Source organism: Gordonia sp. 11cp, from assembly GCF_057767225.1.
In genome coordinates this window covers 4,887,078-4,944,442 of record NZ_CM173437.1, presented here as the reverse complement: position 1 = coordinate 4,944,442, position 57,365 = coordinate 4,887,078, and the positions used below count along the sequence as shown (strand labels likewise).

General features: G+C 68.2%; 55 protein-coding genes (2 of these 55 cut by a window edge). 36 read left to right on the top strand and 19 right to left on the bottom strand.

From position 1 onward, the window contains the following. Window positions 1–619: the 5' portion of a type I methionyl aminopeptidase gene (map, locus tag AC3B6C_RS22090; protein WP_488374164.1), read on the bottom strand. Its footprint begins 155 nt before the window's first position; the window shows 619 of its 774 coding nt (coding positions 1–619); the start codon lies at window positions 617–619; its stop codon lies beyond the left edge, outside the window. Between the two features lie 81 nt (window positions 620–700). On the opposite strand from map, the gene AC3B6C_RS22085 reads away from it, so the two are divergent. The 4 genes from AC3B6C_RS22085 (at window position 701) to nadC (ending at window position 3,644) form a co-directional block, all read left to right on the top strand. Beyond that, window positions 701–961, top strand: a complete 261-nt coding sequence (locus AC3B6C_RS22085; RefSeq protein ID WP_010842318.1) for a helix-turn-helix domain-containing protein — start codon at window positions 701–703, stop codon at window positions 959–961. Then, window positions 958–1,464: a DUF1990 domain-containing protein gene (locus tag AC3B6C_RS22080; RefSeq protein ID WP_488374163.1), complete on the top strand. Its 507-nt coding sequence runs from the start codon at window positions 958–960 to the stop codon at window positions 1,462–1,464. Before AC3B6C_RS22085 ends, AC3B6C_RS22080 begins: the two co-directional genes overlap by 4 nt. 195 nt (window positions 1,465–1,659) lie before the next feature. Further along, window positions 1,660–2,718 carry a quinolinate synthase NadA gene (gene nadA / locus AC3B6C_RS22075; RefSeq protein ID WP_010842320.1) on the top strand — a complete coding sequence of 353 codons (1,059 nt, stop codon included), beginning with the start codon at window positions 1,660–1,662 and terminating at the stop codon, window positions 2,716–2,718. Continuing rightward, complete coding sequence (gene nadC, locus AC3B6C_RS22070; RefSeq protein WP_488374161.1) at window positions 2,715–3,644, top strand: carboxylating nicotinate-nucleotide diphosphorylase; 930 nt, start codon at window positions 2,715–2,717, stop codon at window positions 3,642–3,644. The genes nadA and nadC overlap by 4 nt, the downstream gene beginning before the upstream one ends. Here the strand turns inward: nadC and AC3B6C_RS22065 are convergent. Continuing rightward, the gene (locus tag AC3B6C_RS22065) at window positions 3,641–3,964 is read right to left on the bottom strand and encodes a hypothetical protein (protein WP_044506881.1); all 324 of its coding nucleotides are present in this window, start codon (window positions 3,962–3,964) and stop codon (window positions 3,641–3,643) included. The genes nadC and AC3B6C_RS22065 overlap by 4 nt on opposite strands. 204 nt (window positions 3,965–4,168) lie before the next feature. Here AC3B6C_RS22065 and hisD point away from each other — a divergent pair, with 204 nt between their 5' ends. The 25 genes from hisD to AC3B6C_RS21940 all read left to right on the top strand — a co-directional run bounded on the left by hisD (window position 4,169) and on the right by AC3B6C_RS21940 (window position 33,317). After that, complete coding sequence (gene hisD / locus AC3B6C_RS22060; RefSeq protein ID WP_010842323.1) at window positions 4,169–5,512, top strand: histidinol dehydrogenase; 1,344 nt, start codon at window positions 4,169–4,171, stop codon at window positions 5,510–5,512. Then, window positions 5,509–6,660, top strand: coding sequence for a histidinol-phosphate transaminase (locus tag AC3B6C_RS22055; protein ID WP_488374160.1), 1,152 nt, complete (start codon window positions 5,509–5,511; stop codon window positions 6,658–6,660). The genes hisD and AC3B6C_RS22055 overlap by 4 nt, the downstream gene beginning before the upstream one ends. Further along, window positions 6,657–7,310 (top strand): imidazoleglycerol-phosphate dehydratase HisB, encoded by a 654-nt coding sequence (hisB, locus tag AC3B6C_RS22050; RefSeq protein WP_010842325.1) that lies wholly within the window; start codon window positions 6,657–6,659, stop codon window positions 7,308–7,310. Before AC3B6C_RS22055 ends, hisB begins: the two co-directional genes overlap by 4 nt. Further along, the gene (hisH, locus tag AC3B6C_RS22045; RefSeq protein ID WP_010842326.1) at window positions 7,307–7,945 is read left to right on the top strand and encodes an imidazole glycerol phosphate synthase subunit HisH; all 639 of its coding nucleotides are present in this window, start codon (window positions 7,307–7,309) and stop codon (window positions 7,943–7,945) included. The genes hisB and hisH overlap by 4 nt, the downstream gene beginning before the upstream one ends. Further along, the gene (locus tag AC3B6C_RS22040; protein ID WP_488374159.1) at window positions 7,942–8,280 is read left to right on the top strand and encodes a hypothetical protein; all 339 of its coding nucleotides are present in this window, start codon (window positions 7,942–7,944) and stop codon (window positions 8,278–8,280) included. Before hisH ends, AC3B6C_RS22040 begins: the two co-directional genes overlap by 4 nt. A gap of 56 nt (window positions 8,281–8,336) precedes the next feature. Continuing rightward, window positions 8,337–9,080: a bifunctional 1-(5-phosphoribosyl)-5-((5-phosphoribosylamino)methylideneamino)imidazole-4-carboxamide isomerase/phosphoribosylanthranilate isomerase PriA gene (gene priA / locus AC3B6C_RS22035; protein WP_488374158.1), complete on the top strand. Its 744-nt coding sequence runs from the start codon at window positions 8,337–8,339 to the stop codon at window positions 9,078–9,080. Further along, complete coding sequence (locus AC3B6C_RS22030; RefSeq protein ID WP_010842329.1) at window positions 9,080–9,901, top strand: inositol monophosphatase family protein; 822 nt, start codon at window positions 9,080–9,082, stop codon at window positions 9,899–9,901. Before priA ends, AC3B6C_RS22030 begins: the two co-directional genes overlap by 1 nt. Window positions 9,902–9,968: 67 nt before the next feature. Beyond that, on the top strand, window positions 9,969–10,742 hold the full coding sequence (gene hisF / locus AC3B6C_RS22025) for an imidazole glycerol phosphate synthase subunit HisF (protein ID WP_010842330.1): 774 nt from the start codon (window positions 9,969–9,971) through the stop codon (window positions 10,740–10,742). Window positions 10,743–10,782: 40 nt separating this feature from the next. Next, a complete protein-coding gene (gene hisI / locus AC3B6C_RS22020; protein ID WP_010842331.1) occupies window positions 10,783–11,184 on the top strand; it encodes a phosphoribosyl-AMP cyclohydrolase in 402 nt (133 codons plus the stop codon). Window positions 11,185–11,260: 76 nt separating this feature from the next. Next, the gene (locus AC3B6C_RS22015; RefSeq protein ID WP_004021167.1) at window positions 11,261–11,440 is read left to right on the top strand and encodes a tautomerase family protein; all 180 of its coding nucleotides are present in this window, start codon (window positions 11,261–11,263) and stop codon (window positions 11,438–11,440) included. Further along, entirely contained in the window at window positions 11,437–13,011 is a 1,575-nt protein-coding gene (locus tag AC3B6C_RS22010) for an anthranilate synthase component I (protein WP_010842332.1), read from the top strand. Before AC3B6C_RS22015 ends, AC3B6C_RS22010 begins: the two co-directional genes overlap by 4 nt. Then, window positions 13,008–13,796, top strand: a complete 789-nt coding sequence (locus AC3B6C_RS22005) for a TIGR02234 family membrane protein (protein ID WP_488374157.1) — start codon at window positions 13,008–13,010, stop codon at window positions 13,794–13,796. The genes AC3B6C_RS22010 and AC3B6C_RS22005 overlap by 4 nt, the downstream gene beginning before the upstream one ends. A 163-nt stretch (window positions 13,797–13,959) precedes the next feature. After that, window positions 13,960–14,778, top strand: a complete 819-nt coding sequence (trpC, locus tag AC3B6C_RS22000) for an indole-3-glycerol phosphate synthase TrpC (protein ID WP_010842334.1) — start codon at window positions 13,960–13,962, stop codon at window positions 14,776–14,778. Between the two features lie 62 nt (window positions 14,779–14,840). After that, window positions 14,841–16,187 carry a tryptophan synthase subunit beta gene (gene trpB, locus AC3B6C_RS21995; RefSeq protein ID WP_488374156.1) on the top strand — a complete coding sequence of 449 codons (1,347 nt, stop codon included), beginning with the start codon at window positions 14,841–14,843 and terminating at the stop codon, window positions 16,185–16,187. Next, on the top strand, window positions 16,184–16,993 hold the full coding sequence (trpA, locus tag AC3B6C_RS21990) for a tryptophan synthase subunit alpha (RefSeq protein ID WP_010842336.1): 810 nt from the start codon (window positions 16,184–16,186) through the stop codon (window positions 16,991–16,993). Before trpB ends, trpA begins: the two co-directional genes overlap by 4 nt. An 80-nt stretch (window positions 16,994–17,073) precedes the next feature. Next, complete coding sequence (gene lgt, locus AC3B6C_RS21985; RefSeq protein ID WP_488374155.1) at window positions 17,074–18,873, top strand: prolipoprotein diacylglyceryl transferase; 1,800 nt, start codon at window positions 17,074–17,076, stop codon at window positions 18,871–18,873. Between the two features lie 293 nt (window positions 18,874–19,166). Continuing rightward, window positions 19,167–23,738, top strand: coding sequence for a glutamate synthase large subunit (gene gltB / locus AC3B6C_RS21980; RefSeq protein ID WP_014927241.1), 4,572 nt, complete (start codon window positions 19,167–19,169; stop codon window positions 23,736–23,738). Then, window positions 23,731–25,236: a glutamate synthase subunit beta gene (locus tag AC3B6C_RS21975; protein WP_488374152.1), complete on the top strand. Its 1,506-nt coding sequence runs from the start codon at window positions 23,731–23,733 to the stop codon at window positions 25,234–25,236. The genes gltB and AC3B6C_RS21975 overlap by 8 nt, the downstream gene beginning before the upstream one ends. A 160-nt stretch (window positions 25,237–25,396) precedes the next feature. Continuing rightward, window positions 25,397–26,821 carry a pyruvate kinase gene (pyk, locus tag AC3B6C_RS21970; RefSeq protein WP_010842340.1) on the top strand — a complete coding sequence of 475 codons (1,425 nt, stop codon included), beginning with the start codon at window positions 25,397–25,399 and terminating at the stop codon, window positions 26,819–26,821. A 65-nt stretch (window positions 26,822–26,886) separates the two neighbouring features. Continuing rightward, window positions 26,887–27,765, top strand: a complete 879-nt coding sequence (locus AC3B6C_RS21965; protein ID WP_010842341.1) for an acyl-CoA thioesterase — start codon at window positions 26,887–26,889, stop codon at window positions 27,763–27,765. A gap of 24 nt (window positions 27,766–27,789) precedes the next feature. Further along, window positions 27,790–28,299, top strand: a complete 510-nt coding sequence (locus AC3B6C_RS21960; RefSeq protein WP_488374151.1) for a hypothetical protein — start codon at window positions 27,790–27,792, stop codon at window positions 28,297–28,299. A 217-nt stretch (window positions 28,300–28,516) separates the two neighbouring features. Next, entirely contained in the window at window positions 28,517–30,502 is a 1,986-nt protein-coding gene (locus tag AC3B6C_RS21955; RefSeq protein WP_488374150.1) for an ABC transporter ATP-binding protein/permease, read from the top strand. A 108-nt stretch (window positions 30,503–30,610) separates the two neighbouring features. Further along, window positions 30,611–32,440 (top strand): AMP-dependent synthetase/ligase, encoded by a 1,830-nt coding sequence (locus tag AC3B6C_RS21950; RefSeq protein ID WP_488374147.1) that lies wholly within the window; start codon window positions 30,611–30,613, stop codon window positions 32,438–32,440. A 55-nt stretch (window positions 32,441–32,495) separates the two neighbouring features. Then, entirely contained in the window at window positions 32,496–32,966 is a 471-nt protein-coding gene (locus tag AC3B6C_RS21945) for a DUF6325 family protein (RefSeq protein WP_488374146.1), read from the top strand. A gap of 42 nt (window positions 32,967–33,008) precedes the next feature. After that, entirely contained in the window at window positions 33,009–33,317 is a 309-nt protein-coding gene (locus tag AC3B6C_RS21940; protein ID WP_010842346.1) for an SHOCT domain-containing protein, read from the top strand. Between the two features lie 120 nt (window positions 33,318–33,437). Here the strand turns inward: AC3B6C_RS21940 and AC3B6C_RS21935 are convergent, their stop codons facing one another. The 4 genes from AC3B6C_RS21935 to AC3B6C_RS21920 all read right to left on the bottom strand — a co-directional run bounded on the left by AC3B6C_RS21935 (window position 33,438) and on the right by AC3B6C_RS21920 (window position 37,911). Next, a complete protein-coding gene (locus AC3B6C_RS21935) occupies window positions 33,438–34,487 on the bottom strand; it encodes an IS110 family RNA-guided transposase (RefSeq protein WP_488374144.1) in 1,050 nt (349 codons plus the stop codon). A gap of 480 nt (window positions 34,488–34,967) precedes the next feature. Further along, window positions 34,968–35,774, bottom strand: a complete 807-nt coding sequence (gene eutC, locus AC3B6C_RS21930) for an ethanolamine ammonia-lyase subunit EutC (protein ID WP_488374140.1) — start codon at window positions 35,772–35,774, stop codon at window positions 34,968–34,970. Next, entirely contained in the window at window positions 35,771–37,180 is a 1,410-nt protein-coding gene (locus AC3B6C_RS21925; RefSeq protein ID WP_010842348.1) for an ethanolamine ammonia-lyase subunit EutB, read from the bottom strand. Before AC3B6C_RS21925 ends, eutC begins: the two co-directional genes overlap by 4 nt. A gap of 128 nt (window positions 37,181–37,308) precedes the next feature. After that, complete coding sequence (locus AC3B6C_RS21920; protein ID WP_488374135.1) at window positions 37,309–37,911, bottom strand: TetR/AcrR family transcriptional regulator; 603 nt, start codon at window positions 37,909–37,911, stop codon at window positions 37,309–37,311. 78 nt (window positions 37,912–37,989) lie between these two features. Between AC3B6C_RS21920 and AC3B6C_RS21915 the strand changes: the two genes are divergently transcribed. After that, window positions 37,990–38,877 (top strand): alpha/beta fold hydrolase, encoded by an 888-nt coding sequence (locus AC3B6C_RS21915; protein ID WP_488374133.1) that lies wholly within the window; start codon window positions 37,990–37,992, stop codon window positions 38,875–38,877. Between the two features lie 17 nt (window positions 38,878–38,894). Here the strand turns inward: AC3B6C_RS21915 and AC3B6C_RS21910 are convergent, their stop codons facing one another. After that, the gene (locus tag AC3B6C_RS21910) at window positions 38,895–39,122 is read right to left on the bottom strand and encodes a dodecin (protein ID WP_010842351.1); all 228 of its coding nucleotides are present in this window, start codon (window positions 39,120–39,122) and stop codon (window positions 38,895–38,897) included. Window positions 39,123–39,217: 95 nt separating this feature from the next. Here AC3B6C_RS21910 and AC3B6C_RS21905 point away from each other — a divergent pair, with 95 nt between their 5' ends. Beyond that, on the top strand, window positions 39,218–39,625 hold the full coding sequence (locus AC3B6C_RS21905) for a YchJ family protein (RefSeq protein WP_488374130.1): 408 nt from the start codon (window positions 39,218–39,220) through the stop codon (window positions 39,623–39,625). A gap of 7 nt (window positions 39,626–39,632) precedes the next feature. Here the strand turns inward: AC3B6C_RS21905 and AC3B6C_RS21900 are convergent, their stop codons facing one another. From AC3B6C_RS21900 to AC3B6C_RS21880, 5 genes are all read right to left on the bottom strand, one after another. Further along, entirely contained in the window at window positions 39,633–40,565 is a 933-nt protein-coding gene (locus tag AC3B6C_RS21900; RefSeq protein WP_488374129.1) for an antibiotic biosynthesis monooxygenase, read from the bottom strand. 69 nt (window positions 40,566–40,634) lie between these two features. Then, entirely contained in the window at window positions 40,635–42,032 is a 1,398-nt protein-coding gene (locus tag AC3B6C_RS21895) for an amidohydrolase family protein (protein WP_488374127.1), read from the bottom strand. 49 nt (window positions 42,033–42,081) lie between these two features. Beyond that, the gene (locus AC3B6C_RS21890; protein WP_010842355.1) at window positions 42,082–43,077 is read right to left on the bottom strand and encodes an antibiotic biosynthesis monooxygenase; all 996 of its coding nucleotides are present in this window, start codon (window positions 43,075–43,077) and stop codon (window positions 42,082–42,084) included. 266 nt (window positions 43,078–43,343) lie between these two features. Beyond that, entirely contained in the window at window positions 43,344–43,976 is a 633-nt protein-coding gene (locus AC3B6C_RS21885) for a DUF2461 domain-containing protein (RefSeq protein ID WP_014927228.1), read from the bottom strand. Window positions 43,977–43,981: 5 nt separating this feature from the next. Beyond that, window positions 43,982–44,641 carry a CHAP domain-containing protein gene (locus AC3B6C_RS21880; protein WP_488374123.1) on the bottom strand — a complete coding sequence of 220 codons (660 nt, stop codon included), beginning with the start codon at window positions 44,639–44,641 and terminating at the stop codon, window positions 43,982–43,984. 109 nt (window positions 44,642–44,750) lie between these two features. Here AC3B6C_RS21880 and AC3B6C_RS21875 point away from each other — a divergent pair, with 109 nt between their 5' ends. Then, window positions 44,751–46,235 (top strand): phospholipase D-like domain-containing protein, encoded by a 1,485-nt coding sequence (locus AC3B6C_RS21875; protein WP_488374122.1) that lies wholly within the window; start codon window positions 44,751–44,753, stop codon window positions 46,233–46,235. A 3-nt stretch (window positions 46,236–46,238) separates the two neighbouring features. Here AC3B6C_RS21875 and AC3B6C_RS21870 read toward each other — a convergent pair whose 3' ends face one another. The 7 genes from AC3B6C_RS21870 to AC3B6C_RS21840 all read right to left on the bottom strand — a co-directional run bounded on the left by AC3B6C_RS21870 (window position 46,239) and on the right by AC3B6C_RS21840 (window position 52,656). After that, a complete protein-coding gene (locus AC3B6C_RS21870; protein WP_010842359.1) occupies window positions 46,239–46,841 on the bottom strand; it encodes a TetR/AcrR family transcriptional regulator in 603 nt (200 codons plus the stop codon). Then, a complete protein-coding gene (locus tag AC3B6C_RS21865) occupies window positions 46,838–48,043 on the bottom strand; it encodes an NAD(P)/FAD-dependent oxidoreductase (RefSeq protein WP_488374121.1) in 1,206 nt (401 codons plus the stop codon). The genes AC3B6C_RS21870 and AC3B6C_RS21865 overlap by 4 nt, the downstream gene beginning before the upstream one ends. Then, window positions 48,040–48,219, bottom strand: a complete 180-nt coding sequence (locus AC3B6C_RS21860) for a rubredoxin (protein ID WP_010842361.1) — start codon at window positions 48,217–48,219, stop codon at window positions 48,040–48,042. The genes AC3B6C_RS21865 and AC3B6C_RS21860 overlap by 4 nt, the downstream gene beginning before the upstream one ends. Beyond that, window positions 48,216–48,428, bottom strand: a complete 213-nt coding sequence (locus tag AC3B6C_RS21855; RefSeq protein ID WP_010842362.1) for a rubredoxin — start codon at window positions 48,426–48,428, stop codon at window positions 48,216–48,218. Before AC3B6C_RS21855 ends, AC3B6C_RS21860 begins: the two co-directional genes overlap by 4 nt. Further along, window positions 48,425–49,660 (bottom strand): alkane 1-monooxygenase, encoded by a 1,236-nt coding sequence (locus AC3B6C_RS21850; protein WP_488374120.1) that lies wholly within the window; start codon window positions 49,658–49,660, stop codon window positions 48,425–48,427. The genes AC3B6C_RS21855 and AC3B6C_RS21850 overlap by 4 nt, the downstream gene beginning before the upstream one ends. 360 nt (window positions 49,661–50,020) lie before the next feature. After that, window positions 50,021–51,283 carry an HNH endonuclease gene (locus AC3B6C_RS21845; RefSeq protein WP_488374119.1) on the bottom strand — a complete coding sequence of 421 codons (1,263 nt, stop codon included), beginning with the start codon at window positions 51,281–51,283 and terminating at the stop codon, window positions 50,021–50,023. Between the two features lie 773 nt (window positions 51,284–52,056). Next, complete coding sequence (locus tag AC3B6C_RS21840; RefSeq protein WP_488374118.1) at window positions 52,057–52,656, bottom strand: DUF8020 domain-containing protein; 600 nt, start codon at window positions 52,654–52,656, stop codon at window positions 52,057–52,059. A 369-nt stretch (window positions 52,657–53,025) separates the two neighbouring features. Here AC3B6C_RS21840 and AC3B6C_RS21835 point away from each other — a divergent pair, with 369 nt between their 5' ends. From AC3B6C_RS21835 to AC3B6C_RS21820, 4 genes are all read left to right on the top strand, one after another. Next, on the top strand, window positions 53,026–54,636 hold the full coding sequence (locus AC3B6C_RS21835) for an aldehyde dehydrogenase (NADP(+)) (protein ID WP_488374117.1): 1,611 nt from the start codon (window positions 53,026–53,028) through the stop codon (window positions 54,634–54,636). Window positions 54,637–54,661: 25 nt separating this feature from the next. Next, a complete protein-coding gene (locus AC3B6C_RS21830; RefSeq protein ID WP_488374116.1) occupies window positions 54,662–55,594 on the top strand; it encodes a 5-dehydro-4-deoxyglucarate dehydratase in 933 nt (310 codons plus the stop codon). Window positions 55,595–55,600: 6 nt separating this feature from the next. Further along, complete coding sequence (locus AC3B6C_RS21825; protein WP_488374115.1) at window positions 55,601–56,938, top strand: glucarate dehydratase family protein; 1,338 nt, start codon at window positions 55,601–55,603, stop codon at window positions 56,936–56,938. A gap of 106 nt (window positions 56,939–57,044) precedes the next feature. After that, window positions 57,045–57,365: the start of a LysR family transcriptional regulator gene (locus tag AC3B6C_RS21820; protein ID WP_010842369.1), read on the top strand. Its footprint extends 573 nt past the window's final position; 321 of the gene's 894 nt are visible here — the first part of the coding sequence; the start codon lies at window positions 57,045–57,047; the stop codon falls past the right edge of the window.

The window sequence follows — 57,365 nt, the reverse complement described above, 5'->3', positions numbered from 1 at the left end:
CGAGTGCGAGGGTGAGGCCCGGGCGGAGTTTCATGCCCCGTCCGGCCCGGCCCGCGTTCGCGACGTGGGGGTCCTCATGCATGGTGCGGCCGAGGCCGTGTCCGCCGAACTCGGTGTTGACCCGGTATCCGTGCGCGGCGGCGACGGCGCCGATCGCCGACGAGATGTCGCCGATCCGCCCGCCCGGACGTGCCGCGTCGATGGCCGCGCTCAGGGCCTCCTCGGTGGCCGCGACGAGTCGCTGGTCGTCGGGTCGCGGGGAGCCGACGATGACGCTGCGTGCGGAGTCGGCCACCCAGCCGTCGATCGCGACGGCGATGTCCATGGACAGCAGGTCTCCGTCGGCGAGGACGTAGTCGTGCGGGAGGCCGTGCAGGACAGCGTCGTTCACCGACAGACAGATCACGTTGCGGAAGGGGCCGCGGCCGAACGACGGCGAGTAGTCCCAGTAGCAGGACTGCGCGCCTCGCTCGGCGATGAGTTCTCGCGCGCGTTCCTCGAGTTCGAGGAGGTTGACGCCGACGTCCGCGCGGCCGGCGAGGTCGTCCAGCAGATCGGCGATGAAGGCGCCCGTCACCCCCATGGCGGCCACCTCGGCGGGTGACTTCAGCTCGACCATTCTCGTCCTCTCGTATCGGTGTGCGGTATAGAAATACCAGCATTGTCGGTATTTGTATACCGGAGCCGCTACCATCGCCACATGGTGCGCAATCCGTTGACCCCGGAACAGATCGCGGCCGGTCGTCGTCTCGGTGCCCGTCTCCGCGAGTTGCGCGACGACCGCCCGCTCGGTGATGTGGCACTCGGCGCGGGCATCTCGCCGGAGACCCTGCGAAAGATCGAGACCGGACGCATGCCGACGCCCGCCTTCGCCACGATCGCGGCTCTCGCCCGCGCGCTCGGCGTCTCGCTCGACGATCTGGCGCTCGTGCTCGACGCCGAGGTGGTGCGGGCCGGGTGACCGTGAACCGGCCGGCGCTCACCTATCCCGAGGTCGGCGCGACAGCGGGCACGCTGCCGCCCGGCTACCACCACCTGCGGCGCTCGCGGGTCGTGGGATCGGGGGCCGCGTGCTTCTCCTCGGCCGGGCAGCGGATTCTCGGGTGGGACATGCATCGCCGTGCCGGTTTCGGGGTCGATGAGTCCACCTCCGCGGCAACGGTCGGCGCCGACGTCGACCTGCGGGTCGGTGTCGGACCACTCGGGATCACCGCGCGGTGCCGGGTCGTCGAGGTGATCGACGCACCGCGTGAGTGCGGCTTCGCCTACGGCACGCTCCCGGGTCATCCCGAGATCGGCGAGGAACGTTTCTGGGTGGAGTGGCTCGACGACGACACCGTGGTCGCGCAGATAGTCGCCTTCTCGCGCCCGGGTCGGTGGTTCACCCGTCTGGGCGGCCCCGTCGGGCGGCTCGCGCAGTCGCGATTCACCGAGCGCTATCTCGACGCACTCATGTGCTCGTGAGGTGCGGACCGGCCGGCCTGGCCTGCCGTTGACCGCCTCCGGTCAGGTCGTGGGAATGTCCTGTGTGTGGCGAATGTTACGATGCATAGCGTTTTCGACCATGAGTCGAAAACCTGCCTCGGACACACGGCCCGTGATCTGGGGAACCAGCGTCCCGGGGACGGAACTCGTCGCCGGGCAGCCAGAGGAGTGGCAATGAGCATCACCAGTGATCGCCCGGCGGCCGTGACAGCAGCGGGACTCGTCGATGCCGAGTGGTACGACGCCCCCGGTGGTTACACCGGCGTGGAGCCGACCCAGGAATGGGCGGACGAGGTGCGGCGCCTGGCCAAGGCGCGCAACGCGACGTTGCTCGCGCACAATTACCAGCTCCCGGCCATCCAGGACGTTGCCGACCACGTGGGCGACTCGCTCGCGTTGTCGCGGATCGCGGCCGAGGTCGACTCGGACGAGATCATCTTCTGCGGCGTGCACTTCATGGCGGAGACCGCCAAGATCCTGAGCCCGGAGAAGCGGGTCCTCATCCCCGACGAGCGCGCCGGATGTTCGCTGGCCGACTCGATCACCGCGGACGAACTGCGGGCGTGGAAAGCCGAATTCCCCGACGCGCTCGTGGTGTCCTACGTCAACACCACCGCCGAGGTGAAGGGTCTCACCGACATCTGCTGCACGTCGTCGAACGCCGTCGACGTGGTCGCCTCGATCGATCCCGATCGCGACGTGCTGTTCCTGCCGGACCAGTTCCTCGGCGCACACGTCAAGCGCGAGACCGGCCGCGACAACATCCACATCTGGGCGGGCGAATGCCACGTGCACGCCGGCATCAACGGTGACGAACTGACCGCGCAGGCGAACGCGCACCCCGACGCCGATCTTTTCATCCACCCCGAATGCGGTTGCGCGACATCGGCGCTGTATCTGGCGGGCGAGGGCTTCGTGCCCGAGGACAAGGTGAAGATCCTCTCCACCGGCGGCATGCTCGACGCGGCCCGCGAGACGGGTGCGAAGCAGGTCCTGGTCGCCACCGAGGTCGGGATGCTGCACCAGTTGCGCAAGGCGGCACCCGGTGTCGACTTCCAGGCCGTCAACGACCGCGCGTCGTGCCCCTACATGAAGATGATCACGCCCGCGGCCATGCTCCGGTGCCTGCGCGAGGGCCGCGACGAGGTCTTCGTCGATGCCGATGTCGCCGAGAAGGCGCGCAAGAGTGTCGAGCGGATGATCGCGATCGGCAACCCCGGATCGGGCGAGTGAGCAACTCGACCCCCTCCGCGAACGCGACGGGCAACGGCTTCGTCGGGCAGGCCGCGGGCGGCGAGCTGGGGGCCGCGGTCACCGACGAGGTCCGCACGCTGATCCGCACCGCCCTCGACGAAGATCTGCGGTACGGGCCCGACATCACGACCTCGTCCACGGTCCCCGCTGACGCGGTCGTCGATGCGGCGATCATCAGCCGCGCGCACGGTGTGATCGCCGGCGTCCCCGTGGTCGAGGCGGTCTTCGACGAGGTGATCGGCGCGGGCGACTACACGATCACGTCCCGGGTCGACGACGGCGCCCGGGTGGAACCGGGTGCGGTGGTGCTCGCCGTCCATGCCCCGACGCGTGCGCTGCTGACCGCGGAACGCACTGCGCTGAACCTGATCTCGCACCTGTCGGGCATCGCCACCACCACCGCGGAATGGGTGGCGGCGGTCGAGGGCACGGGCGCCCGCATCCGCGACTCGCGCAAGACGCTTCCGGGCCTGCGGCATCTGCAGAAATATGCCGTGCGCGCCGGCGGGGGAGTCAACCACCGGATGGGTCTCGGCGACGCCGCCCTCATCAAGGACAACCACGTCGTCGCTGCGGGCTCGGTCGCGGCGGCTCTGCAGGCCGTGCGTTCGGCCGCGCCGGATCTCCCCGTCGAGGTCGAGGTGGACTCGCTGGCCCAGCTCGACGAGGTCCTCGAACTGCGACCCCAGCTGGTGCTGCTCGACAACTTCGAACCGTGGGCGACCCAGATGGCCGTGCAGCGTCGCAACACGCGCTCGCCCGAGACCAAGCTGGAGAGCTCCGGCGGACTGTCCCTCGACGTCGCCGCCGACTACGCCCGTACCGGTGTCGACTACCTGGCCGTCGGCGCGCTGACGCACTCGGTCACCGTGCTGGACCTCGGGCTGGACATCCCGGCGCCTTAGAGGCTGCTGGTGCCGCCGGTTCGGATGTCGACCTCGAACACATCCGTACGGGCGATCGCCCGATCCCGTTCGTCGGCGAGCGCCACGCGGCGCGGATCGGCGAGATAGGCGTCGAGCGCGTCGCGGTCGGCCATGCTCAGGATCTGCACCTCGTGCGGCGTGCCGTCGTGCCCGGCGCCGATCACTCGGCTGACGACCGCACCGCCGTGCTCGGCGAGCAGGTCGAGAACGGTGTCCTCGTATCGGGTCAGCGCGTCGGCTGTGTCGTCGTGCGCCCAGAGCAGGCAGCAGAGGTGTAGCGGCTTCTGTGGTTCCGGCACGCGCCGGACGTTAGCGCGGACGACGTCGTCGTGCGACGGGGTTTCGGAGCACGCACGGTCGGCGGCCGTGTGAGAGGACGGGGCAGATTCGTCCGGATACCGGACCGAACTGCCCCGACGTTCTCGGTGACAACCCGCACCAGAAACCCGCTGGCACCCGACACGTATCCTTGTTGGGTAAATCCGCAGCCACCAGGAGAGATCATGCTCGCCCGAATTGACCTGCGCGGTAGCACGCCGACACTCGCCGAGTTGCGTCGTGCTCTGCCCCGCGGGGGTACCGATGTCAATGCCGTCCTCGACACGGTGACACCGGTCGTGCATGCGGTGGCCGACAACGGCACCAGCTCGGCACTCGACTTCGGCGAGAAGTTCGACGGTGTCCGTCCCGCCTCGGTGCGGGTGCCCGCGCAGGTCATCGCCGACGCCCTTGCCGAGCTCGACCCGCAGGTCGCCGACGCACTGCGCGAGTCGATCACCCGCGCCCGCAAGGTCCACGCCGACCAGCGTCGTGCGACCACGCGCACGCAGGTCGTCGACGGCGGCGTCGTGAGCGAGAAGTGGATACCGGTCCGTCGGGTCGGTCTCTACGTCCCGGGTGGCAACGCGGTGTACCCGTCGTCGGTGATCATGAACGTCGTCCCCGCGCAGGAAGCCGGGGTCGGCTCGCTGGTCGTCGCCTCGCCGCCGCAGAAGGACTTCGGCGGCTGGCCGCACCCGACCATTCTCGCTGCCTGCGCCCTCCTCGGCGTCGATGAGGTGTGGGCCGTCGGCGGTGCGCAGGGCGTGGCGCTGCTGGCCTACGGCGGCACCGACACGGAGCAGGCAGACGAGCCGGGCGCCGTCCTCGACCCGGTCGACCTCATCACCGGTCCCGGCAACATCTACGTCACCGCGGCCAAGCGCCTGTGCCGCAGCGTGGTGGGCATCGACTCCGAGGCCGGGCCCACCGAGATCGCGATCCTCGCCGACGACTCGGCGGATGCCGGCATCCTCGCCTCCGACCTCATCAGCCAGGCCGAACACGACGTCCTCGCCGCCTCGGTGCTCGTCACCGACAGTGCCGAACTCGCCGACGCCGTCGACGCCGCGCTCGACACCCAGGTCGCGGCCACCAAGCACCGCGAGCGAGTCACCACCGCGCTGTCGGGGGAGCAGTCGGGCGTCGTCCTGGTCGACGATCTCGACGCCGGACTGGCCGTCGTCGACGCCTACGCTGCCGAGCACCTCGAGATCCAGACGCGCGACGCCGCCGCGGTCGCCGACCGCGTGCACAACGCGGGCGCGATCTTCGTCGGCCCGTACGCACCGGTCAGTCTCGGTGACTACTGCGCGGGCTCCAATCACGTTCTGCCGACCTCGGGTTCGGCCCGGTTCGCGTCGGGCCTGTCGGTGCAGACCTTCCTCAAGGGCGTCCACGTCATCGACTACGACGAGGCCGCTCTGCGCGAGGTCGCCGACAAGGTGGTGACGCTGGCCGACGCCGAGGACCTGCCCGGTCACGGCGACGCGGTGAAGCAGCGCTTCGTGAAGAGCGCCGCCCGGTGACCGCGTCCGATTCGGTGGTGGGTGCTGTCACGCCGGGTGCCTCGATCACCGTCGACGACCTTCCGCTGCGCGCCAACCTCCGCGGCAAGAGTGCCTATGGCGCACCGCAACTCAAGGTTCCGGTGATCCTCAACACCAACGAGAACCCGCACGCGCCGTCCCAGGCGCTGATCGACGACGTCACCGCGTCGATACGTGAGGCGGCCGCCGAGCTGCACCGCTATCCCGACCGCAACGCCGTCGCCCTGCGCACCGACCTCGCCGCGTACCTGACCCGGGCCACCGGCGTCCGGCTGGGCGTCGAGAACCTCTGGGCGGCAAACGGTTCCAACGAGGTCCTGCAGCAGTTGTTGCAGGCCTTCGGCGGGCCGGGCCGGAGTGCGCTCGGCTTCGTTCCGTCGTACTCGATGCACCCGATCATCTCCGACGGCACCGACACCACCTGGCTGGTCGCGGCGCGCGCGGCCGATTTCTCGCTCGACACCGAGTACGCGGTCGCCGAGGTCGCCAACCGCGAACCCGATGTCGTCTTCGTGACCTCACCGAACAACCCGACCGGCGGATCGATCCCGCTCGCCGATCTCCGCCGGATCGTCGAGGCCGCACCGGGCATCGTGATCGTCGACGAGGCCTACGCCGAGTTCTCCGCGGCGCCGAGCGCCGTCGAGCTCATCGACGAGTTCCCGGCGAAGGTCGTCGTCAGCCGCACGATGAGCAAGGCGTTCGCCTTCGCCGGCGGGCGTCTCGGATACCTGGCCGCGGCTCCCGCCGTCGTCGACGCGATCCAGCTGGTGCGGCTCCCGTACCACTTGTCGGTGCTGACCCAGGCCGCCGCGCGGGCAGCGCTGCGCCACAGCGACGACACCCTCGCCGGGGTGGCCGCGATCATCGCCGAACGCGATCGCGTCGTCGCGGAGCTGACCGGCCTCGGATTCCGCGTCGTGGACTCCGACTCGAACTTCGTGCTGTTCGGCGGCTTCCGGGATGCTGCGGCGTCGTGGCAGCGTTACCTCGACCATGGCGTCCTGATCCGCGACGTGGGCATCGCCGGTCATCTACGGGTGACCATCGGCCTCGCCCCGGAGAACGACGCCTTCCTCGACGTCAGCCGCACGCTCGCCACCACAGATCTGGAGAACACTCAGTGAGCAACAGCCCTGCGAGCACCCCCGCACCAGGGAGCCCGACACCGCGCATCGCGAAGGTCGAACGGACCACCCGGGAGTCCTCGATCTCCGTCGAACTGAACCTCGACGGCACCGGCGTGACGAACATCTCCACCGGCATCGCGTTCTTCGACCACATGCTGACCGCCTTCGGGCAGCACGGCAGCTTCGACCTCACCGTCGAGGCGAAGGGTGACATCGAGGTCGAGGGCCACCACACCATCGAGGACACCGCGATCGTGCTCGGCCAGGCGCTGGGTCAGGCGCTCGGCGACAAGAAGGGCATCCGTCGCTTCGGCGATTCCTGGATCCCGATGGACGAGACCCTCGCCCAGGCCGTCGTCGACGTCTCCGGTCGCCCGTACTGCGTGCACACCGGCGAGCCCGACCACATGCTCACCGCCGTCATCGGCGGCTACCCGGGTGTGCCGTACTCGACCGTCATCAACCGGCACGTGTTCGAGTCGATCGCACTCAACGCCCGCATCGCGCTGCACGTGCGGGTGCTCTACGGCCGCGACCAGCACCACATCACCGAGGCGGAGTTCAAGGCGGTGGCCCGCGCGCTGCGCGCCGCGACCGAATACGACGCACGCGTCTCCGGGGTGCCGTCGACGAAGGGTGCGCTGTGAGCGTCGACGTCACCATCCTCGACTACGGGTCGGGCAACCTGCGGTCGGCGCAGCGCGCGCTGGAACGGACCGGGGCCCAGGTGACGGTCACCTCCGACTTCACCACCGCCCTGGAGGCCACCGGACTCGTCGTGCCCGGCGTCGGCGCGTTCGCCGCCTGCATGGAAGGTCTCCGCGCCGTCAAGGGCGATCGGATCGTCGGTCGGCGACTCGCCGGCGGCCGGCCGGTGCTGGGCATCTGCGTCGGCATGCAGATCCTCTTCGAGCGCGGCGTCGAGTTCGGTGTCGAGGCGGAGGGTTGCGGAGAGTGGCCGGGCAGTGTGACGCAGCTGCCGGCGCCGGTGCTGCCGCACATGGGCTGGAACACGGTCGACGCCCCGGCGGGTTCGGTGCTGTTCGACGGACTCGACGCCGACACCCGCTTCTACTTCGTGCACTCCTACGCCGCGCAGACCTGGGAGATGGACAACGAGGGTTCGCCTCTGGTCGCACCCCGACTGACCTGGGCCGAACACGGCGGCCGGTTCCTCGCCGCGGTCGAGAACGGGCCGTTGTCGGCCACGCAGTTCCACCCGGAGAAGTCCGGTGACGCCGGCGCCCACCTGCTGGAGAACTGGGTTCGGGGACTCTCGTGACCGACGGCACGCCGCGCCCCGGCCACGACGGCGGGTTCGGCGACGGGCATGGCGGGCCGACACCCGAACCCGTGCCGGAGGACTCCGCGTCGGCGTCGCCCGGTTTCTCGATCGCCAAACTCGCCTTCTACGCTCTCGGGGCGGGTGTGCTGGTCCTCGTCGCGTCCGTCCCGATCATCGCGCTGTGCGCGCACTGGTCGCCGATCGCCGGGCTCGTCGCCGCGCTGGTGGCGGTGGCGGCGATGATCGCCGCGATCGGTACCGTTGCCAACCGCATGGTCGACCGTGCGCGGGCGGACCTGATCGCGGCTCGCGACGGTCACGACCCCGCCTGACCACCCGTCCCACAGCCGCTCACGCTCGATCCAGAACAGACAGGACAGATTCACCCATGGGTAGCACCCTCGAACTCCTTCCCGCCGTCGACGTCGCCGACGGGCGGGCGGTCCGCCTGGTCCAGGGCGCGGCCGGCACCGAGACGTCCTACGGCTCGCCGCGCGATGCCGCGCTGGCGTGGCAGCGCGACGGCGCGGAGTGGATTCATCTCGTCGACCTCGACGCCGCCTTCGGCCGTGGCGACAACCGCGACCTGCTGGCCGGCGTGGTCGGCGAACTCGAGGTGAAGGTCGAGTTGTCCGGCGGCATCCGCGACGACGATTCGCTGGCGGCCGCCCTCGCGACCGGGTGCACCCGCGTGAACCTCGGCACCGCTGCCCTGGAGAACCCGGAGTGGTGTGCCCGCGCGATCGCCGAGCACGGCGACCGCATCGCGGTCGGTCTGGACGTCATCCGCGACGGCGGGTCCTACCGCCTGCGCGGACGCGGCTGGGTCACCGACGGAGGCGATCTGTGGGAGGTCCTCGAGCGACTGAACCGCGACGGGTGCGCGCGGTACGTGGTCACCGACGTGTCCAAGGACGGGACGCTGCAGGGTCCGAACCTCGACCTGCTCGCCGAGGTCGCCGCGGCCACCGACGCCCCGATCGTCGCCTCGGGTGGGGTCTCGGCCATCGACGATCTGGTCGCGATCGCCGGCCTCACCGGCAAGGGTGTGGAGGGCGCCATCGTCGGCAAGGCGCTCTACGCCGGGCGCTTCACCTTGCCGGAGGCGCTGGCCGCGGTCGCCGGGGTCTGATGAGCGCGGCGGACACCTCCCTCGACCTGCCCCGGCTGCTCGACATCGCCGGGTCGATCCTCGACGCCTCCGTCGAGCGGTTCGTCGACGGTCAGGGCGCGCCGAGCGCTATCAACAAGGGTGGCACCGACTTCGCCACCCAGATCGATCTGGACCTCGAACGCCACATCGGGGCCGAGCTCGCCGACCGCACCCAGATCCCGGTGCACGGCGAGGAGTTCGGCGGCGCCGATGTCGTGGACGGTCCGGTGTGGGTGCTCGACCCGATCGACGGCACCTTCAACTACTCCGCGGGGATGCCGCTCACCGGCATCCTCCTCGGTCTGGTCGTGGACGGTGAGGCCACCCTCGGAATGACCTGGTTGCCTCTCGTGGGACGTCGCTACGCCGCGCACGTCGACGGTCCGCTTCTGGTCGACGGCGAGCCCGTCCCGCCGGCCCCCGACATGGAGCTCGCCGAGGCCGCCATCGCTTTCGGTCCGTTCGACGCACGCGGCGGCGGCAGGTACCCGGGCACCCGCCGCGCCGACCTGCTTCGCGAACTGAGCACGCGAGCCGCCCGGATCCGGATGACGGGTTCCACGGGTGTCGACATGGCGTTCACCGCGGCCGGCGTGTTCGGCGGGGCGATCGCATTCGGCAGGCACCCCTGGGACAACGCCGCGGGAGCGGCCCTGGTCCGCGCCGCCGGCGGCGTCGCGACCGACATCGCGGGCCGTCCGTGGACCGTGGCGTCGCCGTCGCTCGTCGCGGGTACGCCGACCGTGCATGCCGGGCTGATGCGTGTCATCGGCGACACGGTCCGGGAATGGTCGGCATGACGGCGCCGGGAACCGTCTTGACGACGTCTGTGAGTACCGAAGCCACCACCCCGAAGGAGACCCGACGATGACGCTGGCGACCCGGGTCATCCCATGCCTCGACGTCGATGACGGCCGCGTGGTCAAGGGCGTCAACTTCGCCAACCTGCGCGATGCCGGCGACCCGGTCGAACTGGCCGAACGCTACGACCGCGAAGGCGCGGACGAGTTGACCTTCCTCGACGTCACCGCGTCGAGCTCAGGACGTTCGACGATGATCGACGTCGTCAAGCGCACCGCCGACCAGGTGTTCATCCCGCTGACCGTCGGCGGTGGCATCCGGACCGTCGACGACGTCGACACGATGCTGCGCGCCGGGGCCGACAAGGTCAGCGTCAACACCGCGGCCATCGCCCGCCCGGATGTGCTCGCCGAGATGAGCCGGCGGTTCGGATCGCAGTGCATCGTGCTGTCGGTGGACGCGCGGACCGTGCCGGAGGGGTCGGAGCCCACGCCCTCGGGCTGGGAGGTCACCACGCACGGCGGCCGCAAGGGCACCGGTATCGACGCGGTCGAGTGGGCGGTCCGCGGCCAGGACCTCGGTGTCGGCGAGATCCTCCTCAACTCGATGGACGCCGACGGAACCAAGCAGGGCTTCGATCTGCGCATGCTGACGGCCGTGCGCGCCGCGGTGTCGGTGCCGGTCATCGCCAGTGGCGGCGCCGGACGCATCGACGACTTCGCCCCGGCCGTGCAGGCGGGCGCCGACGCTGTCCTCGCGGCCTCGGTCTTCCACTTCGGCGAACTCACCGTCGCCGAGGTGAAGGCGGCCATGCGCGACGCCGGGATCATCGTCCGATGAGGCGCCGCGCCCGTTCCCGCACCGATCAGGAAGGTCGCTGATGGCACTCGATCCCGATCTCGCCGCACGCCTCAAACGCAACGCCGACGGCCTGTTCACCGCGGTCGCCCAGGAACGCAGCACCGGCACGGTGCTGATGGTGGCCTGGATGGACGACGTCGCTCTCGAGCGCACGCTGTCCACCCGGAAGGGGACCTACTACTCCCGGTCACGCCAGGAGTACTGGGTGAAGGGGGAGACCAGCGGGCACACGCAGTACGTGCACGACGCCCGGCTCGACTGCGACGGGGACACCGTGCTGCTGGTCGTCGACCAGGTCGGCGCGGCCTGCCACACCGGCAATCACAGTTGCTTCGACACCGAGTCGCTGACCTTCGGGATCGACGCGGCGCCGGGTTCCGGGGCCGACGCCGGGCGGGGCTCGCCGGGCACAGCAGAATAGAAGTCCAGACGCGAGTCCCGGGGGAGACCTCCCGGGTGCTCGTCACAGCTCGAGACCTTCGAAAGGCGGTGCGTCCATGCCCCTCATCCAGATCTCGCAGACGCCGGGACTGTCCGATCGCGTGAAACGCGAGACGATTGCCGCGGTCACCGAGGCCTACGCCAAGGCGACCGGCAAGAACCCCGACTCGGTCTGGGTGACGATCACGGAGGTGCCGCGCAATCAGTGGGGCGTCGGCGGCGAGCCGCTCGGATGACCGCCACCACCGGCGGCGCGGCCGCCACCACCACCCTTCCGGAGTTCCTCGATCTCGCGCGTGATCACCGCGTCGTGCCGGTGACGCGCAAGGTCCTGGCGGACTCCGAGACACCGCTGTCGGCCTACCGCAAGCTCGCGGGTGACCGTCCGGGAACCTTCTTGCTGGAGTCCGCCGAGAACGGGCGATCGTGGTCCCGCTGGTCGTTCATCGGCGCCGGCGCGCCGTCGGCCCTGACCGTCGTCGACGGGCAGGCGCACTGGTGGGGTTCGGTGCCCGTCGGCGCTCCCGAGGGCGGCGACGCGCTCGAGGTGCTGGCGGAGTCGCTGCGCCTTCTGCAGACCGACCCGCTGCCCGGGATGCCGCCGCTGACCGGTGGGTTCGTCGGGTTCATGGCCTACGACATGGTCCGGCGGCTGGAACGTCTTCCCGAGACCACGGTCGACGACCTCGGCCTCCCCGACATGATGATGGTGCTGGCCACCGACCTCGCCGCGGTCGATCACCACGAGGGCACGATCACCCTCATCGCGAACGCGGTCAACTGGGACGGCTCCGATGACCGGGTGGAGCACGCCTACGCCGACGCCCTCGCCCGGCTCGATCGGATGACCGAGGCACTCGCCGCACCCGCGCCGTCGACGGTGTCGACCTTCGACCGCCCGCGCCCGGAGTTCTCCGCCCAGCGGTCCCTCGCGGAGTACAGCGAGATCGTCACCGACCTGGTCGGCGAGATCGAGGCCGGTGAGGCCTTCCAGGTCGTGCCGTCGATGCGCTTCGAGATGGACTCCGACGCCGACCCGCTCGACGTCTATCGCGTCCTGCGCGCGTCGAACCCGAGTCCGTACATGTACCTGCTGCGTATGCCCGGCACCGAGGAACACAGCGACACGGGCTCGCCCGATGCCATCGCCCGCAAGCCGTTCACCATCGTCGGCAGCAGCCCCGAGGCACTGGTCACCGTGGCCGACGGGGTTGCGACCACCCACCCGATCGCGGGGACGCGCTGGCGCGGCGCGACCGAGGAGGAAGACCAGCTGCTCGGCAAGGGCCTCATCGAGGACGAGAAGGAGAACGCCGAACACCTGATGCTGGTGGACCTCGGACGCAACGACCTCGGACGCGTCTGCGTGCCCGGCACGGTCAAGGTCAGCGACTACCGGCACATCGAGCGGTACAGCCACGTCATGCACCTCGTCTCGACCGTGTCGGGGACCCTCCGCGACGACAAACACGCCCTCGACGCCGTGACGGCCTGTTTCCCGGCCGGAACCCTCACCGGGGCACCGAAGGTGCGGGCCATGGAACTCATCGACGAACACGAGATGACCCGTCGTGGGCTCTACGGCGGGATCGTCGGCTACATCGACTTCGCCGGCAATGCCGACACCGCCATCGCCATCCGCACGGCACTGCTCGCGCGCGGCAAGGCGTTCGTCCAGGCCGGCGGCGGTGTGGTGGCCGACAGCGAGCCCGAGTACGAATACAACGAGGCGCGCAACAAGGCCACCGCGGTGCTCAACGCGGTCGCCGCCGCCTCGACGATGCGACGGGTGGGTGAGACCTCATGACCTCTGCCGAGCCAGGTGCCGGAGCAGGGCCCGACGCCGAGGCGTTGCGCCGCAAGTCCGTCCGCCGACTGCAGGTCCTCGCGGCCGTGCTGATGGCGGCCGCAGCGGCTGCGTTCTGGGGTGCGAGCCGGTTGACCTGGGCCACCGTCTCCGCCGAGGACGGGTTGTCCCCGCAGCGCGCGTTCGAGGTCAACGGCGGGGACTGGAGTCCGTGGCTCACCCCGCTCGCACTGGTCTATCTGGCGGGCATCGCCGCGGCGCTGTCGGTGCGCGGCTGGGCGCTTCGCGTCGTCGCGATCCTCGTCGCCGTCGGCGGGGTGCTGGCCGCCTTCCCGGCGATCTCGCTGATCACCGGCGGCGCCGACTCGAACTATGCGGCAGATGCCGGCAGCATTCCCGATCGCTATGTCGTGCTCTACGTCGACACCAACCCCCTCGCCGCACTCGTCGTCCTCCTCGGCACCCTGTGCGCGGTGGGCGCGGCGGTCGCGCTGCTGCGCGTCGCGAAGGGGGCGACCAGGTCGTCGAAGTACACGACCCCGGCGGCACGGCGCGAGGAGATCGAGACCCAGATCTTCGCCGACTACGAGCGCCGCAAGGCCGCCCAGACGGAGACCGGAACCCCCGCATCCGAGACGACGACCGGCGGGTCCGGCAAGCCGGGGGCCGCGGACGACACCGACTCGCCGGACCCGACGGCGCCGGGCGCGAACGAGCGCATGATGTGGGACGCGCTCGACACCGGCATCGACCCGACCGACCCCACCGATCCCGACCGACGCTGAGCCACGCGCGGATGCCGGGGTGTGCGAACTCACTGCCCGAGCCGCGACATGGCCGCGCACCCGTCGGCGCGACGAGGTCACAGATCGGCCAACCCGGCCGCAACCGGCCGCAACGGCCCGTCTACCCTGAGAACACACCTCGAGCGGAAGGGAGCAAGTCGCTGTGAGCGTGCCCAACGTTCTCGAATCGATCATCGAGGGAGTGAAAGCCGACGTCGCGGCTCGCGAGGCCGTGGTCGACTTCGCGTCGGTCAAGGCGGCCTCGGCCAAGGCTCCCGCACCCAAGGATGCACTGGCCGCCCTGCGCCAGCCCGGAATCGGCGTCATCGCCGAGGTCAAGCGCGCGAGCCCGTCGAAGGGTGAGCTCGCCAGCATCGGTGATCCCGCCGAACTCGCCCGCGCCTACGAAGAGGGCGGTGCGCGCATCATCAGCGTGCTCACCGAGGAACGACGGTTCCGCGGTTCACTCGCCGACCTCGACGCCGTTCGCGCCGCCGTGAACATCCCGGTGCTGCGCAAGGACTTCATCGTCGGCACCTACCAGATCCACGAGGCCCGCGCCCACGGGGCGGACGTCATCCTGCTGATCGTGGCCGCTCTCGAGCAGAACGTGCTCGCCTCGCTCCTCGACCGCACCGAGAGCCTCGGCATGACCGCGCTCGTCGAGGTGCACACCGAGGAGGAGGCCGACCGTGCCCTCGAGGCCGGCGCCTCGGTCGTCGGCGTCAACGCGCGCAACCTCAAGACCCTCCAGGTCGAGCGCGACACCTTCTCCCGCATCGCACCCGGTCTGCCGACCGAGACCATCCGCATCGCCGAGTCGGGTGTGCGCGGTACCGCCGATCTGCTGGCCTACGCCGGTGCCGGTGCCGATGCCGTACTCGTCGGCGAAGGTCTCGTCACCAGTGGTGACCCGCGTGCCGCGGTCCGTGAGCTCGTCACCGCGGGTACTCACCCGTCGTGCCCGAAACCTGTTCGCTGACAACGCGTCCGGGCCGGTCTCGGTCCGCGTGATCCTGTCGGCCCGATCGTCTGTGAGATGAAGTGACCGCGCATCCTGATTCCGCCCACACCGATGTCACCGGGGCCACCCCGCTGCCCACCGCGAGTGTCGGGCTGACCACACGCACCTCCGTGGAACCCGATGAGCAGGGACATTTCGGCGTCTACGGCGGGCGCCACGTCCCCGAGGCGCTCATGGCCGTCATCGACGAGGTCACCACGACCTTCCAGAAGGTCCGCGCCGACGACGATTTCCTCGCCGAGCTCGACCGTCTGCAGCGCGACTACGCCGGCCGCCCGTCCCCGATGTACGAAGCGAAGCGGTTGTCCGAGTTCGCCGGTGGGGCGCGCATCTTCCTCAAGCGCGAGGACCTCAACCACACGGGCTCCCACAAGATCAACAACGTTCTCGGACAAGCACTCCTGGCCCAGCGGATGGGCAAGCACCGCATCATCGCCGAGACCGGCGCCGGCCAGCACGGGGTCGCCACCGCCACGGCCTGCGCGCTCCTCGGCCTCGAGTGCGTGATCTACATGGGCCGGGTCGACACCGACCGCCAAGCGCTCAACGTCGCCCGCATGCGTCTCCTCGGTGCGGAGGTGATCGCCGTCGACAACGGCTCGGCGACGCTGAAGGACGCGATCAACGAGGCCATGCGTGACTGGGTCACCAATGCGCACAACACGTATTACTGCTTCGGCACCGCCGCCGGACCGCACCCGTTCCCGGTGATGGTCCGCGATCTGCAGCGCATCGTCGGGCTCGAGGCGCGCGTCCAGATCCTGGACAAGGCCGGGCGACTGCCCGACGCGGTGACCGCTTGCGTCGGTGGCGGTTCCAACGCGATCGGCATCTTCCACCCGTTCATCGACGACGAGGGTGTGCGGCTCGTCGGATTCGAGGCCGCCGGCGACGGCGTCGAGACCGGCCGGCACGCCGCGACCTTCACCGGCGGGACGCCCGGCGCGTTCCAGGGCGCGTACTCCTACCTGTTGCAGGACGACGACGGCCAGACCATCGAATCGCATTCGATCTCAGCGGGTCTGGACTATCCGGGCGTCGGGCCGGAGCATGCGTACCTCAAGGACACCGGGCGTGCGGAGTACCGGCCGATCACCGACACCGAGGCGATGGACGCGCTCGCCCTGCTCAGCCGCCGCGAGGGGATCATCCCCGCCGTCGAGTCGGCGCATGCGGTCGCCGGCGCCCTGAAGCTCGGGCAGGAGCTGGGTGAGGGCGCGATCATCGTGGTCAGCCTGTCCGGTCGTGGCGACAAGGACGTCGACACCGCCGCACGCTGGTTCGGATTGTTCGACACCCCGCCCTCGCAGGACGAGGCCACCCTCTCGGCATCGGCCGACGTCCAGAAGCCCGGAGAGCAGGCATGAGCACCCAGTCGATCCCGTCCAAACTCGGCCCCGTGTTCGCCCGCTGCCGGGAGGAGGGCCGCAGTGCGCTGATCGGTTACCTCCCGGTCGGTTTCCCGACCGTCGAGGAGTCGCTCACGTCGTTCCGGACGATGGTCGACGCCGGATGCGACATCATCGAGGTCGGGGTGCCCTACTCGGACCCGGTGATGGACGGCCCGACGATCCAGGATGCCGCCGACCTGGCCCTGACCAACGGTGTCCGCGTCCGTGATGTGTTCACCGCGGTCGAGGCCATCACCTCCGCCGGTGGCAACGCGGTGGTCATGAGCTACTGGAATCCGGTGCTCAAGTACGGGGTCGAGAACTTCGCCCGCGATCTGGCCGCGGCCGGCGGCGCGGGTCTGATCACCCCCAACCTGATCCCCGAAGAAGGGGCGCAGTGGCACGAGGCGGCCGACCGGCACGGTCTCGATCGCATCTATCTGGTCGCGCCGTCGTCGACGACCGAGCGGATCGCCCTCACCGTCGACGCCTCCCGCGGGTTTGTCTACGCGGCGTCCACGATGGGTGTGACCGGTGCGCGAGATGCGGTGTCGGACATGGCCCCCGAGCTGTGCGCACGGGTTCGCGAGTACTCCGACATCCCGATCGGCGTCGGGCTCGGCGTTCGCAACCGTGAGCAGGCTGCGCAGATCGCGTCGTACGCCGACGGAGTCATCGTGGGATCGGCACTGGTGACCGCGGCGAACGCAGGGCAGGATCGGCTGGCCTCGCTGGTCTCCGAACTGGCCGAGGGTGTCCGCTCGCGCCGGGCATCGGTCTGACCCGAGCGCACTGTTCTTATCGTCACGGCGGCTTCCGGTCGAGGCGGGGAGCGCCGCGGCCGGTCGGCTAGGGTGGCAGCGTGATCGCGCCGACCTCGACGATGATGGCCTACCTCCCCAGTCCGCCCCAGGGCGTGTGGGACATCGGACCGTTTCCGCTCCGTGCGTACGCACTGTGCATCATCGTCGGCATCATCGTCGCCGTCTGGTGGGGCAACCGCCGGTGGATGGCGCGTGGTGGACAAGACGGCGAGGTTCTCGACGTCGCGATCTGGGCCGTGCCGTTCGGCCTCATCGGTGGTCGGCTGTATCACGTCATCACCGACTGGAAGACGTACTTCGGTGCCGATGCCCTGAAGGAGCCGATCGAGGCCCTGAAGATCTGGGACGGCGGTCTCGGTATCTGGGGTGCGGTCGCGCTCGGCGCGGTCGGTGCGTGGATCGGCGCTCGTCGCCGCGGTATCCGCCTGCCCGCCTTCGGTGACGCCATCGCGCCGCCGATCTTGTTGGCGCAGGCCATCGGTCGTCTCGGCAACTACTTCAACCAGGAGCTCTACGGCCGCGAGACCACACTCCCCTGGGGCCTGGAGATCTACGAACGCGAGAACGCCGCCGGGTACTCCGATCCCGGGCTGATCGACGGCGTCTCCAACGGCGTCGTGGTCGCGGTGGTCCACCCGACCTTCCTCTACGAGCTGCTGTGGAACGTGCTCATCGTCGTCCTGCTGGTGGTCGTCGACCGGTACTTCCGCATCGGGCACGGCCGACTGTTCGCGCTCTACGTCGCGGGCTACTGCCTGGGCCGGTTCTTCGTGGAGCTGCTCCGCGACGACCGGGCAGCCGTCGCCAATGACATCGCGGGCATCCGGCCGAACCTCTTCACCGCGGCGCTGGTGTTCCTCGCCGCCGTCATCTACTTCGTCCTCGCGCCCAAGGGCCGCGAGCAGGGTCTGGAGATGTACCACGACGACCGTGCCGCCGAGCTCGCGGAACAGGGCGTCGCCGGGTACGTCGACGACTGGTACGACGAGGACCTCGAGCCCGAGACGACGTCGGCGGTCGCCGCCGGCGGGGTGGCGACGGGCGCGACGGCATCGTCCCTGTTCGACGCCGACGACCCCGACCGAACGTCGCCGGATCCCGAGGTCGCCGAGGGCGACGACACCGATGAGAGCGGAGACGCGCCTGTCACCGCGGCGACACCGGGACAGACCGAGGCCGCAGCGCAGACCGAGACCGACGCCGAAGCGGACGCGCCGGTACCGCAGGCTGAGGCCGACGACGACTCCAGTGACGAGGGAGCTCTCACCAGCGGCGTGATCGACCCAGAAGCCGTCGACCCAGAAGCCGACGACCCAGAAGCCGACGACCCAGAAGCCGTCGACCCAGAAGCCGACGACCCAGAAGCCGGCGACGCGGAACCCGACGATCCTGAAGGCGTCGATCCGGGAGCCGACGACGCGGAAGCCGTCGATCCGGGAGCCGACGATCCAGAAACCGTCGATCCAGAAACCGTCGATCCGGGAGCCGTCGACCCAGAACCCGTCGACCCAGAAGCCGACGATCCGGAGGCCATCGATACGGAAGCCAGCGGTCCGGAAGCCGTCGATCCGGAAACCGGCGGTTCAGAAACCACCGAGCCGGACGATCCTGTGGACGTGACACCGACCGAGCAGCTCGCCGCAGAGCCGGAGTCGGAGACATCCGCGGACACCGCGTCCCACCCGACGGATGATTCCGTCGCCGACGAGGCCGCGGAGTCGCCGACTCCCGACACCGACGACCCGTCCGACACCGACGACACGACCGACACCGACGACACGACAGATCCCGACGACACGACAGACCCGGATCCCGATTCCACCGGGGACAAGTCCTGAGCGTCCGGTCGGTGTCACCGGCTGATCAGGGTGCTCGTCGCCGCGGTCACCGGCGTCACAGGTCTCGGCCGACGACGGCCGCCGGGGTGTTCGGATAGGATCGGATCTCACGGTGTGCGATCCCTCCGCCCCGGTACCGACAGTTCCAGAGCCCGTGACCGCTCAACGGTTCTGACTCAGCCCGGTACCGATCTCGGCACGGTCATTCGTACGCCGCGCAATGCTCCACGGGCCAATGCTGTCCCATTGGACACTCAGCAGCGAACCGTTCGCCGGTTCGAGTGGAGGTAGTGATGCTGTTTTCTGCGCTCCCGGCCAAGCAGGGTCTGTACGACCCGGAGGCCGAGGTCGACTCGTGTGGCGTGGCCATGGTCACCGACATCCACGGTCGCCGTTCGCATTCGATCGTCGCCGACGGACTGCTGGCCCTGGAGAACCTCGAGCATCGAGGTGCGGCCGGAGCAGAGACCAACAGCGGCGACGGCGCGGGAATCCTGATCCAGCTCCCCGACGAGTTGCTGCGCGCCACCGTCGACTTCGACCTTCCCGAGCCCGCCGCGGACGGGTCGAACAGCTACGCCGCGGGTACCTGCTTCCTGCCCATGGACCCCGACCTCCGTCGGGCCGCGATGGAGCGGGTCGAGGCGCTCGCCGCCGACGAGGGCATCACCGTCCTCGGCTGGCGCGATCTCCCGGTCGACCACGAACACGCCGACGTCGGCGGGACCGCCGTCGCGTGCATGCCGTACATGATGCAGCTGTTCGTCACCGTCGACCCGGCTCCCGGCGCCGAACGAATCGCCGGGGTGACCCTCGACCGCTACATCTACCCGTTCCGCAAGCAGGCCGAGCGCGTGACGCCGGAGATCGAGGAGGCGGGTACCGGCCTGTACTTCCCGTCGCTGTCGAGCCGCACGATGGTCTACAAGGGCATGCTCACCACGATGCAGCTGCCGCTGTACTACGAGGACCTGCGAGATGACCGCTGCCTCAGCGCGATCGCGATCGTCCACTCGCGTTTCTCCACCAACACCTTCCCGTCGTGGCCGCTCGCGCACCCGTTCCGGTTCGTGGCGCACAACGGCGAGATCAACACCGTGCGGGGCAACCGGAACCGGATGCGCGCCCGCGAGGCGCTCCTCGAGACCGACCTGATCCCGGGAGACCTCAAGCGCGCGTTCCCGATCTGCACCCCGGAGGCCTCCGACTCGGCGTCGCTCGACGAGGTCCTCGAACTCCTGCACCTCGGCGGTCGCGACGTCCACCACGCGGTGATGATGATGGTGCCCGAGGCGTGGGAGAACGTCCCCGACATGGACCCCCGTCGCCGGGCGTTCCTGCAGTTCAACGCCTCGCTGATGGAGGCGTGGGACGGGCCGGCCTGCGTGACGTTCACCGATGGCACGGTCGTCGGCGCGGTCCTCGACCGCAACGGCCTGCGCCCCGGCCGGTGGTGGCAGACGCGCGACGGCCGGGTCATCCTCGCCTCCGAGTCCGGTGTGCTCGACGTCTCGGTGGACGACGTGATCAGCAAGGGTCGCCTGGAACCCGGCCGCATGTTCCTCGTAGACACCGCTCAGGGCCGGATCATCCCGGACGAGGAGCTCAAGGGTGAGCTGATGAACGCCGAGGCGTACGGCGAGTGGCTGCATGCCGGTCTGCTCGACATCGCGACGCTGCCCGACCGGCCCGTCTTCCAGCCCAACCACGACACCGTGGTCCGCCGCCAGATCTCCTTCGGCTACACCGAGGAAGACCTGCGTGTACTCCTGACCCCGATGGCGGCGTCGGGCTACGAACCGCTCGGGTCGATGGGCACCGACACCCCGGTTGCCGTCCTGTCGCAGCGTTCACGTCTGCTCTACGACTACTTCGTCGAACTGTTCGCCCAGGTCACCAACCCGCCGCTGGATGCCATCCGCGAGGAGATCGTCACGTCGATGAGTCGCGTGATGGGCCCGGAGCAGAACCTGCTCCGCCCGACCGCGGCGTCGTGCCGGCAGATCATGGTGCACTGGCCGGTGCTGGACAACGCCGAGCTGGCCAAGCTCGTCCACATCAACGACGACGGCGACAACCCCGGTCTGTCGGCAAAGGTGCTCCGCGCGCTGTACGAGGTGTCCGAGGGCGGTGCGGGTCTCGCTGCGGCACTCGAGGATCTGCGCCTGCGGGCCAGTCAGGCGATCGCCGAGGGACACACCACCCTGGTGATCTCCGATCGGCTGACCGATTCCGATCACGCGCCCATCCCGTCGCTGCTGGCCACCTCGGCCGTGCACCATCACCTGGTCCGCACCAAGGAGCGGACGCGGGTCGCGCTGGTGGTGGAGTCCGGCGACGCCCGCGAGGTCCACCACATCGCCACCCTCATCGGTTTCGGCGCGGCCGCGGTCAATCCGTACCTGGCGCTGGAGACGATCGAGGACCTGATCGCCGAGGGTGAGCTCACCGGTGTCACGCGTGCCAAGGCGATCGGCAACTATCTGGAGGCGCTGGGCAAGGGCGTGCTGAAGGTGATGAGCAAGATGGGGATCTCGACCATCAGCTCCTACACCGCCGCACAGGCTTTCGAGGCCGTGGGGTTGTCCTCGGAGGTGGTGCGCGAGTACTTCACCCGCACGGTGTCGCGCATCGAGGGCGTCGGACTCGACGAACTGGCCGAGGAGGTGCGGATCCGCCACCACCGCGCCTTCCCGGAGAACCCCACCGAGCAGGTCTACCGTCGGCTCGAGGTCGGTGGCGAGTACCAGTACCGCCGGGAGGGTGAGCTGCACCTGTTCTCGCCCGAGACCATCTTCCTGCTGCAGCACGCCACCAAGACCGGCCGGGCCGAGATCTTCCGCAAGTACTCCGACGAGGTCGACCGGCTCTCGCGCGAGGGCGGTACCCTCCGCGGCCTGTTCGACTTCGATCTCGACGCGCGCGAACCGGTCCCGCTCGAGGAGGTGGAGCCGGTCGAGGCGATCATGAAGCGGTTCAACACCGGCGCGATGAGCTATGGGTCGATCTCCGCGGAGGCCCACGAGACCATCGCGATGGCGATGAACAGGATCGGCGGTCGCTCGAACTCGGGGGAGGGCGGCGAGGACGTCGAGCGTCTCTACGATCCCGAGCGCCGCAGCGCGGTGAAGCAGGTCGCGTCCGGGCGGTTCGGCGTCACGAGCGACTATCTGATCAACGCCACCGACATCCAGATCAAGATGGCGCAGGGAGCCAAACCCGGTGAGGGCGGTCAGCTCCCGGCCTACAAGGTGTATCCCTGGATCGCCAAGACCCGGCACTCGACGCCGGGTGTCGCGTTGATCTCACCGCCGCCGCATCACGACATCTACTCGATCGAGGATCTCGCGCAGCTGATCCACGACCTGAAGAACGCGAACTCGCAGGCGCGCATCCACGTGAAGCTCGTCAGCGCGGTCGGCGTGGGCACGGTTGCAACAGGGGTGTCGAAGGCGCACGCCGACGTCGTCCTCATCTCCGGGCACGACGGCGGGACCGGGGCATCGCCCCTGACCTCCCTCAAACACGCCGGCACGCCATGGGAGATCGGCCTCGCCGACGCCCAGCAGACCTTGATGCTGAACGGCCTGCGCGACCGCATCACGGTGCAGTGCGACGGAGCGCTGCGTACCGGACGCGACGTGATCACCGCGGCCCTGCTCGGAGCGGAGGAGTACGGATTCTCCACGGCTCCGCTGATCGTGGCCGGATGCATCATGATGCGCGTCTGTCACCTGGACACGTGCCCCGTCGGCGTCGCGACGCAGAACCCGCAGCTGCGCTCACGCTTCACCGGGCAGGTCGACCACCTGGTCAACTTCTTCCGATTCATCGCCGAAGACGTTCGGGAACATTTGGCGCGGTTGGGTTATCGCACCCTCGACGAGGCCATCGGGCAATCCCAGCGGCTGCACACCGACACCGCGGTCGCGCATTGGAAGTCCAAGGGACTCGACCTCAGTCCGATCTTCCGCAAGGTCGAGGACAAGGGACCGACTCGTCGGGTGCGGGGTCAGGAACACGGCCTCGACCGGGCGCTCGACCAGACCCTGATCCAGCTCGCCGAGGGTGCGCTCGAGGACGCGCACCCGGTGACGCTGGAACTGCCGGTGCGCAACGTGAACCGGACGGTCGGAACCCTCCTGGGTTCCGAGGTGACGCGCCGGTACGGCGCGGACGGACTCGCCGAGGACACGATCACGGTCAAACTCGAGGGTTCGGCCGGGCAGTCGCTCGGTGCGTTCCTCCCGCCCGGCGTGACGATCCGGTTGACCGGTGACACCAACGACTACGTCGGAAAGGGGTTGTGCGGAGGCAAGATCGTCGTCACCCCCGATCCCGACTCGTTGTTCGTCGCCGAGGATCAGGTGATCGCGGGCAACACCATCCTCTACGGGGCCACCTCCGGTGAGGTGTACCTCAGAGGTCGTGTGGGCGAACGTTTCTCGGTGCGAAACTCGGGCGCCACGGCCGTCGTCGAGGGGGTGGGCGACCACGCCTGCGAGTACATGACCGGTGGCCGGGTGGTCGTTCTCGGACCGACCGGGCGCAACCTCGCCGCCGGCATGTCGGGTGGGATCGCGTTCGTCCACGATCTCGATCAGGCGAAGGTGAACATGGCCATGGTCGAACTGCTGCGTCCCGACCCGGAGGACCTCGCCTGGCTCAAGCGCACCATCGTCACACACACGGAACTGACCGGTTCCGCGATCGGCGCGTCGATCCTGGCCGACTGGCCTCGGCGCTGCCTGGCGTTCACCAAGGTGATGCCCACCGATTACAGACGTGTCCTCGACGCGGCCCGGATGGCCGAAGCCGAAGGGCGCGACGTCGATTCAGCGATCATGGAGGCGGCACGTGGCTGACCCGCGCGGATTCCTGGAAGTCCCGAAGAAAGAGGCGAAGTACCGTCCCGTCGCCGAACGCGTCCACGACTGGGACGACGTGTACGAGCACGCCGACAACCCGATCAAGGTCCTCGACGAGGTCAGCGCACAGGCCCGCCGGTGTATGGATTGCGGTATCCCGTTCTGCCACTCCGGAACCGCGGGGTGTCCGCTGGGCAACCTCATCCCCGAGTGGAACGACCTGGTCCGGCGCGGCCGGTGGGATGCGGCGAGCAGCAGGCTCCACGCGACCAACAACTTCCCGGAGTTCACCGGGATGGTTTGCCCGGCGCCGTGCGAGGCCGCCTGCGTGTTGTCGATCTCCGAACAGGCGACCGGCGGCAGTGTGACCATCAAGCGCATCGAGAAGACGATCGCGTACGAATCGTGGGCCGAAGGTGTCATCGGGCCCGAGCCGCCCGAGTCCACGACCGGTAAATCGGTCGGCGTCGTCGGCTCCGGTCCGGCGGGTCTCGCCGTGGCGCAACAACTCACCCGTGCCGGTCACGATGTGACCGTCTACGAGCGCGACGACCGCCTCGGCGGGCTGCTGCGCTACGGCATCCCCGAGTACAAGTTGCAGAAGTCCGACATCGACCGGCGCATCGCCCAGATGCGTGCGGAGGGAACGACGTTCGTGACCAACTGCGACGTGGGGACCGACCTGTCGGTCGAAGATCTGCGTTCGACCCACGACGCGGTGGTCCTGGCCATCGGTGCGATGGAGGCGCGGGACAACCCGGTGCCGGGCCGGGAACTGAACGGCATCCACCTTGCCATGGAGCATCTCGTACCCGCCAACAAGGAGTGCGAGGGGGACGGCCCGTCACCCATCACCGCGGCAGGCAAGCACGTCGTGATCATCGGCGGCGGCGACACGGGAGCCGACTGCCTGGGAACGGCACACCGTCAGGGTGCGGCCTCGGTCGTGCAGCTCGACTACAACCCGGAACTACCCGGCGAACGCGACGACGAACGGTCCCCGTGGCCGACCTGGCCGCTGATCATGCGGACCTCGAGCGCGCACGCCGAGGGCGGCGAACGGCTGCACCAGGTCGCGGTGCAACGATTCGAGGGTGACGACGACGGCAACGTCACGACGATGGTGCTCGCCGAGGTGGAGGTGAGACGGGACGCCCAGGGTCGCCGCGAGATCACGCCGGTCGGTGACGAGTTCGAGATCCCTTGTGAGTTGGCGCTTTTCGCGATCGGTTTTGCCGGTGTGCGCGGCGGCCGGCTGCTGTCCGATCTCGAGATCGAACCCAATCCGCGCGGTGTGATCTCGTGCGGAAGCGACTGGCAGACCGACGCCCCGGGCGTGTTCGTCTGCGGCGACGCCCACCGCGGCGCGTCGCTGGTGGTGTGGGCGATCGCGGAAGGCCGGTCGACCGCGCGTGCGGTGGACGAGTTCCTCGTCGGCGAATCGGATCTTCCCTCGCCGGTCCGTCCCGCGTCCCTGCCGTTGTCCGTGCGATGACAGGGGGCGATCGTCGCCGAACACGCGCGGCCGCAACAAGTTAAGTTAATTTCATACTCGGCGGTAGCGGGCCGCCACCAGCGGTAACAGCCGGTGGCGTCCCGATGACAAGTCGCTGCCGACATAGAGATGCACGGCTGATGAGGACTAAGGTGTTCTTGTGACACGCCGAACCAAGATTGTTTGCACGCTGGGCCCGGCCACCGCGAGTGATGAGCGTTTGAAAGAGCTTGTCGAGAGCGGTATGGACGTGGCTCGGATGAATTTCAGCCACGGTACGCATGAGGATCATGCGGCCGTTTATGCGCGCGTTCGTAAGGCTTCGGACACCACGGAGAAGGCGGTCGGTGTTCTGGCCGATCTGCAGGGTCCGAAGATCCGTCTGGGCCGTTTCGATGGCTGTGATGGGTCGACGGTGTGGGAGACCGGTGAACAGGTACGTATCACCGTCGAGGATGTCGTGGGCGAGCACGACCGGGTCTCCACCACGTACAAGCAACTCGCCGAGGACGCGAGCCCGGGAGATCGTCTGCTGGTCGATGACGGCAAGGTCGGTCTGGCCGTGTCTGCGGTCGAGGGCAACGATGTCGTGTGCACGGTGACCGAGGGCGGGCCGGTCAGCAACAACAAGGGCCTGTCGCTTCCGGGGATGAGCGTGTCGGTGCCGGCGATGTCGGAAAAGGACATCGCTGATCTGGAGTTCGCGTTGGAGCTCGGGGTCGACATGGTGGCGCTGTCGTTCGTGCGTAGTCCCTCGGACATCGAGTTGGTCCATGAGGTGATGGACCGGGTGGGTCGTCGGGTGCCGGTGATCGCGAAGCTGGAGAAGCCGGAGGCGATCGAGAATCTCGAGGCGATCGTTCTGGCGTTCGACGCGATCATGGTGGCTCGTGGTGATCTGGGGGTGGAGTTGCCGCTGGAGCAGGTGCCGTTGGTGCAGAAGCGGGCGATTCAGATGGCTCGGGAGAACGCCAAGCCCGTGATCGTGGCGACGCAGATGCTCGACTCGATGATCGAGAACTCGCGTCCGACGCGGGCGGAGGCCTCCGACGTGGCCAACGCGGTCCTCGACGGTGCGGATGCGGTGATGCTCTCGGGGGAGACCTCGGTGGGTAAGTACCCGTTGGAGACGGTTCGGACGATGGACCGGATCTGCCGCGCGGTCGAGGGCGGTCCTCGTGATGTGCCGCCGTTGTCGCATGTGCCACGCACCAAGCGGGGTGTCATCTCGTATGCGGCGCGTGACATCGGTGAGCGTCTTGAGGTGAAGGCGCTGGTGGCCTTCACCCAGTCCGGCGACACCGTGCGCCGGCTGGCTCGTCTGCACTCGCGGTTGCCGTTGCTGGCCTTCACCCCGACGCAGGCGGTGCGCAGTCAGCTCGCGCTGAGCTGGGGTACCGAGACGTTCATCGTCGACCACGTCGACACGACGGACCACATGATCGACCAGGTCGACCATCAGCTGCTCCGCATCGGGCGGCTCAGCGAGGGTGATGTGGTGGTGATCGTCGCCGGTGCTCCGCCCGGCACGGTGGGTTCGACCAACCTCATCCACGTACACCGGATCGGCGAGCAGGACCACTGACCTCGTCCGCTCGGAGTTCGGGGCGGTGCACGATGCCGCGTCGGTCGGGTTCTAGGGTGTGAGGCATGACCGTGGAACAGGCCGGAGATCTCGGGAAACTGCTCGCGTTGCTCGACGTCGAACGTCAGGGTGACGACCTGTTCATCGGGCACCACCCCGAGCAGGTCACCGCCCGGACGTTCGGCGGTCAGCTGCTCGGACAAGGCGTTGTCGCGGCGGCGCGGAGCCTGACCCGGGGCAATCCGCCCATCCACGCCCTGCATGCACATTTCATCCGTGGCGGGGACGTCACCGCGCCGATGGAGTACCACGTCGATCGCTTCCGCGACGGCAGGTCGTTCGCCAACCGGCAGGTGACCGCCAAGCAGGGCGGCGAAGAGATCTTCACGATGCTGGTCGCGTTCCAGGACAACACCTCCGGGCTCGAACATGCGGTGGAGATCCCGAACGTGCCCTATCCGGAGGAGTTGCCTACTCTCGGAGAGCATTTCAAGGGTTACGAAGACCGCATCGCGACGTTCGTGAATGCGTTGCATCCCATCGACATCCGCTTCGCCAACGACCCGAGCTGGAAGGCCAAGGACGCGGGGGAGAAGCTGACCGACAACCGGGTGTGGATGAAGGCCGACGGCACGATGCCCGACGACCCCGTGATGCACGTCGCGGCAATGTGTTACGCCTCCGACACCACGGTGCTGGATTCGATCATCACCACCCACGGCCTCTCGTGGGGCATGGACCGGCTGTTCGCGGCGACCGTGAATCATTCGATGTGGTTCCACCGCGAGTTCCGGTTCGACGACTGGCTGCTCTACGCGACGCGGTCGCCGGTCGCGACCGGGTCACGCGGAATGGGCTCGGGCCGATTCTGGATGCGCGACGGCACTCTCGCGACATCGGTCGTGCAGGAAGCGCTCATCAAGTACTTCCCGCCCAAGAAATGACCGCGCCGGTCTGCGGGGGAGCTGATGGATCGCGAACGGGGTGAGTCGGTGACACCGGGGTACGGCCCCGCCCACGAGATGTGGCTCGACCCCGGCCCGCCGCTTCCCCGGCGGACGTGGCAGCGGCGCACCAGGGTCCCGGTCATCGTCGCGACCTCGATCGCGATGGTCGGGTTCGCGGTGGTCGTAATCGCCGCCGTCATCGCGGGTCTCCTGACGACGCCGGAGTTCACCGCCAAGGGCGGAGTGGTCGCCGACTGTGCGACAGAGGTCGCAGCGGTGCCGGGTGGGGGCACCCTTGCCCGTGGCGCCCGGGTCGTCATCTACGACGCCGCCGGCGGCGAGGTGGCGACCACCACGCTGTCGAGGTTCCTCCGCGGCGACGATGGTTGCCGGCTCACCTTCGAGGTGAGCGGTGTGGAGTACACCGACGCCGGCTATCTGGTCACCGTCGGCGACCCCGACGGCCGGTTCTCGGAGTCGATCTCGACCGCGGCCCTGCAGCAGGGCGCAGTGCTCCGGCCACTGGGCTGACGCCCGACTCGCCGGCGAAACCCGACAATCCACGCACTCGGCGGAGATGGCCGGTGCAACGTCGCCGTGGTTGCCCGGACACCGGGTGAACGGCGGGTTAAACTGCGCCGGATCATCATCGGAGTCACCGAACCCGTTGCGGCGGCCGGGACCTCGATGACATCGACCGGGGATGTCGACCCGGTCTCCGTCGGGACGTCCGTAGCGAGGAGTGTGCGTGGAGTACAGCATCGACTGGGGCAACGAGGTGTGGGCCAGTCTGAAATGGTTGGCCATCGCGTTCGCCATCTCGGCCGCGGTCATTCTCGTGATCGGCTACCTCCTGGCGAGGTTCAGCCAATGGGGCACCCCGCTGTGGCGGGTGATCGGCGGGTTCTTCACCGACCGGGAGACCAGGGTCAAGGCGTGGGGGTTGGTCGTCGCCCTCACTCTCTTGTCGCTGTTGGGAGTGCGCCTCAGCGTCCTCTTCAGCTATTGGAGCAACGATCTGTACACGTCTCTGCAGACCGCGGCCGAGGGTATCGCCGCGGGTGGGCCGCAGGGGGCAGAGATGCTCCGGATCGGTGAGGACGCATTCTGGCATTCGATGGCGATCTTCGGCATCCTCGCCGTGGTCCACGTCGTCCGTACGATGGTCGAGATCTACGTGGGTGCGGCTTTCGACATCCGCCTGCGCTACTGGCTGACCGAGGGTGCCACCGCAGACTGGATGGCCGGCCGCGCGTTCTACCGAAACCGTTTCGTGGACCTCAGCACAGGACTGTTGCGGCGCAGACGGTTCGGGCGCGGCAAGTCTGAACCCGCGCGGCGGGCCACTGACATCCACCCGGGCGTCGACAACCCCGATCAACGTATCGAAGCCGACATCACCAATCTGGCTTCCGTCGGCTCGTCGCTGTTCTGGGGCGGAGGCGGTGTGTCGACGAACGGGGTGCTACCCGCGTCTGCCTCGATCGTGTCGTTCGCGATCGTGCTGTGGGACCTGTCCGGTCCCGTCACCCTGTTCGGTGTCGAGATCCCGCGAATGATGATGTGGCTGGTGCTGGTCTACGTCCTCGTCGCCAGCGTGGTCGCATTCGCGATCGGACGCCCGCTGATCCGATTGAACTTCTGGCGCGAGCGACTCACCGCGAACTTCCGTTATGCACTCGTCCGTATCCGCGACGGCGCCGAGAACGTCGCGTTCTACAACGGCGAGCGCGTCGAACACACCAACCTCATGACCAGGTTCCGCGCGGTGGTCAAGAACTTCTGGCAGATCATCCACGTCCAGCTGGCGTTCGTCGGCTGGAACTTCAGCGCGTCGCAGCTGGCCGCGGTGTTCCCGTACCTCGTGCAGGCGCCGCGGTTCTTCGATGGTCAGATCAAGCTCGGTGACATGACCCAGACAGCATCCGCATTCGGTGAGATGCACGATGCGCTGTCGTTCTTCCGGAACTCGTACGACGACTTCACGGCCCTGCGCGCGTCGATCATCCGTCTCGACGGTCTGGCCGACGCCGACGCGCGCTCGCGGGTCATGCCGGAGGTGACGACCGTGGATCGTGAACGCGCCGTCGCGCTGTCCGATGTCGACGTCAAGACCCCCAGCGGCGACGACCTGATCACCGCGCTGAACCTGTCCCTCGCGCCCGGCGCGGCGCTCGTCGTCAAGGGACGGTCGGGCTCGGGGAAGACGACGCTGCTCCGCGGGCTCGCCGGGCTGTGGCCGTTCATCGACGGCGAGTTCGCCAGGCCGCCAGGTGAACACACGCTGTTCCTGTCCCAGATGCCCTACATCCCGCTGGGGGACCTGCGGACCGCGGTCGCCTATCCGGCCCTGCCCGACGACGTCGGTGACGAGGCCATCAAGGTCGCGCTCGAGAAGGTGTTCCTCCCGCATCTCGTCGGCCGGCTCCACGACGAGGAGGACTGGGCCAAGGTGCTCTCGCCGGGCGAGCAGCAGCGCGTCGCCTTCGCCAGAATCCTGCTGACACGACCACAGGCGGTGTTCATGGACGAGGCCACCTCGGCGGTCGACGAGGGTCTCGAGTACTCGCTCTACTCGCTGATCCGGTCGGAGTTGCCGGAGACGATCGTGGTATCGGTCAGCCATCGGAGCACCACCGATCAGCATCACACGGACCTGCTCGAACTCACCGGCGGCGGGGCCTGGAATCTCGAGTCGCTGACCAACGGTCCTTCGCTGGACAAACGGTCCTGATCTGGGTTTTTTGCCAAGCGGTTACCAATCGCCGGATCCGTGCATGACCCCTGCCTCCACTCGCTAATGTGACGTGCAACACATCACTTCGGCAAGTCGAGGACTCTCATGACCGCTGCAGAGACCATCACGTTTCCCCATCAGACCGGCGTCGCCGTCGCGACGCTACCCGCCGCGTTCCAGCAGACGGTCACCGTGCGACCGGACGCCGTCGCGCTCCGCACCGTCGGCGGGCTGCAGGAGATCACCTGGGCGGAGTACGCCCGCCGGGTCGAGGCCATCGCCGGTGGACTCGCGGCGTTGGGCGTCACACGCGGCGACACCATCGGGATCATGCTGACGAACCGTCCCGAGTTCCACCTGGTGGACGCCGCCGCACTCCATCTCGGGGCCGTCCCGTTCTCGATCTACAACACGAGTTCGCCCGAACAGGTCGAATACCTCTTCGGAAACGCGGAGAACGCGGTCGTCGTCACCGAGCAGGTGTTCCTGCCGGTGCTCACGGCCGCGGCGACGGCCGTGTCCACCACGGTCGTCGTCGACGGAGTGGCGACGGGCGCGATCTCACTCGCCGACGTCGAACAGACGCCGGCGCCGGAGGGCTTCGACTTCACCGCGTCGTGGCAGGCGGTCAAACCCGACGATCTGGCGACGCTGATCTACACCTCGGGCACCACCGGCCCACCCAAGGGCGTCGAGATCACCCATCGCAACATCGTCGCGGAGATGGCCGCGCTCGCCGAGATCGTCCAGGCGGGGTTCGACGACCGGGCCATCTCATACCTGCCCGCGGCGCACATCGCCGACCGCGTGTCCTCGCATGCGGCGAACATGATGCGCGGCATCCAGATCACGACCGTGCCCGATCCGCGCGAGATCGCCGCAGCGCTTCCCGACGTGCATCCCACCTTCTTCTTCGGGGTGCCGCGGGTGTGGCAGAAGATCCGCGCCGGCATCGAGGCGAAGCTGGCCGAGGAGTCCAGTCCGGTGAAGAAGGCACTCGCGGGCTGGGCGTTCCGCGCCGGGGCGTCGGCAGCCCAGGCCCGGATCGACGGCAAGGGATCGGGTGGCCTCGCCTACGGTCTCGCCGACCGTCTGGTGCTGCACAAGGTCCGTACCGCGTTGGGGCTGGACCAGGTCTCCTTCGCCGGTTCCGGCGCGGCCGCGATCCCGCCCGAGGTCCTGAGATTCTTCCTGGGCCTGGGCATTCCGGTCCTCGAGGTGTGGGGGATGTCGGAGACCACCGGCGTCTCGACGATGACGACCAACGACAATCTGCGGATCGGCACCGTCGGCACCCCGGTGCGTGGCGTGGAGGTGAGGCTCGCCGACGACGGTGAGCTCCTCGTCCGTGGACCGGTGGTGATGCGTGGCTATCGCAAACAACCCGACAAGACCGCCGAGACCATCGATGCCGACGGGTGGTTGTCGACCGGCGACATCGCGACGATCGACGACGACGGAAACGTCACCATCGTCGACCGGAAGAAGGAACTCATGATCAATGAGTCCGGTAAGAACATGTCGCCCACCAATATCGAGAACGCGATGAAGGCGGCCTCGTCGCTGATCGGTCAGGTGGCCGCGATCGGCGACGCCCGGCCCTTCGTGTCGGCGCTCGTGGTGCTCGACCCGGATGCCGCGGACGCGCGCGCCAAGAAACTCGATCTGTCCGGCGGCGACCTGGCCGAATTGTCCAGCCACCCCGACGTGGTCGAGGAGGTGGCGGTGGCAATTCGTGCCGGGAATCGGTCACTGTCCCGCGTGGAACAGGTCAAGCGATTTACCATCGTGCCGACCGCCTGGGATCCCGGCGGCGACGAGCTCACCCCGACGATGAAGTTGCGCCGCAAGCCGATTGCGACAAAGTATGCGAACGAGATCGGTGAGCTGTACGAGGCGCAACCGGGACGGTCGGTGGTGGACCTGCGGTCGTGACCGGGGTCGATCGACGACGGTCTCACCGCCGGAACCAGACAGACGAGGAGAAGGAATGGACGACCAAGCAGGTGTCGACCAGACGGCAGATCGCGAACTCGGACCCATCGACTACATCGTGGTCGAGTGGACGGGCATGCAGCCGACCGGCGAGGCGCTTCCGCATCTGATCGATCTCATCGACCGAGGCGTCGTGCGGCTGATCGACATCGTCTTCATCACCAAGGACGCCGACGGCACCGTCGCCCGGCTCGAGATCAACTCGCTCGGAGCGGAGTTCGCGATCTTCGACGGGGCAGCGACCTCGCTGCTCGACGACTCGGACCTCGCGGAGGCGGCCACCGTCATCGATCCGGGCTCCAGCGCGGCCGTCCTCGTCTGGGAGAACGCGTGGGCCGCTCCGTTCGCCACCGCTGTCCGCAACGGCGGCGGACGACTCGTCGCGTCGGGCCGGATACCGGTGGATGCCCTGCTCGCACAGCTCGATCTGGTCGACGAGGCGACACCGGCCGCACCGACCGCGTAGCTCGCCGTCGACAACCGATCTGACACCTCGAAAGGACAGAACATGCCAGGACTTCTCCGCGGCGTCGCCCGTACCGCCGTCATCTCCGGTACCGCGACGGCGGTGAGCAATCGCGTGTCCCGACGCCAGGCGAGCAAGTGGGCGCAGCAAGGCGCCCAGGACCCTCGGTCACAGCAGCAGTACTCCCAACCGCAGTACTCCCAGCCGCCGCAGCAGCCACCCCAGCAGGCGCCCGCCCCGAGCCCCACGGACACGATCTCGGCGCTGAAGGAACTCGGGGCGCTTTATCAGCAGGGCATTCTCACCGAGGCCGAGTTCGCCGCCCAGAAGGCCAAGATCCTCGGTACCTGAGGCGCGCCCCTGCTCCCTGAGGTGGCGAGGAGCGTTGGCGACGAGCCACGAAGGGTCCTGGTGAGCAGCCGCTCGGGAACCCTTCGTGGCTCGCTTCGCTCGCACCTCATAGCTCCTATGTCAAGCGGCGTCTTGTTGTGGGGTTGTGCGGTTGTAGTGGTCGAGGGTGAGGTTGTTGTAGACGACGCGGGCCAGACGTCGTTTGAGGCAGCGCATGGCTTCGCGTTTGGTTTTGCCTTCGTCGCGTTTGCGTTGGTAGTAGGTGTGGCCGAGGGACTCGGGCATGCGGGCTTGAGTCAAAGCGATGCGGTGCAGGGCGGCGTTGAGCTGTCTGTTCCCTGAGCGGGTCAGGCGGTGGCGGCCGGGGTTGGCTGACCACACCGGCACGGGTGCGACACCGGCGTTCCGGGCGAAATGCGCCTCGGTACCGAAGCGAGTGATGCCGGCGGATTCGCCGAGTAGTTTCGCCGCGGTCAGTTCCGCGCAACCGGGCATCGCCAGCAGCGTCGGCACGGCGTCGCGCGCCAGGGTGGTGATCTCGCGGGTGACCTGTTTGATCTCGGCGGTCAACGCGATGATCGCGGCGACCTCGTTGCGGGCCAGTCGGGCATCGATCCCGGGGCGGTCGACCAGCCACGCCGCAAGGTTGTTCTGGTGTTTGTTCAGCGTCAACCCGCCCCGAGGAATGTGGTATTCGGGGTCGAGTTGATGCACCCGCCACAACACCCGGTTGATCTTCGACGTGCGGTCCCGCACAAGGGTTTCCCGATAGTCCACCAACGCCTTGGCCTCATAGGACACCTCATCGTGGGAGGCCACCGGCAGATCAGGTTCACGGGCGGCGGCCCGCGCCACAGCCAACGCGTCGATGGGATCGGACTTACCGCGTTCACGACCGGTGCGACGGTGTTCGGCCATCAACCGCGGGGTGACCCGCACGACCTTCTGGTGGGCGCCGAGTAGATCGCGTTCGAGGCGTGCGGACATATTGCGGCAGTCCTCGATGGCCCAGAGCAGTTCATGACCGAACCTATCGTGGGCCCAGCGCAGTGCCGTGAGATGACCGGCGGTCGTTGTGGCTACGACCGTGGATCCGAGTTTGCGGCCGACGTCATCGACGGCGACAAAAGTGTGGGAGCGCTTGTGAACATCAGCACCGATGACGATCATGGAGCTTGCCTTCCTGTCACAGGGTGGGCGGACAGTCGGGCCGGTCGGTGGACATACTTCAGTGGAGGGGCGCTGCCACGCTCCTATCAAGTCACGCCGGCCGGTCCGTCACACCAGATGTCGGCACGATGAGGCAACACCAACCCCGCAGGGGTGGCAGGGAGCAAGAGAGCCAAACACCTGGTGGACGAAACCCAATCACCACTCACGTGGCCCCACAACCCTGACACTGAAGGGAGCGAAAGGTGGCTCGCTTCGCTCGCACCTCAGTATCTGCGGCCTGGCGGCCGTCGTGGACCACGAAAGCCCCCCGCTCCCTGAGGAGCGAGCTTGCGAGCGTCACGAAGGGTTTCGCAGCCTCGGTTGCCAGACCCTTCGTGACGCGCCCTCCGCAAGCTCCGGGCGCTCCTCAGGGAGCAGGGCCGGCCATCGGGTCTGTGGTTCTTTCGGATTAGCGAGCAGCTGGTACCGCAGCCACTCTCACGACTCGTGCGGGAGCACTTCTGCGTCGTCGATGGCGTCGGGTGTTCCGTTGTGCGACATGTCCTTCAGAGCGATGCCGGACCGTCCGAGTCGTCGGGCGCCGTCGATGAGTGCGGCGGTCGTGGCCGCGGCGACGTCGTAGTGCAATCCGTCGGGCGGGTGGATGTTGGAGATGCAGTTCCGATCGGAGTCGGCACGTCCCGGTCGGGGCAGGTGCGTGAGGTAGATCCCCAGGCTGTCGGCGACCGAGAGGCCAGGTCGCTCACCGATGATCACGATGAGGGTGGTGACGCCGAGGGCCTCGCCGATGTGGTCGCCGAGTGCGACGCGAGCCTCGGTCGCGATGACCGGCGGGGCGATGGAGTACCGGCCGTCGAGCCGGCGGAGGAGGGCCGCGAGGAGACCGTGGCCGTGATCGGCGAGCGCCCGGGGTGACAGTCCGTCGGCCAGCACGATGCCGATTTCGGCGTCGACCCGTGGGACCTGCGACAGATCCTCGGGCAGCCGACCCAGGTCGGGCCGGCGCAGGTATTCGCTGCGTGTCGCCGCGCGACTGGTGACCGTGACCGGGGGATCGAGGTCGAGTTCGCCGATCGAGCGCGCGAACCCCTCGACGTCGAGCGGCTCGTGTACCGCGTCGCGGGCGGCGGCATGAGCGGCCTGAAATTCGAGGACCCGCCGCGACGGGAGCGAATTGCCGGCACGTCCGAGGCCGATCCGCGCCTGCGTGCTCCGGCGGAGTTCGGTCCAGGGGTCGGGCTGCGGAGCCTGATCGTCCGCGGGTGCGGGCCGGGCCGGCGTCATCGTCCGGCCGTCAGCGGCAGGAGGGGGGACTCGCCCGGATCCACCGGCAGGATGCGTCCGGCGCCGTCGGTCATGCCGAGTCGCGCGAGCCAGGATTCGAACTCGGGGGCCGGCCGCAGTCCGAGTGCGGCACGGACGTAGAGCGCGTCATGGAACGACAGACTCTGATAGCCGAGCATGACGTCGTCTGCTCCGGGAACGGCGATGACGAATGCGGCACCGGCGACGCCGAGCAGCGTGAGCAGGGTGTCCATGTCGTCCTGGTCGGCCTCGGCGTGATTGGTGTAGCAGACGTCGACACCCATCGGCAGCCCGAGTAGCTTGCCGCAGAAGTGATCTTCGAGGCCGGCGCGGATGATCTGCTTGCCGTCGTAGAGGTACTCGGGACCGATGAACCCGACGACGGTGTTGATCAGCAACGGGTTCAGCACTCGTGCCACCGCGTACGCGCGGGTCTCCAGGGTCTGCTGGTCGACCGGTTTGCCACCGGTCCCGAGGTGCGCGCCGGCCGAGAGTGCCGATCCCTGACCGGTTTCCAGATACATCACGTTGTCGCCGACGGTCCCGCGGCGCAGTGACCGTCCCGCCTCGTCGGCGTCGCGCAGGATGTCCAGCGTCACGCCGAATCCCTTGTTGGCACCCTCGGTGCCCGCGATCGACTGGAACACGAGGTCGACGGGCACCCCCTGTTCGATGAGGTCGACGGTGGTCGTGACATGTGACAGAACGCAGGACTGCATCGGGATCTCGAAGCGCTGCCGGATGTCGTCGAGCATGTGCAGGAGTTCGGCCGTCGCGCGCGGTGAGTCCGACGCCGGGTTGATCCCGATGACCGCGTCGCCACACCCCATGAGCAGGCCGTCGAGGGTGGCCGCGGCGATGCCCCGCGGGTCGTCGGTGGGGTGGTTGGGCTGCAGCCGCGTCGCGATCCGGCCGGGCAGGCCGATGGTGGTGCGAAACGCCGAGGTGACCCTCGCCGCCGCGGCGACCAGGATCAGGTCCTGGTTCCGCATGATCTTCGACGCGGCCGCCACCATCTCCGGCGTGAGGCCGGGGCCGACGCGGGCGAGACGTTCACCGGCGTCGGACCGGGTCGCGATCTCCAGCAGCCAGTCCCGGAAACCGCCGACGGTCAGATGGGCGATCTCGGCGAACGCGGTCCGGTCGTGGGTGTCGACGATGAGCCGGGTCACCTCGTCGGATTCGTAGGGCACCAGCGCCTCGTCGAGGAATCTGCTGAGCGGTACGTCGGCGAGTTGCCATGCGGCAGCTGCCCGTTCGGCATCGGAGTCCGCAGCGCAGCCGGCGAGCTCGTCGCCGGACCGGCGTGGGGTCGCCTTGGCCATGAGCTCGACGAGGCCGTCGAACTCATGGGTCGTGCCGGCGATCGTCTGGGTGTATCTCATCGGATGCCCCGGGCGGAAGGGGAGTGGTCGCGCGTCATGGTCCCCCGAAGTCTAGGTTCGGTTCCGCGAAGCCGCATGCCGAATGCGGGACCGTCCCGGGCGTCGCACGGGCCGGATGACGCGGCGGGTCAGGCGGGAGCTCCGCTGTTCTCCGGGTCGGCCGTCAGCGCCCGCGCGTAGCCGCCCATCGCGCGTCCGGCAGCGAGGATCGGAGCCGTCGACCGCTGCGTCCGAGCGAAGATGAAAGCGCCCTCGAGGGAGGCGATGACGGCGAGGATCAGCGTTCGCGCCTCCGGCTCGGGCAACCCGTGTGTTCGGTACAGCGCGGTGCCCTGGTCCACCCAGGCGTCCATCACCTCTGCGGCCACCGCCCGGAGTGCCGGCTCCGTGTCGGCGACCTCACCGGCGACGGTCGCGACGGGACACATGTTGAGCCATCCGCTCTCGGCGATGGTGTCGGCTGCGGCGACGAAGGCCGCCTCGATGCCGTCGGCGATGTCGTCATATGGGGCGAGCAGCATCCCGACGAGCTCGCCATACGCCGCACCGGACTGACGCAGCGCGGCGGCCGCGACGTCCCGCTTGCCGCCTCTGAAGTGGTGATAGATGGACCCGATCGGGGCGCCGGCCGCGTCGACGACCTGTTTGATCCCGGTCGCGGCATAACCCTGCCTGCGGAGTAGCTCGGTCATCGCGACCACGATGCGTTCGTCCGTCTTCACCCTCGCCATTCTAGAGCATCTGTTCTAGAGTGATCGTTCTAGAAGCTCCAGACCACGTGCTCGGGTATCCGATCCAAGGAGATCGACATGGAACACCACGACCAGGCGAGAGTGGATCGGTCGACGACGATGCGGCGGGTCGACACGCCGGCCGGAGTCATCGAGTACGCGGACGACGGCGTCGGCGCGCCGGTCGTGTTGCTCCACGGCCTGTTGATGGACCACGAAGTGTGGGATGCGGTGGTCCCGTTGTTGCCCAGCGGGTTTCGGTACATCCGGCCGGTCCTGCCGCTGGGGTCGCATCGGATTCCCCTCGCCGCCGGTGCCGACCTGACGCTGGACGGCATGGTTCGGCTCGTCGCCGATGTACTCGACGCGCTCGACCTCGACGAGGTGACTCTCGTGCATTCGGACTGGGGTGGCGCACTTTTCCTGACCGCACTCGGCCTCGACCGGCGAATCGGGCGGATGATCGTTCTCCCGTGCGAGGCGTTCGACAACTTCCCACCGGGTCTGCCGGGGAAGATGGCGACGCTCGCGGTGCGCCTGCCCGGCGGGATCACCCTTGCCGCACGCCAGTTGCGCATCGGATGGTTGCGGCGGCTGCCCATGCTCTGGGGCTGGATGGTGAACGGCCCGGTCGACCCGGCCCAGATGCGGCGCTGGACGGATCCGGTGCTCACCGATCCCCGGATACGCCGGGATGTCACGAAGTATGCGACCACGGATTTCGATGCCGCCGAACTCATCCGCCGCACCGAGGCGCTGTCCGGCTTCGAGGGCGAAGCTCTCGTGCTGTGGTCGCCCGACAACCGAGTGATGCCACCCGCCCACGGGCCGCGGCTCGCCGAACTCCTACCGCGCGGGCGTTACGTGCCGATGCCGGGCGCGGCGGTCCTGCCCATGCTCGACGACCCGCAGACCGTCGCCGCCGAGATCGGCGCGTTCCTCGCCGACGCGAGACCCGCGTCGTGAGGAACGCGCCCTGACGATCACGGTGTCGCGTCGCCGGAGCCCTCGATCTTGAAACCGACCTTCAGCGTGACCTGGAAGTGCGCGATCTGACCGTCTTCGATGTGGCCGCGGGTCTCGGTCACCTCGAACCAGTCGAGGTGACTGACCGTCGCAGAGGCACGGGCGATCGCGTTACGGATGGCGTCGTCGGTGCCAGAGGCCGAGGACCCGACCACTTCGATGACTCGATACACGTTGTCCGACAAGGGAGTCGCTCCAATCATGAGAACCTACGGGCAGGGGGCGCGGTGGGTCCGCGGCGCGGACGACCGCTCCTCCTGTCTACCCCTAAGATCGAGAGGTGACCAGCAAACCGGCAAACCGAGACGTCCCCGCGAGGTGCCCGTGTCTGTCCGGTCTCGTGCTCGACGACTGCTGCGGACCCGTTCTCGCCGGTGAGCGTGCCGCACCGACCGCCGAGGCGTTGATGCGCTCGCGTTTCACCGCTTTCGCGCTCGGAGATCGGAATCACCTACTCGCCAGCTGGCACCCCGACACCCGTCCCGCCGCGCTCGACCTGGACGAGTCGATGCACTGGTATCGCCTGGACGTCGAGTCGAGCGTCGGTGGGTCACCGTTCGACACCGAGGGTGAGGTCACGTTCACCGCGTATCACCGACGCGGCGCGGAACGGGGATCCCTGCACGAGCGCAGTCGTTTCACGCGATCGGAGGGCCGCTGGGTCTACGTGGACGGGGTCGTCGGGTGAGTACGACTCAGGAGTCGGCGTAGTCCCAGAACTGCAGCCACGTCACGTTGGCGAACACCGTCAGACACAGCAGATAGATGAGCAGGACCGCTCCCGCCCCCGCGATGTTGCTCCGCCGGTTGTTCCCGTCGACCGGATCGAGCCATCGCCGGAACGGGCGTGACGCCCACGGCATCAGCCACCATTGCATGAGAGAGACGCTGACGACCTGACTCAGCCACAACGCCAGCCACGGCTGGGCGCCGAAGCGGTCCAGGGTGGGGCCGAGAAATCTCGAGAGTGTCATCACCGTGGGGTACAGCACCAACAGCACCATCATCGCCGACTTCCAGTTCGGCGTCTGCAGGATTCGGCCGCGGTCGGTGCGCACGGTGGTGCCGAATGCCGTCGTGCTCGCCATCGTCTCGAAGTCGTGGGTCAGACTCGAACGCAGCCCGGCGAGCGCTTCGCCGCGTCGGCTCGACGACACCCAGGCCGCCAGCTGACGGTCCGTGCGGAACCGCAACACCGACAGCGACGTCTCTCGCTGTTCGTCGATGAACAGCGCCGTGCCCTCGTAGCCGCCGAAGCCGCTTGCCGCGTCGGTCAACACGTGTTGCGCCGCGACGAAGTCGCCGACCGCGCCCGCGACGATGTCATGCCGGAAGGCGCCGACACCCGGCGGCGGCGCCCGGCCGTCGACGAGCTCGAGTACGGGCGTCGCCGGTAACCAGCCGTGCGCGCGTCCGGCGTCCAGCGCCGCGCGGTGGTGCGGACCGTCGAGCCACCGGTCCAGGGCGTCCTCGTCGACGAACGTGGTCGCGACCGCCGGATCGAAGTGCCCGTCGGTCACCGCCGAGATCGCGGTTCCCAGGCAGCCTCCGGAGTCGGTGGCCGAGGCGGCCAGCGTCGCGGCCCACTGTGCGAAGTCATCGGCTGGGCCGGCGTGGAACACCGACACCGCGATGATCGCGGTGCCGGCTGCGTCGCCGGCGGCGTCGTGGTTGGTGACGATCGTCGTGTCCGCCGGTCAGACGGTGACCCGACGCCCCTGGACCCAGACCTCGGCGATGGACGCCTCGCGAAGGCCCATCAGCAGGCCGAACAGGGTCTGGTCGCGGGCGAGATCGGGATCGTCGGAGCGTACGGCGTTGTCCAGTGTGGACTTCAGGGCCTCCACGGGTTCGATGACGAGGAAGTCGGCTTCCTTTCCCTGATCGAAGTTTCCGAAGCGGTTCTCCATGTCGAGGGCGCGGGCCCCGCCGACGGTCCCGATGAACAGCATCTCGGCCGGGTGCATCGAGACCCCCGCATCTCCGGGTTCGGTGATGTGCTGTTTGAAGGCGTCACCGAGGACGCGCGGGATCAGCCATTCATCGCCGCCGCCGAAATCGGTTCCGGCGGAGATGTTCACGCCCGCCGCCACGGTGCGCTTCCACGGCATCGTCCCCGACCCGAGGAACAACTGGGACACCGGACAGTGCGAGATCGAGGTGCCGGTCTCGGCCATCCGCGCCAGTTCCGCATCCTGGCAGTGGACGCAGTGCGCGAGGATGGTGCGCGGACCGAGCAGACTCTTGCCGCCGACCTCGGATCCGGGCAGGAACTTGCCGTCGTAGGTGTCGAGGTAGGAGTCGACCTGGTAGACCTCCTTGGTGGTGTCGACCTCGCCGGTGCCGGGGCGGTTGTTCTCGTTGAGGTGGCTGTGGACGTAGACGCCCTGGTCGCGGTACTCGTCGTACAGATCGCCGAGATTCTTCAGCGTCTCGGTGGTCACCGACAGCGAGAACCGCGGCACGATCGCGACGTGGAGCAGCGCGGTCCGGTAGTCGCCGGTGTCGGCCGCGTGCCACTTGTCGATCTCGGCCCGGGTGAGGCGGATGGCCTCTTCCTCCGAGGTCAACAGCGGCTTGGCGGTGTCACCACCGACGGTCTGGATACCGCGGCCGGCGACGATCCGCAGGCCTGCCTTGCGGGTCTCGGAGAACAGGGAATCCTGGGCGTGGGGGAAGGCGGAACCGAACACCATCATCGCCGTCGTACCCGCGGCGACCCGTCGTCTGGTGAACTCGACCGCCGCGGCCTGGGCGAACTCGGGGTCGGCGAATTTCGATTCGGACGGGAAGATGCAGAGGTTGAGCCACTCGAGCAGCTGTCCGCCGCCATAGGAGTCGCCGGCGTAGGTCTGCGGGAAGTGGATGTGGGTGTCGACGAAACCCGGTATGAGGTATCCGCTCGGATGGTCGTGCGACTCGGCCGACGCGAATTCGTCCGGGAGGTCGGCCTTTTCACCGGCGAACTTGATCGTGCCGTCGTCGCCGACGACCAGCGCTCCGTCGGGTATCGACACCAACGCGTCGACCGCCTCGGTGATGGCGGGACTGCCGGCCAGATGGAAGATGTGTCCGTAGTGGACGATCTCGGTCATCGATGCTCCTCGGTTGGTGTGCGTGCGGTCGGTGCTGTCACGGCGAGACTCACGGCAGTGTCCAGACCTGGACCGTGATCAGGTAGAAGATCGCGACCCAGGCCGCGTTCAGCGCGAGGATGAACAACGCGCCCCGGATGTTCGTCCGAGGTTGGGGCGCTCCCGGTCGTGGATGCAGCCACCACCCCAGCACCCGATTCACGTAGTAGGGCATCGTGAGATAACTCATCGCGAAGCTGGACAACAGGTTTCCGACCAGCATGCCCAGCCAGAGCGGCATCCCCAGCGGTGCGGTCATCAGGGTGAGGAACACCACCGTGGGGTAGAGGCCGACCCAGACCGCCACGGAAGTCTTGACATTCGACGGCGGTGGCGCGTCGTCGTCGCCGTGGGAGAACCAGTTGCCGAAGGAGTGGTCGATCCGGCGCAGCGTGAACTCACCGAAGTCGTCGGCCTCGGCCAGGAGTCGGGCTCGCTCGCCGGACGTCAGCCAGGCGTCGAGGTGCTCGGCGGTGTCGAAGCGGTAGGAGATCGTCCACTCCTCTTGGACGCCGGCGATCGGCCGGAACAGCTCGGTACCGCGGAACCCCGGAAAGCGGTTCTCGGCGGCGTCGACCTGCCGTTGCCATGCCAGGAAGTCGTCGACCTTGGCGTCGGCGACCCGGTGCGAGACCACGACGGTGACCAGGGTCTCCGGCTCTGCGGTACCCGGCGCCAGCACGCGGGCGGTGGCCGGACCGTCGAAGAGGGGTTTGCCCTCGTCGACGAGGTCGAGCCGGACGGCGCTGTTGAGCCAGTCCTGCAGGTGACTGACCGAGTCGAACCCGTAGATGGCCGTCCAGTCCGGGTGGCTGGGATCGGGGGCCCGAAGCTTCGACCCGACGTATCCGGGGAAGCGGGTGGCCGCGGTCTCGATCTTCCCGTACCACTCGCGGTAGCGGCTTTCCATACCAGCGTGGACGCGTTGCCCGATGACGAGGGTTGCGGCACCTTCGGCAGCTCCGGACTTCCGCCCCGTCTCGGGACGGGAGATCTCGTTGGTCATGGGTCCTCCGGTGCGAAGTGTCCCGGATCTGCACCACACGTGGGGGGTTGCGCCGGCAGGCATCGGGAAAGAAGATGCGGGACAGGAACTCTCGACGACCACGCGATCCGGGTGGGTCCGCGTTTCCCGCCGACGCGTCGTCGGGATGCTCGGGTGTGATCTCGGACGCGGTCGGCGCCAGTATCACCCCGCGCCGTCCCTGAGCGCGCGCCGAATCGGAGAACTCGTCGTGAATTGGTCCGGGCGGACCGGTGCGATCTCGGGGGTCAGCTGCCGGTCCGCACCGCGATCCATTCGACCAGGGGCACCGTCGCGCGCCAGTCCCGGCGTATGCGATCGACGAGTGCCGCCGAATGGATGATCTCGTCGAATCCGTAGTCCCGGCCCACCGACAGCGATCGGTGGCGGAGCAGTTCGATGCGCGGGTGGTCGACGTCGTATCCGCGGGGCGCGGTCTTGAGCCGGTCCCCGGCGATCTCCCAGCCGTCGGTGGTGAGCCGCCGCAGGAGGCGTTCGAGCTCGGGCCCGCTCCGGTCGTGGTCGATGGACTTGCGCAACTCGGCGAGCCGGGCCGGAGTGGCCTCGTAGAAGCCGGCGCCCACGCGGACACCCGGCGCTCCGATCTGGACGTAGTAACCGGTGGCCGGAGCCACCGCGACGAACGCGCCCTGATGGGTCTTGTACGGCGCTTTGTCCTTCGAGAATCGGACATCGCGATGTGGCCGGAAGATCTTGGCCGGGCCGAACTCGTCGGCCAGCGCGTCGGTCAGTGCCCTCATGGGCTCGGCGACCGCGGAACGGTAGACGTCCTTGTGGTCTTCCCAGAACACCTTGGAGTTGTCGATCTCCAGATCGTCGTAGAAGTCGAGTGCGGCTTCCGGGAACCCGGTGAAGTCCATCGCCGTCACCCGGGAACACCGCGACCGAATCCGACGACACCGCCGTCGGATCGCCAGTCCAGCGAGTGGATGCGGATGCGGCCCATCTCGTTGCCGCCCACGGTGACGGCGGTCTCACCGTCGACTGCCACGACGATGTTGGTGTGTTGGCCGAAGCCCGACGACCGGTCGTAGAGCACGACATCACCCACCCGGGGGGCGCGGTCGCCGACGGCTTCGAAGCGGCCGGCGGCCTCGTAGTACTCCTGCAGCGTGTACACGCCGGGGATGCGCCAGTGACCCGAGTGTGGGTTGGCCAGCGGACTGCCCGCCGCCCGCATGATCCAGCTCACGAAGTTCGCACACCACGGCTCGTCGGCGCCCTCGGAGAAGAACGTTCCCGGTCGCTGGGCGGCGTGTTCGCGCCGCACCGCTTCGACGATCCGCAGCTGACCCGGTGTGAGTTCCGATGCGTCGACCTGCGGAAATTCGGCGGTGTCCCAGGGCAACCAGCGTTCGGGCACGGCGTGCCACGCGACCAGGCCAGCGCCGGCGACGACGACTGCGACCAGCGCCGCGGCGATCGCGGTCCGCCGACCCCGCCGACGTACCGGGCGTGTGCGCGCAGCGGCACCCGCGGGTCGGTCAGCAGTCGGGTCGGCGCTCACCTCGACGAGTGTAGGCATCGTTCGCGCCGCCCGGACCCGACCCGGCCTCGCCCGCAGGGGCCGCACGCGGTCTTGGCACAATGGGACGCCGGTCGGGGGGCGCAAGGCGATCCAAGGAGAGAACGCGGTGGACGAGTCAGCTCACGAGCCGATCCTGCGTGCGGGGGACACGTGCCGGGAGATCGCGACCGCGGATCGCGTCGCGTGCATCGTCGACGCCGCGGACTATTTCCTGCATGCGAAGTCGGCCCTCATGCAGGCGCGGCGGCGCATCGTCCTCATCGGCTGGGACGTGGACACCCGCATCAGGCTCGACCCCCGTACCGCCGACGACGAGGTCCCGGACGTGCTCGGTGACTTCCTGCGGTGGCTCATCGACAACCGCCCGGAACTGGAGATCCATGTCCTGCGCTGGAGTACCGGCGCGTTCACCGGAATCCTGCGCGGAGTCGCGCCGCCCTTCGTCCAGGACCTGCTCACCGGTCGCCGGCTGCACTACCGGATCGACGCCGCGCACCCCGTCTCCGCCGCCCATCACCAGAAGATCGCGGTGATCGACGACCAGTTCGCCTTCTGCGGCGGCATCGACATGACCGTCAACCGCTGGGACACGTCGGAACACCTGTCACACAACGAGTTCCGTCGAGACCCCGACGGCCGACCGCACGGTCCGTGGCACGATGTCACCGTCGCCCTCGACGGTGACGCCGCACGCGTGGTCGCCTCCGTCGCGCTCGACCGCTGGGAAGCCGCCACGGGCGAATGCCTCAAGCCCCTCGTCGACACCGACGGCCCCGACATCTGGCCGACGGATCTCGACGTCACGTTCACCGACTGCGACGTCGCGGTGGCGCGGACGATCCCGCAGTACGACAACCGGCCCCAGGTCGAGGAGATCCGGCTCTTGTACCGCGCTGCTTTCGCCGCGGCACGCCGCACCATCTACATCGAGAGCCAGTACCTGGCGGCCCGGGAGGTCGCGGATGCGCTGGCGGAACGTCTGGCCGAGCCCGAGGGGCCCGAGATCGTCCTGGTGCTGCCCCGGAACGCGGACAGCCCGGTGGAACGACTCGCCATGGACGGCGCGCGGCACAAGCTCCTGCAACTCCTGTGGCGCGCCGACAAATACGACCGGTTCCGCGCGTACTACCCGGTGACCGCCGACGGTGACCCGATCTACGTGCACGCCAAGGTGCTGATCGTCGACGACGTCCTCCTGCGCATCGGATCGTCGAACCTCAACAACCGGTCGCTGGGATTCGACAGTGAGTGCGACGTCGCCATCGAGGCCGATCCGCGTGATCCGGCGGACGGGAACCTGCGGGAGACCATTCTGTCCATGCGTACGCGCTTGTTGTCCGAACATCTGGGCGTCGACGGCCAGGTGTTCGACGATGCTGTGGCACAGGAAGATTCACTCGTGCGCGCAGTCGATCGGCTGACCGGGCCGGGGCGGACACTCGAGGCGTTCGATCGCGAGACGATCGACGGCGAGCAGTCCCTCATCGCGGAGAACGAACTCGTCGACCCCGAGGACGCGAGAGTCGGCACGATCGACCGGCTCTATCGCGCGGTCATCCGGCGCGGCACTCGGAACCTGTTGCGCCGCTGATCGTCACACGCGTGCGCGGGCGACTTCGACGGCCGGGGCGATGATCGCGGCGAGGTCGGACGCCACATCCCGATCGCCTTCGGGAGGCATCGCGATGTAGCTGAGCGCCATCCGGGTGATCGCACGCGAGATCCGCACCACGTCGGAGTCGTGCATCGACAGCCAGGTGGACTCGCGGAAGGCGTCGGCCAACCGGTCGGCCGCCGTGGTGATGATCGGCGCGGCGTCGGTGGTGATCAGCTTCATGAGGTCGGGTTTGGCCTCGCCGGACAGCAGCGAGGCGATCAGCGGATCGGTGGCGACCCCGGCGAAGAACTCACCGAAACCCTTGTGCAGGGCTTCGGTGACGTCGCCGACGGAACCGGCAAGCGAATCCGCCACATGGCCCGCGAATCGGCCTGCCAACCGGACCGCGTAACCCTGCGCGAGTCCGTAGCGGGACCCGAACTCGTTGTAGACGGTCTGGCGGCTGACCCCGGTGGTGGCCGCGACATCGGACATGCGCACCTCCGCCCAGTCCCGTTCCAGCAGCAGGTCGTGCAGTCCATCGAGCAGCGAGTTGCGCAGCAGGGCCTTGCTGTCCTGTGCGTAGTTGCGGGTGGTCATCCGCCGACGCCGGCCGGCTGGAGGGAGGACTCGATCTCGGCGCGCAGGGACCGCCCGGAACCACCCCTTCCGATGCAGACCGCGCCGACGAGTCGACCGGCGGAGAACGAGCGGACGATCGAATTCGAATCGTCGGGCTCGACGTCGACACGATCTCCCGCGTTCGGCCACCCGACGAGCTGGATGTTGGTGGAATACTGCATCGTCCAGGCCAGTGGCACACGCGGCACGGGTGCGGCGGTGTCGGCGTCCAGCCCGAGGTCGGCGGCGATCGTCATGGCGACCAGTCTGCCGTGCTCGGTCGCGGTGAGCCACTGCTCCGCACGCATCGGCGCCCCGGTCAACGGATGCGGACGCGCGGCGACGTCACCCGCGGCATAGACGCCGGGCACACCCGTTCGCAGCGAATCGTCGACGACGATGCCGGCCGGATCGACGGGAAGTCCAGCGCTGCGGGCCAAACCGAGCTCGGGTTCCATCCCGATCGCACTGATCACCGTCCCCGTCAACGTGCGCCCGTCAGACAGCGTCACCGAGTGTGGGCCGGTGGCGACGGGCACCGCGCCGGTGAGAATCCGCACACCACGTTCGCGATGCAGCGTTGCCACCGCCTCGGCCACCGTCGGCGGGACGACACGGGACAGGAGCGATGAACCGCGCTCGACCACGGTGACGCGCGATCCCTCACCGGGTGTCGCGACCGCCGCGGCGATCTCCAGACCGATCAGTCCGCCGCCGATGATGATCACTGATCCGTCCGCGATCGCCTCCCGAAGTCCCTCCGCATCGCGCCGGGTGCGTAACGAGGAGCAAGGCGACGACCGGCCGGGCAACCGCCGGGCCCGTCCGCCGGTGGCCAGGACCAGCGCGTCGTAGGCGACCTCGCTGAAGTCGGCGAGGCGGACCCGCCGCGACGAGGGGTCGATGTCGACGACTCGGGTCGAGGTCACGATGTCGATGCCCCGCTCCGACCAGTACCCGGGCGGACGAAGCGTGATCTTGGTGTCCGACAGGTCACCGGCGACGAGGTTCTTGCTCAGGGCAGTCCGACGGTAGGGGAGGTGTGGCTCCTCTCCGAACACGGTGATCGTCCCGTCGAAACCGTTGGTACGCAGTGTCTCCGCGGCGGTGATGCCGGCGACGCCGGTACCGACGATCACCACCGATTCGCTCCCGGGGCCGCCGGCACGGGCGACGCTCACGGGCGGGCCACCTCGATCATCTCGAAATCGGCCTTTGCCGCACCGCAGTCCGGGCAGCTCCAGTCGTCGGGGATGTCGGCCCACCGTGTGCCCGGCTCGATGCCGTCCTCCGGCCAGCCGAGCTCCTCGTCGTATTCGAAACCGCAGACCTCACAACGGAAGAGCTTGAAGTTCATCGGACTGACACTCCTTCGCCGGATCCATTCGGCCCACTCGCTTCGCCCTCGGCCGCGAGAAAGTCGACCTTCTCTCGCACACCGCAGTCAGGACACGCCCAGTCGTCCGGGACGTCGGACCATGCGGTGCCGGGCGGGAATCCCTCACGGGGTGCGCCTGCGGTCTCGTCGTAGACGTAATCGCACACCGGGCAGCGGAATGTGCTCATCGCGGCGACACCCCGTGCTCGGCGAGGACGCGCTCCCGGCGATGCGGTGCGATGTTGATGCGTTCGACGTCTCCGTCGTAATGGTCGAGCACCCGCTTGTCCATCACCCGCCGCCAGATCGGCGGGAAGTAGGCGAGCGTGATCATGCTCGCGTATCCGCTCGGCAGATTCGGGGAGTCATCGAAGCTGCGGAGGGTCTGGTACCGCCGGGTGGGATTCGCGTGGTGATCGCTGTGCCGCTGGAGGTGGTACAGGAAGATGTTCGTGCAGATGTGGTCGGAGTTCCAGCTGTGCTCGGGTGTGCATCGTTCGTAGCGTCCGGTCGTCGTCTTCCGGCGGAGCAGACCGTAGTGCTCGAGATAGTTGACGGTCTCCAGCAGCGAGAACCCGTAGACGGCCTGGATCACGAGGAACGGCAGGATCTGCCAGCCGAAGGTCGCCATGAGCGCACCCCAGAGCACGATCGACATCGCCCACGCGTTGAGGACGTCGTTGCTCGGGTGCCAGAAGGGCTTGCCCGCACGCTCGAGTCGCTTGCGCTCGAGTCCGACGGAGGACTTCAGGCTTCCCCAGACGCTGCGGGGAAGGAAGCGCCAGAACGATTCTCCGAAACGTGAGCTGGCCGGGTCCTCGGGGGTTGCGACTCGCACGTGGTGCCCGCGGTTGTGTTCGATGAAGAAGTGCCCGTAAAAGGTCTGGGCGAGAGTGATCTTCGACAGGCAGCGTTCGAGGTCGTCCTTCTTGTGACCCAGTTCGTGAGCGGTGTTGATCCCGATCCCGCCCATCGCGCCGACTGACAGGGCCAGCCCGATCTTCGAGGCGAGACCGAGCCCGCCGTCGGTACCGAGCCAGCTGAGGTCGTCGGCCGTCCACAGATAGCAGGCCATCACGAGGCTCGCGATCTGGAACGGGATGTAGACGTAGGTGCAGTAGCGGTAGTACTTGTCGTTCTCCAGCTGCTCCATCAGCTCGTCGGGCGGATTCGATCCGTCGGGCCCGAAGAAGACATCGAGGATGGGCAGCAGGACATAGACCAGCATCGGCCCGATCCACCACCAGACGGGCGAGAGGACCTCGAAGCCGTGGCCGACGGCATTGAAGCCGGCGACGAGCACCATCGCCAGGAAGATCGACGTCGGTGGTATCAGGCCGAGCAGCCACAGATGGCGCTTGCGGTCCTTCCACTCGAGGTGGGAGTCGTCCGCGGTGGATGGGGTCGATGCGGTACTCATGGGCGCTCCTGTAGGGACGGGGCTGTGACGTACAGCACTGGACATTAACCAAGACAATGTCCGTTGTCTAGACATAGTCGGTGATTTGTAAAGCGTGATTGCGAAGGCAGAGTCCGCCGAGGGCCTCGCTCATCCACGGCCGGTCGTTGTACAGGGGGTCGACCTCGCTCGCGATTGTGGGTGTTCGCGCTCGTTCGGTTTGTACTCAGATCCCCGGGACCCTCGTTCCCGCTCAGCGGTGCCGAGCGGGAATGAGGCCCGAGCGCCTCTCACTATGGAGTTGTCAAAGGACGGTCGCGGTCCCGGACGTCAGCCGGGTGCGGAAGGTGCTACGCGAAATTGTCTGCTGGTTGGGTGTGGTCAGGCGGCGTTGTCGAGTCGCATGGTGCGCCGGTTGTAGGCGGGTAGCGGACGTCGTTGTGGGTCAATGTCGGCGGGCGGGATGAGCCAGGGGTGTCGGTCGTAGCCGAGGACGATGTCCCAGCCGTGGTGGTGGACTTGTGTGTGGCAGCGTTGGCAGAGTAGACACCCGTTGTCGAGGTCGGTGGGTCCGCCATCAGCCCAGTGCTCGATGTGGTGGACTTGCGTATGCGATGGCGGTGCACCACATTTGATGCAGCAGCCATCTCTGACGATCACGGCTTTACGTAGGTGCGCCGGGAACAACCGCCGGGCGTGCCCCATCTGCAATGGAACTCCCTCACTGTCGAGAACGATCTCGGTCAACGACCCGTCGCACGACAGTCGTTTCGCGGTGGCCTGGCTGACGGATCCAGTCCACGGCAGGGTTGCCGGGTCGGCGCCGGCGGCGGGGATGGTCACCAACAGCTGCGTGCGGGGACTGCCGATGCTGTCGATGCTCGCACCCAATGCGGCTTGGTCGAGGATCAACTCGAAGGCGTCGGCGCGGCGTTGCTCGGCGGTGCGTCGGTCGTCTGCGCCGTCGGGTTCAGGTCGTGGGCAGGATCGTTCGTCAATCATCGCGAGGAACTTCTCGCCGACCGTCTGGGTCAGGTCGGCGCGGATGTCGATGCGGCCGTCGTCGATGGTGTGGACGTTGACGGTGTTCAACGACGAGTCGTCGGCGGCGGGGATACCGGTGTCGGTGGCGTCGGCAAGGGTGTTGGCGATGGTGCGGGCGTGTTCAACCACTTGTGCCGGCGTCGCGCCCGAGAGTGCTTGACCGATGAGTTCGATCTCGTAGGCACTCTTGTCGTTGTCGGAAAGTCCTTCGGGACAGCGTTTGTCGATGTGCGACATCCCGCGGACGATGGCATCGACGACTTCGGATGACAGGCGTCCGTCGGCGGCGTGACGTGCCAGGGCGGGCAGCGTGGGTAGGCCGTCGACGCTTCGCATGATGCGTGAGGCGATGGCGGGTGCGTGTCCCATCTCGATCAAGAGCTGCCGGGTGGTGCCACCTGCCTTGTGTGCGACTCCGCGTTCGTCGAGTTGTGCTGTGTGGGTAATGATCTGGTGGTCGACGGCGTTGCGGATCAACCGGAGCACGTTCAACGCGTCGAATGTCGCTGTGCCCGTGGGGTCGTCGGTGGGCGGTGCGGTCTCGATGAGTTGATCGAGGAGGGTGGTGAGCTCTGGCATGACTCCAAGGTACAGGAACATTCGTTCGATTTCGAGGAGTTTCCACAAGCTCGGGATCGCGAAATCTTCGACTGTGCAGTCGATTTCGTCGACTGTGCGTAAACCGTTGACAGTGGTGAACTACCGTCACACCCGTCTCGCAAACCGGCCCGAATGGGGGCGCATTTCAGGATGAGTCGGTTCGAGTTGGGGAGTGTGTCCCGCCGGGCCTTCGCGCTCTCGCCTTGGGTTGCAGTCGCACGTCCGTTGCTCCGTTTGAGCTGGCGGCATCGCACATGAAGGACCTGAACGGCAGAGGATACTGCCCGCGCCGCACGGGCGCACGCTCGGCGAGCTCACTGGTTCCACAGCATGCTCGCGGGGAGTGGAGCAGCGGTCGGTGGCTGTAGGACCGGAGGCCGGCGCGTAGAGACGGGCGCTGGTCTCCATTGATTCGCAGCCACATTCACGCGCGTATGTGTTGATCTCGGTCGCCCTGCCGCGTCGCGAGGTAACCCGCTGATCTGCGACGCCCCGGCCGGGTCCGCTGTCCGCGGACGACGTGCAGTGTCGACTTGTGAACGCATGACTCGGCCAGAAGGTGTGGTCAAGTAGTGCGGGCGGGTGGGACGCGTGTCCGCTGTCCAGGGCAGGCGACCGGTGCGCGACCGCCCTCCATCACGACGGAGTCCAGCCACTCGCGGACCGCGCATCGTCGAAAATGAAGAATCCCCAACCCCGCTCAGCGGAGTTGGGGATTCGGTGTCAGGCCGCGGTCCGGTGGGATACTCGGGCAGCGGTGTCTCTGCTCGGTCTCAGGGCGTGTTGATCCAGTCCAGGATCGACTGGCCGGCGCGGAGATCGCCGTTGTTGATGCCGATGACCGCGCCGATGGCAGCGCCGACGCCGGCGCCCCAGACGCAGCCGACGATGATGATGCAGCCGATGACGAGTCCGGCGAGCGCGCCGATCGCGGTCGTGACGTTTCCGCCGCGGTTCCAGCCGTTGGTGATGTGCCAGATCATCTTCTGGTAGGCGCGGTCCTTCTTCGCCGACGCCGGGCGGACGCCGGCCGCGATCGCGGCGCGCGCCTCAGGGGAGAGGATCGGCGTGAACGTCGCCTGGGTGCGATCGGCGGAGACCTGCGCGCGCATCGGAACCGCGGCGCCGTCGAAAGGCAGCACGAGTCCGATCCGTTCGATGGTCCGTCCGCGGGAGTCGACGACCTGGAGCTCCTGCTCGCCCGCGACGAACGTCGCGTTGCGCAGCTGGGAGACGATGGAGGTCCCGTCGGCGGACGCGCTCGAGTGGTGGGACGGCAGCGCGGGCGCGGGTGCGCCGTTGGCGGTGCCGAAGGAGATGGTGAGTGCCGAGATGGCCAGGGCCATGACGGCGATCAGGCGAATGCGCTTCATCGGTTCTGGATTCCGCTTTCGTCGAGTGGATGGTGTGCGCGATCCGACGGACGGCACATCAGGTGTGGCTCGGCGAATGTGCGTTATGTCGGGTTCGGCGCAGTGATTGTCCCATCACAGGTTGTCTTCCGTCCGACCGGAGGCTCGGCGTGGCCCGTCCGGATGACGCATCGGACATCGGTCGGCCGCTCCCAGCGCGAGCGAATCACCTGGAATGATTCATCATCCGCATTGATGGCGTCACTAATTGACTTGGACATGAATGGATGACCGACTCTACGGTCGGGACATGGCCGAACTCGGCGCGAGGCCGTCGCCGACGGCGACCGCCACTCCGGCAGACGCAGACTCACAAGGAATGGGACCACGATGACCATTGCGCACCGACCCGCACCGCTGACGACGCAGGACCTCACCGGCCAGCTGATCATCGCGGGTGAGCGGGTGACCGGCTCCGGGAATGCCGTCCACGGCATCGACCCCACCACCGGTGGGCGACTGCTGCCCGCATACGCACACGGCACCGAGGCCGATGTCGTCCGTGCGACCGCGGCCGCGGCAGACGCCTTCGCGCCCTACCGGGCGACCTCGTCGGAGGACCGGGCGCACTTCCTCTCCACGATCGCCGACAACCTCGACGCCGCGACCGAGGTCCTCGTCGAGCGCGCGGTCGCCGAGACCGGGCTCCCGGCGGCGCGCATCACCGGCGAGGTCGGTCGTACCTCGGGCCAGCTCCGCCTGTTCGCCTCGGTGCTGCGGGAGGGCAGCTGGCACGGCGCCCGGATCGACCCCGCACGCCCGGACCGTACGCCACAGCCGCGCGCCGACATCCGGCAGCGCAAGATCCCGCTCGGGCCCGTGGCCGTCTTCGGCGCCAGCAACTTCCCGCTCGCGTTCTCGGTCGCCGGCGGCGACACCGCATCGGCGCTCGCGGCCGGGTGTCCGGTCGTGGTCAAGGCGCACGACGCCCACCCCGGCACATCGGAACTCGTCGGCCGTCTGATCACCGACGCGGTCGCCGTCACCGGGATGCCTGCGGGTACGTTCTCGCTGCTGTACGGCGCCGGACCCGAGCTCGGCATCGCACTTGTCACCGACCCGCACATCAAGGCGGTGGGATTCACCGGATCACGTTCGGGTGGAACGGCTCTCGTCGCAGCCGCGGCATCTCGGCCCGAACCCATCCCGGTGTATGCGGAGATGAGTTCGATCAACCCCGTCTTCCCGCTCGATGGTGCGTTGCGTGCCGACGCGGCGGGCCTCGGCCGCGCGTTCGTCGGCTCACTGACGATGGGATCGGGACAGTTCTGCACCAATCCCGGCCTCGTCATCGCCGTCGACGGCCCCGACCTCGACACCTTCGTCGCTGCGGCCGCCGAAGCGATCTCCGCGTCCACCCCGACGCCGATGCTGACTCCGGGAATCGCTGCGAGCTACGCGTCGGGTGTGGACGAGTTCGTCTCCGCCGCGGACGTCATCGCTCGGTCGGAGGAGTCGAATGCGCCCAATACGTGTCGGGCCGCGCTCTTCGGCACCGATGCCGAGACCTTCCTCGCGTCGGCGACGTTGCAACAGGAGATCTTCGGGTCGTCGAGCCTCGTGGTGCGATGCCGAGATGCGCAGCAGGTACGAGAGGTGGCCGCAGAGCTCGAAGGTCAGCTCACCGCGACCGTCCATGCCGTGGACTCCGACCGGGACGATGCCCGCATCCTGCTCGAGGCCCTGGAACTCAAGGCCGGCCGAATTCTCTTCAACGGGTGGCCGACCGGTGTCGAGGTCGGACACGCGATGGTCCACGGCGGACCGTATCCGTCCACCTCCGACAGCCGTACCACCAGCGTCGGGTCGCTCGCCATCGAGCGATTCCTGCGACCCGTGGCCTATCAAGACGTTCCGCCGGCACTGCTGCCGCGGCCGATCGCCGACGGCAACCCCGACAACATCTGGCGCCGCGTCGACGGCGAACTCATCCGCGACTGAACCACACCCCATCCAAGGAGTCCCAATGCTCAACGGCGTCTTGTTCTTTCCCGTCACACCCTTCGACAGCAGCGGTGAGGTGGACTACCGGCGCCTCGCCGAACACATCGACCGCGGGGTGGCGGCCGGCCCCGGTGGCGTCTTCGTCGCCTGCGGCACCGGCGAGTTCCACGCGCTCGGACTCGAAGAATTCGGCCGGATCGTCCGGTGCGCGGTCGAGACCGTCGCGGGTCGCGTCCCGGTGTTCGCCGGTGCCGGCGGCTCGATCGTCCAGGCCCGGGAGTTCGCGGTGAGTGCGAAAGCCAATGGCGCCGAGGGTATTCTGCTGCTTCCCCCGTACCTGGTGACGATGCCACCGGCCGGTCTCGCCGAGTACACGCGATCTGTCGCGGCGGCCACCGACCTGCCGCTGATCGTCTACAACCGTGGCAACGCCGTGTTCGACGAGGAGTCGGCGATCGAGGTCGCCCAGCTGCCGACCGTCATCGGTTTCAAGGACGGCACCGGGGACCTCGACAACGTGTCGCGCATCGTGATCGCGGTGAAAGAGGCGCTGGGGGACTCCAAGGAGTTCTTGTTCTTCAACGGCCTGCCCACCGCGGAGATCACGCAACAGGCCTACCGTGCCATCGGGGTGACCCTGTACTCGTCGGCGACCTTCGCCTTCGCCCCGGAACTGGCTCTCGCCTTCTACAACTCGCTGGAGAACGGCGACGTCGAGTTGACCGAGGCGTTGTTGCGAGAGTTCTTCCATCCCTTGGTCCGTCTGCGTAACACCGTGCCGGGGTACGCCGTCGCGCTCGTGAAGCACGGTGTGACGATGGAAGGGATCGAAGCCGGCCCGGTACGCGCGCCGTTGGTTCAGCCGACGCCTGAGCACCAGGCCGAGCTCGAGCGGATCACCGCAGCCGGCCGGGCGGTGCTGGCAACCACTCTCGCCGTCCAGGCCGCGGTCTGAGAAGTCATGTCGACGAACACAATGGACACGGCGCCGGTCGGCTTGTCCGCCATCGAGACTCCACGGGCCGACACCACGATCGCGAAGGTCACCGTCACCCCGGTCGCCTTCGTCGACCCGCCGTTGCTCAACACGGTGGGTGTTCACCAGCCCTACGCACTCCGGGCGATCATCGTGATCGAGACGGCCGATGGTGTGCGCGGACTCGGCGAGACCTATGCCGACACCGCGCATCTCACCCGGATGGAGGCCGCCGCCGAGGCGATCATCGGTCTCGACGCGTTCGCACTCCACCGCCTCCGGGACGCGATCGACGCCCGGATCTCGACGCTGACGGTCACCGGAGGCGACGGGGTCGCCGGGATGATCACCACGGCCAGCACGACCGATCGTGTCTTCTCGCCGTTCGAGGTCGCCTGTCTGGACATCCAGGGCAAGACCCTCGGCCGCCCGGTGAGCGACCTGCTGGGCGGACGTGTGCGGGACCGGGTTCCGTTCAGCGCGTATCTGTTCTACAAATGGGCGGCCCACCCCGGCGCCGCCGGCACCAACGGTCTGCCGGACGAATGGGGTGAGGCGATCGACCCGGTCGGTTTGATCCGACAGGCCCATCGGATGATCGACCGGTACGGGTTCACCGCGATCAAACTCAAGGGCGGGGTGTTCGACCCCGACGAGGAGATCGCCGCGATCAAGGCGCTGCACGCGGAGTTTCCCGGCGTGCCGCTACGTCTCGACCCCAACGCGGCGTGGACCGTGGAGACGTCGCTGCGCGTAGCGGCGGAGCTCGAGGGCATCGTCGAGTACTTGGAGGACCCGACCCCGGGCCTCGACGGGATGGCCCGGGTCGCCGAGCAGGCGAGCATGCCGCTCGCGACCAACATGTGTGTCGTGGCCTTCGACCATCTCGAACCCGCGGTGCGGAAGCGGTCGGTCTCGGTCGTGCTGTCCGACCACCACTATTGGGGCGGACTGCAGCGGTCGCGCCTCCTCGGCGGCATCTGCGACACCTTCGGACTGGGCCTGTCGATGCACTCCAACTCCCACCTGGGTATCAGTCTCGCCGCGATGGTGCATCTGGCGTCCGCGACACCCAATCTCACCTACGCCTGTGACACCCACTGGCCGTGGAAGACAGAGGATGTGGTCAAGCCAGGAGCCCTCCGCATCGTCGACGGTGCGGTACCGGTCCCGACCGGCCCGGGACTGGGTGTCGAACTCGACGAGGAGTCGCTGGAGGCGCTGCACCAGCAGTACCTCGACTGCGGCATCCGCGATCGGGACGACACCGGCTACATGCAGTCCATCGATCCCGGCTTCGTGAACTCCAGCCCGCGGTGGTGACCACCGGACGCGGTCTGGATGAACCCTCGACCGGCACCGGAGACGTCGGCTAGCGTCATCCACACCACCCCGTAGATCACGGGGCCACGATGCCGAAAGTGGATCGATGTTCTCTCTGTCGCGCCTGTCCTGCTTCATCGCGGTCGCCGAGGAGCTGCATTTCGGCCGGGCCGCCGAGCGGCTGCATATGACGCAACCCCCGCTGAGCCGGCAGATCCAGCAGCTGGAGCACGAACTCGGCGTCCAGCTGATCGAACGCAGCAGCCGGGCGGTGTCGCTCACCGCGGCCGGTGCGGCATTCCTTCCCGACGCGCGGCGGATCGTGGCGCTCGCCGAGGGGGCGGCGCTGACCGTCCGCCGCGTGCCGGCCGGCGACCTGGGGACCGTCAACATCGGTTTCACGGGTGCCTCGGCGCGGGCGGTGTTG

Excerpts from the sequence above, each read along its gene's own strand:
- AC3B6C_RS22085 (WP_010842318.1), top strand. The coding sequence starts at position 701 with ATGGTGCGCAATCCGTTGACCCCGGAACAGATCGCGGCCGGTCGTCGT.
- nadA (WP_010842320.1), top strand. The coding sequence starts at position 1,660 with ATGAGCATCACCAGTGATCGCCCGGCGGCCGTGACAGCAGCGGGACTC.
- hisD (WP_010842323.1), top strand. The coding sequence starts at position 4,169 with ATGCTCGCCCGAATTGACCTGCGCGGTAGCACGCCGACACTCGCCGAG.
- priA (WP_488374158.1), top strand. The coding sequence starts at position 8,337 with ATGGGTAGCACCCTCGAACTCCTTCCCGCCGTCGACGTCGCCGACGGG.
- AC3B6C_RS22030 (WP_010842329.1), top strand. The coding sequence starts at position 9,080 with ATGAGCGCGGCGGACACCTCCCTCGACCTGCCCCGGCTGCTCGACATC.
- hisF (WP_010842330.1), top strand. The coding sequence starts at position 9,969 with ATGACGCTGGCGACCCGGGTCATCCCATGCCTCGACGTCGATGACGGC.
- hisI (WP_010842331.1), top strand. The coding sequence starts at position 10,783 with ATGGCACTCGATCCCGATCTCGCCGCACGCCTCAAACGCAACGCCGAC.
- AC3B6C_RS22015 (WP_004021167.1), top strand. The coding sequence starts at position 11,261 with ATGCCCCTCATCCAGATCTCGCAGACGCCGGGACTGTCCGATCGCGTG.
- AC3B6C_RS22010 (WP_010842332.1), top strand. The coding sequence starts at position 11,437 with ATGACCGCCACCACCGGCGGCGCGGCCGCCACCACCACCCTTCCGGAG.
- AC3B6C_RS22005 (WP_488374157.1), top strand. The coding sequence starts at position 13,008 with ATGACCTCTGCCGAGCCAGGTGCCGGAGCAGGGCCCGACGCCGAGGCG.
- trpA (WP_010842336.1), top strand. The coding sequence starts at position 16,184 with ATGAGCACCCAGTCGATCCCGTCCAAACTCGGCCCCGTGTTCGCCCGC.
- gltB (WP_014927241.1), top strand. The coding sequence starts at position 19,167 with ATGCTGTTTTCTGCGCTCCCGGCCAAGCAGGGTCTGTACGACCCGGAG.
- AC3B6C_RS21965 (WP_010842341.1), top strand. The coding sequence starts at position 26,887 with ATGACCGTGGAACAGGCCGGAGATCTCGGGAAACTGCTCGCGTTGCTC.
- AC3B6C_RS21960 (WP_488374151.1), top strand. The coding sequence starts at position 27,790 with ATGGATCGCGAACGGGGTGAGTCGGTGACACCGGGGTACGGCCCCGCC.
- AC3B6C_RS21950 (WP_488374147.1), top strand. The coding sequence starts at position 30,611 with ATGACCGCTGCAGAGACCATCACGTTTCCCCATCAGACCGGCGTCGCC.
- AC3B6C_RS21945 (WP_488374146.1), top strand. The coding sequence starts at position 32,496 with ATGGACGACCAAGCAGGTGTCGACCAGACGGCAGATCGCGAACTCGGA.
- AC3B6C_RS21940 (WP_010842346.1), top strand. The coding sequence starts at position 33,009 with ATGCCAGGACTTCTCCGCGGCGTCGCCCGTACCGCCGTCATCTCCGGT.
- AC3B6C_RS21935 (WP_488374144.1), bottom strand. The coding sequence starts at position 34,487 with ATGATCGTCATCGGTGCTGATGTTCACAAGCGCTCCCACACTTTTGTC.
- eutC (WP_488374140.1), bottom strand. The coding sequence starts at position 35,774 with ATGACGCCGGCCCGGCCCGCACCCGCGGACGATCAGGCTCCGCAGCCC.
- AC3B6C_RS21925 (WP_010842348.1), bottom strand. The coding sequence starts at position 37,180 with ATGAGATACACCCAGACGATCGCCGGCACGACCCATGAGTTCGACGGC.
- AC3B6C_RS21920 (WP_488374135.1), bottom strand. The coding sequence starts at position 37,911 with ATGGCGAGGGTGAAGACGGACGAACGCATCGTGGTCGCGATGACCGAG.
- AC3B6C_RS21915 (WP_488374133.1), top strand. The coding sequence starts at position 37,990 with ATGGAACACCACGACCAGGCGAGAGTGGATCGGTCGACGACGATGCGG.
- AC3B6C_RS21895 (WP_488374127.1), bottom strand. The coding sequence starts at position 42,032 with ATGACCGAGATCGTCCACTACGGACACATCTTCCATCTGGCCGGCAGT.
- AC3B6C_RS21890 (WP_010842355.1), bottom strand. The coding sequence starts at position 43,077 with ATGACCAACGAGATCTCCCGTCCCGAGACGGGGCGGAAGTCCGGAGCT.
- AC3B6C_RS21885 (WP_014927228.1), bottom strand. The coding sequence starts at position 43,976 with ATGGACTTCACCGGGTTCCCGGAAGCCGCACTCGACTTCTACGACGAT.
- AC3B6C_RS21880 (WP_488374123.1), bottom strand. The coding sequence starts at position 44,641 with ATGCCTACACTCGTCGAGGTGAGCGCCGACCCGACTGCTGACCGACCC.
- AC3B6C_RS21870 (WP_010842359.1), bottom strand. The coding sequence starts at position 46,841 with ATGACCACCCGCAACTACGCACAGGACAGCAAGGCCCTGCTGCGCAAC.
- AC3B6C_RS21860 (WP_010842361.1), bottom strand. The coding sequence starts at position 48,219 with ATGAACTTCAAGCTCTTCCGTTGTGAGGTCTGCGGTTTCGAATACGAC.
- AC3B6C_RS21855 (WP_010842362.1), bottom strand. The coding sequence starts at position 48,428 with ATGAGCACATTCCGCTGCCCGGTGTGCGATTACGTCTACGACGAGACC.
- AC3B6C_RS21850 (WP_488374120.1), bottom strand. The coding sequence starts at position 49,660 with ATGAGTACCGCATCGACCCCATCCACCGCGGACGACTCCCACCTCGAG.
- AC3B6C_RS21845 (WP_488374119.1), bottom strand. The coding sequence starts at position 51,283 with ATGTTCCTGTACCTTGGAGTCATGCCAGAGCTCACCACCCTCCTCGAT.
- AC3B6C_RS21840 (WP_488374118.1), bottom strand. The coding sequence starts at position 52,656 with ATGAAGCGCATTCGCCTGATCGCCGTCATGGCCCTGGCCATCTCGGCA.
- AC3B6C_RS21835 (WP_488374117.1), top strand. The coding sequence starts at position 53,026 with ATGACCATTGCGCACCGACCCGCACCGCTGACGACGCAGGACCTCACC.
- AC3B6C_RS21830 (WP_488374116.1), top strand. The coding sequence starts at position 54,662 with ATGCTCAACGGCGTCTTGTTCTTTCCCGTCACACCCTTCGACAGCAGC.
- AC3B6C_RS21825 (WP_488374115.1), top strand. The coding sequence starts at position 55,601 with ATGTCGACGAACACAATGGACACGGCGCCGGTCGGCTTGTCCGCCATC.